This window comes from Aeromonas sp. FDAARGOS 1403 (assembly GCF_019047325.1).
GTDB classification, from domain to species: Bacteria; Pseudomonadota; Gammaproteobacteria; order Enterobacterales; family Aeromonadaceae; genus Aeromonas; species Aeromonas dhakensis.
Map to the genome: position 1 here is coordinate 1,972,226 of NZ_CP077249.1, position 54,633 is coordinate 2,026,858.

Consider the following 54,633-nt stretch of genomic DNA (forward strand, 5'->3'; position numbering starts at 1 on the left):
CTGACGGCAACCTGGTCGCGCCCGGCAGCGCTCTCGGCAATCTGGAAGGCGCGGCCGATACCGGCATTGATGGTGTCGACCTTGTCGGTCATCTTCTGGGCGGTCTCGCTGGAGAGGCGCGACAGGGTGCGCACCTCGTCAGCCACCACGGCGAAACCACGACCAGCCTCACCGGCCCGGGCCGCTTCGATGGCGGCGTTGAGGGCCAGCAGGTTGGTCTGGGAGGCTATCTTGGCCACGTCGAGCGCCATGGTGTTGAGCTCTATGGTGTAGGCGGTGAGCGTCTTGATCTCAGCCAGCATGGCATCGCGGTTGGCCTGGGTGGAGTGCATGATGGTAATGACCTGATTGAGCTGGGCCTGACTCTGGGCCAGCACAGCGGCCATGCCGGCCGATTTTTCACCACCCAGATCACCGGCGGCATTGTGGGAGGCGGCGACCGCCTCTTCCAGTTTGGTGGTCAGGCCGGCGAAGCGCTGGGTGAGGTCGATCATGGCTCCTTCGGTTTGCTGGCGAGAGTTTTCAATTTGTTGCGACCAGATAGGCACCGCTTTTTCACATACCTGCTCGAGCCCGATGATGGAGTGGTTGAGTCCGTTATCGGCAAATGGATGGGTCTGCTTCGCCTCACTCTCTTTGTCGGCGGGTTTGGCGTGGTAGTGGCGGGCGCTCCAGAGTGTGGCGGCCAGTGCAGCCGCCAGGTTGGCCAGCAGGTAAGGGATGGGGCTGCCCGCGAGCAGCAACAGCAGGGTGCTGAACAGGCCCAGGCCAAGGCCGCAAGCCCAGCTGACCGGCTCCCAGAAGGCTAAGGTGTGTGCCCGTGTGTTGTCTGTCATACGCAAACTCGCCCCTGCTCTTGAATGTGAAGAGGGTGAGCCGTCATTTCAGTCAGACCGAATGAGCCAAGCGCAACCCACTAATTATCAATAACTCAGTAAGGTTAGCGCAAAAAAATAGCCTGGTTACAAATTGCTCTTTCTTGCTTGGTGTTACTGAGAAAAATGGAATATGGAGGGGGCGTTTGGCGGCTTGCAGCCCCTTGCTGGCGGGGAATGGCGTATCTGCACAATAAGGAAGGAGGGGAGAACGAAAAAGAGCCTGCATATGGCAGGCTCTCGGCGTTGTGCGGGCGGCTTATGCCTCGTTGGCGTGGGCTTTTTGGCACCCTTCCACGGCATGGGCGATGAGTTCGAGCGCGCTCTTGTCGCACGGTGGCAGTTCGGCCTCGCACGCCTTGATGGGGGTAACGCGATTGCCCCATTTGATGATGGCGGCGCCCCAGGTCAGGCCGGCACCGAAGGCGGCGGTCAGCAGATAGCTGTTCGGCTGGACGCGGCCTTGCTCCAGTGCCTCGCACAGGGCGATGGGCACGGTGGCGGCGGAGGTGTTGCCATAGTGCTCGATGTTGACCATCACCTTCTCCATCGGCGCGTTCATGCGCTTGGCGAGGGTCTCGATGATGCGGATGTTGGCCTGGTGCGGCACGATCAGGTCGATCTGCTCCGGTGCGATGCCGGCCTGCGCCAGTACCGTGTTGGTGGCTTCGCCCATGCCGCGTACGGCCCGCTTGAAGATCTCCTGACCTTCGAAGTTGAAGGTGAAGAGGCCGTCGATGTCGGCAAAACGCACCCGGTCGGTGCCGAAGTTCGGCACGTGCAGGATCTCGCGCGCCTCGCTGTCACAGCCCAGCTTGTTGGCGATGAGACCGCTCTCCTGCTCGCTCGCCTCGATCACCACGGCGCCGGCGCCGTCGCCAAACAGCACGGCGGTATCGCGACGGGCCCAGTCCAGCAGATAGGTGAGTCGCTCGGCGCCGATCACCAGCACCTTCTTCATCATGCCGGTCTGTACCAGCGAGGTGGCGACCGAGAGGGAGTAGACGAAACCGGTGCAGGCGGCGTTGAGGTCGAACACGGCGGCATTGGTGGCGCCCAGCTTCTTCTGCACCGCGGAGGCGGCGCTCGGCAGCAGGTTGTCCGGCGTGGCGGTGGCCAGGATGATGCCGTCGAGGTCGCTGGCTTCCAGTCCGGCGCAGGCCAGCGCACGACGCCCGGCCAGGGTGGCCAGATCGGAGGTGCTGACGTGGGAGATGCGGCGAGCCTTGATGCCGGTGCGCGGGTAGATCCACTCATCCGACGTATCCATGATGGTGCTGAGGTCGTCGTTGGTCAGTACGGAGGGAGGCAGGCATTTGCCCCAGCCTGTGATATTGGCGTATTTCATCTTGTTACCGCTTCTCAAGTGGATCGCCCGCGGGCGGAAAATCGCGCAATTATGCCGCACGGGGCAACCACTGTCATCTTGTGGTCATGGTTATCTGGCTGCAGGGTCGCGTCAGGTTGCGGGGGCCGGCGGGAAATTTCGCTTAAACCACAGGGCTTGGCTGCCCTAAGATAGGGCTTTCGCCACTGGATGGAACCACCCCTTGCACAAAGCCAATCTCAACCTGCTGCCCACCCTCAAGGTGCTGCTGGAGACCCGCAACATCAGCCGGGCGGCGGAGCTGCTGCACCTGAGCCAGCCTTCCATCAGCAAGCAGCTTGGCCAGCTGCGCAGCGAGTTTGGCGACGAGCTGCTGGTGCGGGAGGGGCAGCGCTGGCTGCTGACGCCACGGGCCGAGGCGCTGGCCGCCCAGCTGGCGGACTCCCTCGGTGCGCTGGAGCGACTCTACGAGGCTCCCGGTTTTGACCCGAGTCGCTGCGAGCGGGTGTTCCGGCTCGCCTCCTCCGATTACGTGGCCCAACATATCCTGCCGGACATCTGCGCGGCGCTGGCCAGGGAGGCGCCGCTGGCGGCGCTGGAGTACAGCCTGTGGGACAAGCGCCTGCTGCCGCAACTGTGGCAATCCGAGCTGGACATGGTCTCCACCATCACCGAACTGGTGCCGGATCAGATCCGCGGCCTGCATCAGGGGGAAGACCGGCTGGTGGTGTTGATGGGCAGCCACCATCCGTTGGCGGGGCGCTCGCTGAGCCTGGATGACTACCTCGCCTGGCCCCATTTGCAGGTGAGCGGCGGGGGTGACAAGGACAGCCCGGTGGAACAGGTGTTGGCACCCCAGGGGCTGAGTCGGCGCTGGTTTGCCCGGGTACCTTTTTTTCAGGCGGCGGTAGAGGTGTTGCTGCGCACCGACTGCCTGTTGACCACCCCGGCTCACATCGCCTGGCAGCTCTCCTGCGAGCACGCCCTGCACTTTTGTGATCTGCCGTTTGTCAGCCGCACCCAGCAGTATCATCTGCTGTGGCACCAGCGCCACCATCAGGATCCGGCCCACAAGTGGTTTCGCGAACTGGCCTATCCCTTCCTGCGCGAGCACCTGCAGCGCACGGTGGCGGCGAGCCGCAAGGTGTTGAACCCGCCCCGCTAGCAACAGACGCTTGTGTTGGCCTATAGCCATTGGCTATGGGTTCTATTCCCAACTTTCACTTCTGGCATAACCAGGGGCCCTTTACCCTGAGCGCAGACATTCATATTCCGCTTGAGACAAGGAACACCATGGAATTGACGAGTTGGCTGGCACTGGCCGCAATCTGCGTGATGGGCGCCATCAGCCCGGGGCCGAGCCTGGCGCTGATTATCCGCAACACGGTGCAGGGAGGGCAGGGGCACGGTGTGGCCACCGCCCTTGGCCACGGCCTCGGAGTCGGCATCTATGCGCTGATCACGGCTTTGGGCCTCGCCATCCTGATCACCCAGACCCCGCTGCTGTTTGATGTTATCCGTTACGGCGGCGCCGCGTTTCTCGCCTGGCTCGGGGTCAAGGCGTTGCTGGCCAAACCCGCCAAGGGGGAGGCGAGTGAAGAGGTGCATCAGCTGCGCGGTCGGCAAGGCGCCTTTGAAGGCTTTATGGTGGCCTTTCTCAACCCCCAGCTCGCGGTCTTCTTCATCGCCCTGTTCAGCCAGTTTGTGCATGCCGATACCGGCTGGCGCGAGGGGGGCATCATGATGCTGACCGCCGGCGGGATCGACGCCGTCTGGTATGTGCTGGTGGCGCTGGTGCTCTCTCGTGGTCCCGTGCTGGCCTGGCTCAAGGCCAAGTCCTTCGTCATCGACAAGGTGAGCGGTCTGGTGCTGCTGGGGCTGGCCTTGAAGGTGGTGCTCTGATCCAATCCTGTATTTTGCGGTGATCTTAAGCGGGATCAAGGCAGGGAGGGGGGCAATGCCCTAGAGTGGCGCCCATTTGCTGTCCGCCCTGATCCCGAGACCATGCACCAGAACAAGCACCCGTTAAGCCACCACAACCGGTTGGAGCTGCTGGCTCCGGCCAAGAACCTCGCCTACGGCATCGAAGCCATCAACCACGGCGCCGATGCCGTCTACATGGGCGGCCCCGCCTTTGGCGCCCGCAGCGCGGCGGGCAACTCCATTGAGGATATCGAAGCGCTGGCGCGCCATGCCCATCGCTTCGGTGCCCAGGTCTTTGTCGCCTTCAACACCCTGCTGCACGATCACGAGCTGGAACAGGCCCGGCGGCTGACTCACCAGATCTACGAAGCCGGTGCCGATGCGCTGATCGTGCAGGATATGGGGCTGTTGGCGCTCGACTTGCCCCCCATCGCGCTGCACGCCAGTACCCAGACCGACAACCGCACCCCGGAGAAGGTGAAATTTCTGCAGGATGTGGGCTTCTCCCAGGTGGTGCTGGCGCGTGAGCTGTCCCTTGCGCAGATCCGCGAGATAAGCGCCACGACCAATGTGCAGCTGGAGTTCTTTATCCACGGCGCGCTCTGCGTCTCCTACAGCGGTCAGTGCAACATCAGCCATGCCCGCACCGGCCGCAGCGCCAACCGCGGCGAATGTGCCCAGCTCTGCCGCCTGCCCTGCTCGTTGCAAAAGCCGGACGGTGAAGTGCTAGTGGCCGACAGCCACCTGCTCTCCCTCAAGGACATGGATCAGACCGACAACCTGGAGGCGCTGATCGAGGCGGGGATCCGCTCCTTCAAGATTGAAGGGCGTCTCAAGGGGCTCGATTACGTCAAGAACGTCACCGCCTGGTATCGCCAGAAGCTCGACGCCATTCTGGAGCACCGCAGCGATCTGGTTGCCTCCTCGGCCGGCCGTTGCAGCTACAGCTTCACACCGGATCCGAAAAAGAGCTTCAACCGCGGCAGCACTGACTACTTCCTCCATGGCCGCCAGCCCGGTATCGACTCCACCAGGAGCCCGAAATACGTGGGCGAGCCGCTGGGCCGGGTCACCAGAGTCAACAAGGATGGCATCGAGATCGACGGCAAGCAGGTCACCCTCAACAACGGCGATGGCCTTGGCTTCTTCAAGCAGAACAACGAGCTGGTGGGGATGCGCCTCAACAAGGTGGAAGGTAAGCAGTTACTCCTGTCAGAGCGCATGCCGGGCTTGAAGGTAGGCACGGAAATCTACCGCAACCACGATCAGGCGTTCAGCAAGATGCTGGAGAAGACCAGCGCCGATCGCCGCATCCGGGTCGATATGGTGCTTGCTGAGTGCGATGAGGGCTTGCGCCTTACGCTTACCGACGAGCAGGGCATCAGTGCCGCCGTCGCACTCCCCTGCGACAAGCTGCCTGCCGACAACCCGGAGCGGGCACTGCAACAGGCGCGCGATCAGCTCGGCAAACTCGGCAATACCCTGTTCGTGGCGCGCAAGGTTGAGTTGGCGTTTACTCACCCGCTATTCATTGCCGCATCCATGCTCAACGGTTTGCGCCGGGATGGCATCGCCGCGCTGGAGGCTGCCCGTCTGGCCGGCTACCAGCGCCCCGAGCGGCGCATCGCCCTGCGGGATATCCATTATCCCCAGCACCGTCTCTCCTACCTTGGCAACGTGCTGAACAGCGCGGCCGAGCAGTTCTTCCGCGAGCACGGGGTGGAGCGCATCGCCCCCGCCTATGAGGCGAACAAGGAGGAGCGGGAAGTGGTGCTGATGATCACCAAACACTGTATCCGTTACAGCCAGAACCTCTGCCCGAACGAGGTGCCGGGCCTCAAGGCAGAGCCGTTGGAGCTTAAGATGGGCAAGGAGACCTTCCGCCTGCGCTTTGACTGTCACCGCTGTGAAATGCACGTGATGGGGAGTTTGAAACGCTGAGGAGCACGATGCCGCTAGGTTCCATGCACATGGCTGGGGTTGTGTGACCCGTTTTGCCTTGAGTTATCATCCTGTGCCAGGGATCCCCAGCAAGCTGCAAGGAAGGACCTATGCTCGCACTCTCCATCGTGGCGCCCCATGGCGCCAATATTGCTTCGGGCAAGAAGACGCTCGAGGTTCGCTCGTGGTTGCCTCCCTCACTGCCCATTCGCGACCTGCTGATCGTTGAAAATGGCCGATACCTCAGCGCCGATCATCCTGTGGATCCGGCCGGTCGAGCGGTCGCCCTGGTTGATATCGAGGAGGCCCATGAGTGGCAACCCGATGAGGTGTTGGCCGCCTGCTCCGGGGGCTGGGAGCCGGGTTACTTTGCGTGGCGGCTGTCCAACGTGCGTCCTGTGGTCGATGGGCCCGTGGTGCCGGCGCAGAGGAAGTTGTATGAGGTAGACGGCTCGGGCGTTCTGGGCGCACATTGCGGCTAAGACAGGGCTGGGCAGAGGAACAGGCATCGGCTTGTGGGTTGATACCCATGGAGAGTGTTATCGGAGGTGGTGAGGTGGCCGCACAGCCCCTTCGATACTGCACAGAGCAAGCTTGGTGCGAGCAGCATGTACAGGGATGGCGCCCCTGCTGGATTGCCGGTGTGGGGAGGTGCCTTCAAGATTTTCAATTATTGGAATTTATTCAGAAACGCCTCTAATGCCTCTCCTGGGTTCTCTTTTTCAGATGAGATCATGCTGATCCCCCATTGCTCAAGGACGGCCTCTTGTACCGGATTCGACCTGGCCGAGAAAATATACGATTTCGGCTGGGCATCACCCGCCCGGTTGGCTTTCCATAATTTGGAAAGTTTGTAAAATAAAAGCCGCAGGTTGATATCGGCCAAACTATACCCGATAAACAGCACTGATTTACCCAGCACATCCGAACGCAGTTTTATATCCAGTGGTGTTTCGAATTCAAGCCGCTCAAAATAGCTGGTCTCATCAATGACAATGGACTTGTCATCATCAAAATCACCATGGAATTTTACAACTTGTACCTTGTCACTTTTGATCCTGGTAAAGTCTGATACCGATGCGATTTTGGTAAATGGCTTGCCATAATATGCAAGGGCATGCTCTATCCAGCGGTCATAGTTGGTGGTGTATATTATCGGAAAGTTAGCTTTGGCAATGTATTCATGGACTTTGGATGTTGAAATATCAATGTCAGGTGAATGCCAAACTCTGTCCATCCAGCTTCTTAAAGGGCCTATGCTGCCTTTTTGTAATCGATAATATTCTGCCAGCGCATAGTGGTCGCCAAAAGATTTATATATTTCAGGCTCATAGCCGAGATCCTTGGCGATCTTGTCGAGCAGGGTTGACCATGATGGAAGACCAAGGTTCATCGATACCCCGGCCCCTACAAAAAGAATGACGTTGCCCTGTCTAAAGGCAGATAGTAGCTGCTCCATATTTAATCTCTCCTTAATAAATATGGTTCTGCCACTATACTCGGGTTAGAAAAATCGATGAAATCGTAAATCTGCAGTGGATATTGTTTTATGATAGATAGTGTCTATGGTTTACAGGTATTGCATTATCTTTCACTGATATTCTCCAGTTGCAGCAACGCCTTTTTAATCTCCAGTCCCCCCGCATAGCCGGTCAGGCTGCCGTTCTGGCCGATCACCCGATGGCACGGAATGATGATCGAGAGCGGGTTGCGGCCGTTGGCGGCGCCCACCGCCCGCACCGCATTGGGCTTGCCGATGGCGCGGGCGATGTCGCCGTAACTGCGGGTCTCGCCGTAGGGGATGTCGCACAGCGCCTGCCAGACTGCTTGCTGAAACGCCGTGCCTCTTGGTGCGAGCGGCAGGGTGAAGCGTTGCAGGCGGCCGGCAAAGTAGGCTTCAAATTGCGCGAGAAAAGGGGCCAGCGCCGTCTTGTCCTGTTGCCAGTCGCGCATGTCGGGCAGTGTGCGCAGTCCCGCCACAAAGTCCACGTGCAGCAGGCCGCGCTCGTCGATGGCCACCAGCAGATCGCCGCAGCGGCTGGGCAAGATGTCATAGCGGATCATGGAGTTGTCTCCTCTGCTTGGTTGTCGCTTGCTGCGCCGCCTTGTGTCGGCTCGGTCAGCAGTGCCGATTCGGTCAACAGTGCTGGCTGCTCGCTCATGGCATGCCACAGCCAGCTCGCCGCGTAGCCGCGCCAGGGTCGCCACCTTTCGCTGTGGGCCAATACCGCTTTCACCGGCAACTTGGTGCCGCCCCCCAGCGCTTTTTGCAGCACCAGATCCGAGGCGGGGAAGGCATCCGGATCCAGCCCGCAGCGCAGCCGCCAGTAAGCCACCGTCCAGGGGCCGATGCCGGGTAGCGCCAGCAGTTGTTCATCGCTGGCGCAGGTCAAGCTCAACTCGCCGCTGGCCAGCGCCTGTGCCAGCCCCTGCAGCGTTCGGATCCGGCTGCCGGGCATGCCGATACCGTCCAGGTTCAGCTCGCACAGCTGGGTGGGGGTGGGCAACTGCGCCACCCCGAATTGCACCTCGGTGCGTGCCACCAGCCGCCCGAGTATGGTGATGGCCCCCTTGACCGACACCTGCTGGCCGACGATGGCGCGCAGCATCACCTCGTACTCGTCCCAGCCGGCGGGCAGCCGAACCCCCGGCCAGCGTGCCTGCAGGCGCGCCAGCAGCGGATCCTGCCCGAGCCGCGCACCGATGCGCTGCATGTCGGCATCGAGATCCCACATCCGGCGCACCCGATACAGCAGATCAGGCAGCGCGGCGGGCGGCAGATCATGGACGCTGAGCTGCAGGCTGTGCCCCTTGCCCTGGCTGATGCGTACCCGTGCGAGCCGATCGCCGACCCGGTGCAGGCGTTCATACACCTCGCCATCTACCCGCTCCAGCCCCGGAATGGCGCGCAGCCGGTAGAACGCCAGCATGGCCGCCACGTCGTAAGGGGGGCGGTAGGGCAGTTGCAGCGTGAGCATCGCCCCCTCCTCGGTCTGTGGCGCAGACTGCGGCAGGGCGGCGTCGTCGCCGGTTGGCTCGCTCTGACGGCGCAGCGCCCGCGGTGCCAGCCCGTATGCCTGCTGCCAGGCGTCGTTGAAGCGGCGAATGCTGGCAAAGCCTGCCGCAAACGCGATGTCGGTGATGGGCAGCCGGGTTTCGGTCAACAGCCGCTTGGCGAGCAGCAGCCGGCGCGTCTGCTCCACTTGTTTCGGTGAGGCGCCGAGGTGCTGCTCGAACTGGCGGCGCAGCGTGCGCTCACTGATGCCGGCCTGTTCCGCCAGGATGGTGAGCGAGCGTTCCGCCAGCTCGCCGCGATCGATCCGGGCCAGCAGGCGTGCCAGCATCGGCGGCAGATCGCCGGGCGCAGCGGGCGCGAGCTCAGGCCGGCAGCGCAGGCAGGGGCGCAGGCCGTGCTGCTCCGCTGCGGCGGCGCTTTGGAAGTAGCGCACGTTGTGCTCGTGCGGTGGCCGCGCCGGACAGACAGGCCGGCAGTAGATGCCGGTGGAGAGCACGCCGGTAAAGAAGCGACCGTCGAAACGTGCATCGCGGGCCAGGCGGGCGGCATGGCACTGCTCGGCGCTGAGCGGCAGGCCTGACTCATCCTCTGGGGCCGGCGGCATCGTCATGACGTGATCTGTTGGCATCGGTGGCTCCTTGTGCCGAAAACGGGGTGGGCACGGCGGCCCGGATGAGTGAGAGACTAAGCAGGAACGAAGGCTATGACTAGCCAGAAACGGACAGCAATTGAAATAAAGCCGATGCCGTGTGCACGGTATGAAAAACAGATCGGTTTGAGGGGGCAAGTGTGCGAATCTGGGCTGACAACATCCAAGGAGGAGAGAGCCATGCCAGGACCCGCACGTGCCGGCGCCCTGATCTACGCCAGGGATCCCGGCCTGCTGAGCCACTTTTATCGCACCCTGCTGCAGATGGAGATCCGCAGCCAGAGTGACGAGCTGATCGTGCAAGAAAACGCCGACATCCAGCTGTTGCTGCACGCGATCCCCGCTCCCTATGCTGAGCAGGTGGTGATCACCACGCCGCCGCAGCTGCGCGAGCAGGGCGCTATCAAGCTGTTTTTCACCGTGCCTAGCCTCGCCTGGGCGGAGGCGAAAGCGGCCGATCTCGGTGGCGGCCTGCTGCCGCAGCAGTGGTCAGGCCCAGGCTTCGTGGTGCGCAATGCGTTTGACCCCGAGGGCAACATCTTGCAGCTGCGCGAGTTTATTGGCGTGCCGGACGGGCGCTGAGGCGCCACGCCGCCATGAAAAACGGGGCCGCGAGGCCCCGTTTGTTATCAGCTGGCGGGCGAGCCGGCCCCTTATTTCAGATAGCGCTGCTCGAGGTGTTTGCGCAGCCAGTGCGGATTCAGCGCCTCGCCAGTGGCGCGGCTGACCAGCTCGTCGGTGCTGTAGCGGCTGCCCTGGGACCAGATGTGGCGACCCAGCCAGGCGAAGATCTCCGGCAGGCGGCCCGCCGCGATCAGCTCGCCCATGCTGCCGAGCTCCCGCTCGAGCGCGAAGCGCAGCTGCGCCGCGTACATGGCGCCGAGCGTGTAGCTCGGGAAGTAGCCGAACGAGCCGTCGGTCCAGTGAATGTCCTGCATGCAGCCATTCTGGTAGTTACCCTGGGTGGAGAGCCCCAGCCACTGCTGCATCTTGGTGTCCCACAGCGCGGGGATGTCTGCCACCTCGATGCGCCCCTCGATAAGGTCGCGCTCCAGCTCGTAGCGCAGGATGACGTGGGCCGGGTAGGTCACCTCGTCCGCATCGACCCGGATAAAGCCGGGCTCGACCCGGTTGTAGAGCTTGGCCAGGTTTGCCGGTGCCAACGCCGCCTGCTCGCCGAAGTGGGCGCGAATGTGCGGCGCCAGCAGCGCCAGGAAGGCGGGATCATGGCCGAGCTGCATCTCGCAGAACAGGCTCTGGCTCTCGTGAATGCCCATGGAGCGCGCCTCGGCCACCGGCTGGCCCAGCAACTGGCGCGGCAAGCCTTGCTCGTAACGGGCGTGGCCGGTTTCGTGGACGATACCCATCAGGCTGGAGACGAACTCCTGCTCGTTGTAGCGGGTGGTGATGCGCACGTCGGTCGGCACCCCGCCGCAGAACGGGTGGCTGCTCACATCGAGCCGGCCATGGGCAAAATCGAAGCCGAGCAGCCCCATCACCTGCTGGCCGAGCGCCTGCTGGGCGGCGATGGGGAAGGGGCCTTGCGGGATCAGGATGGTTTCGCTCTTTTGCTGCTCACTCACTTGTTGGATGAGGGAGGGCAGCCAGCCGGTCAGATCGCCGAAGATCTCGTCGAGCCGGGCGCTGGTCATGCCCGGCTCATAGAGCGCCAGCATGGCATCGTAGGGGCGTACCCCCAGCGCGTCGGCACGCAGGCGAGCCACCTTGCGCGAGAGCGTCACCACCTCGGTGAGGTTGGGGGCAAAGCCCGCCCAGTCGTTCTCCTTGCGCTGGCGGCGCCAGGCGTGCTCGCACTTGCTGCCGGCGAGCGACAGCGCCTCCACGAGATCCCCGGGCAGCAGGCTTGCATCCTGCCAGTGGCGCTTGATTTCGCGCAGGTTGGCACGCTGGATCTCGTCCAGCGGCTCGCTCTCGGCCTTGGCAATCCAGTCGCCCAGTTCGGGGGCGGTGCGCTTGTGGTGGATCAGCAGTCCCAGTTCGGCCATGGCCTCGGCGCGGGCTTCGTTGCCCCCCTCCGGCATCATGGCGGCCTGATCCCAGCCACAGATGGCCGAGAGGTGGGAGAGCCGGTGCAGCTGCTGCTGATGTTGTTCAAGTTTCTGATATGACATGGGATTGTCCTTGTTATCGTCCCTGATGGCGTGCACCCCGTACCTGGCATGCTCGGGGCCGATCGATGCTAACACTGCCCTCGTGCGTTTTACCACCCTGGCTTAGGATGACTGACCAGATGACGGGCGCTGGCTAGCCGAGCCGCTTCTGGTGGCGTTCGCGGTTCTCCGCCTTCTTACGCTCGCTCTTGCGTAGCAGCACGTAGAGGGCACCACCGCCGCCGTGACGACGCTCGGCGCTGTGCATGGCCATCACCGCCGGCAGTTGCGGCAACCAGGCGCTGACATAGCTCTTCAGCAGGGCGCGCGGCGTGCTGCGCTCTCCCTTGCCGTGCAGGATCAGCAGGCAACGGATGTCGTGCAGCTCGCAATCCGCAATGAACTGCACCAGGCTCTGGCGCGCTTCGTTCAGGGTCTTCTGGTGCAGATCCAGGCTCGCCTGCAGCTCGTACTTGCCGAGCCGCAGCTTCTTGTAGACCCCCTCCTGCACCCCGTCGCGCTTGAAGCCGACGATGGCGTGGGGGTCGAGCATCTCGACCGCTTCCATGCTGAGGTGATCCAGGGCGAGTTGTTCGGCGGTGGCGGCCTGGCGCCGCGCCAGCTGGGCGTCGGTCGGGCTGCTGGCCGTCTGGAGGCGGACATGGTCGTTGCGAATGGGGCGCACATCGGCCACTTCATTACGAAACAGTGAGAGTTCGTCGTTTTGAGACACGGCAGGCTCCCCGCAGGTGGAATGAGCGGCCATTATAGCGGGCGGGGGCGGATCTGAAAGTGGCGGGCGCGGCAGTGGCGCGGGTCTGCTCAGACCCTGAGCAAAGGGGGAGGTGAGGGCGGGATCAGGCGATCGGGGATCGCCTGACGCAGGCTTATTGGCCCTCTTTCGGCGGCTTGGCGTTCATCACCTTGTAGATGAAATAAGCCGCGTAGGAACTGATCAGCAGGAAGGTACCGATAATCACCAACATGGACATCAGTCCCACGCTGTTGCCGAACATCAGGTTCATCCAAAAATCCATCTCGTGCACTCCTGTCATCCCATTGATGACAGGCATGATAGATACCTCTTTGGGAGCAAAGAGATGATCTCGATCAAGTCCCCTTGTGGTTATTTAATCGGCAGCCGGATCTGTGAGCCTCCTCCCAGTTCAAGACCCTGACGGGGCCGGTGTGGCCCCGTCGGCGCCTATTGGCGGGCAGGCTTGCGCGGGCCTGGCTCGGTGAGCGGGGTGATGCGCCAGCCCTGCTGCTCCAGCAGGGCGAGCAGCCCTTGGTCGCCGTAAAGATGCAGCGCCCCTACCACGATGAAACTCTCGTTGGGCAGGGTGGACCACTTCTTCAGCCAGTTGTGGTTGCGCTCCGCCAGCAGGGTCTGTTCCAGCCAGGCCTGCAGTTTGGGCGGTGCCATCTCCGATTTGAGCAGGTTGATGAGGGTCGCCTCGTCCCCCTCTTCCCACGCCTTCATCACCTCGCCAAAGCCGCGCTCGAGCTCGGGCAGTTCGTCCAGGGTGCTCTCCAGCATCAGGGTCTGGTTGTCACCGACGCTGGCGAGGTAGCCGAGCTGCTCGAGCAGGGTCTCGAAGCCGATGATGGGCTTGCCGCCGTCGGTGGCCTGTTTGGCGAAGTGCTGATCCACCCCGAGCGCGCTGCGAAAATCGGTGCGCTCCAGCGCCGCCTGGGTGAGGGTGATGGCGGCGAACCAGGGGCGCAGCGGGGCCAGCATGTTCTCGGTCAGGCCGTTCTGGCCGGCGGCGATGATGGTACGCCGGTAGAGGTCGAGCGGTATGTGCTCCTTGAGGGTCTTGCCGTCCACCAGCCGGGTGATGGCCCCCATCTCCTGCCACTGCTGCTGGCTGATGTGGGTCAGATCGACCTCCAGCACCAGGGCGCGGCTCTGCAGCCAGGCCCGCTCGATGGGGTCGGGCAGCGGATAGAGCGAGGGCTTGCCCGCGTGGATGGAGCCCAGCAGCCAGTGCTGCTGATCGCCCTTGCTGACCTTATAGAAGGCGGGGTCGGCAAAGGCGCTCAGCGGCAGCAGCAAGCAGAGCAGGAAGGGGAGCAGCAGGCGATGGAGTCTCATTGGGCACCTTATGTCAGCGGATGGCTTCTCTTCGTCACAATAACCCCTATGATAAGTCCTCATTTGTCACAGCCAAGAGGTTTTCCCATGCCCCACCTTCGTTTTCGGGCCGTCTCCGTCGACACCCTCAAGCAGATAAGCGCCCCTCTGCTGGCGGATCTCTGCGCCCTCACCGGGGGCAAACCTGAGTTCGTCACCCTGGAGTGCATCGACAGTCACTGGGTGCGCGAGGGGGAGCGCGAGGCCGGCTTTCCGTTTGTCGAGCTGGTCTGGTTCGAACGCCCGCAGGAGTTGCAGGACGCGGCCGCGGCGCTGATCACCCGCCACCTGAAAGCTGTGCTGGGGGAGCAGACCTATGTGGTGGTGCAGGTGCTGCCCATCGTCAAGAGCTGCTATTACAGCAACGGCCAGCACTACTGAGCGGGGACGGCCAGGGGTGGCGGCTTGGCTGATTCAAGCCACTCTGATGCCGGTTGGTGGAGATGAGACGAGAGGCGACGATGCTCGTCGTCGCCTCTGGTTGCCAGTAGTGTGCGGGCGTGCCGGGGGGGCGAAGCGGTTGCCGTCAGGCCGACTTGGCGAGGATCCGGTCGAGCAGGCGGCTTGGCAACAGGCGGCGCAGCACCCCGAACAGCCGGGTCGGTAAGGTGACCGGGTAGCGGTGTTTTGGGCGCGGGCTGCCGAGTGCGTGCAACAGCGGTGCGATGCAGGCTTCGCTTGGCAGGGTAAAACCGCGGGCACCCCCTTCGCGCTCCAGCCGGCTCAGGGTCTGCTGGTAGGCGGCCTGATGGCGGCTGGTTGCGGGATCTATGTGGCGCAGGAAGGCGGCGCGGGCATTGGCCCGAAAGCGGGTGTCGATGGGGCCCGGCTCGATCAGGCTGATCTGCACGCCGCTGCCTGCCAGCTCCAGGCGCAGGGTATCGGTATACCCTTCCAGCGCGAACTTGCTGGCGTTGTAGGCGCCGCGATACTTCATGGCCACCAGCCCCAGCACTGAGCTGTTCTGCACGATGCGCCCCTCGCCGGCCGCCAGCATGGCCGGCAGCAACTGGCGAATGAGGTGGTGCCAACCGAACAGGTTGGTGTCGAACTGCTCGCGCAGCGCCTGGGTGGGCAGATCCTCCAGCGCGCCGGGCTGGCCGTAGGCGCCGTTGTTGAACAGGCCATACAGGCGGCCACCGGCCAGTGCCTGTGCCTCGGCCGCGCCCCTCTCTATGCTGGCCTCGTTGGCCAGATCCAGCTCGACCGCCAGCAAACCCAGCTGGCGCAGCTGCGTCACGTCCTCGGCCTTGCGGGCGGAGGCGATGACGGTGTAGCCGTGCTGGCCGAGCGCCTTGGCGGCGGCCAGGCCGATGCCGCTGGAACAGCCGGTGATCAGAACGAAGCGGGACATGGTCGCATCCTTGTGGTGACGGGGCAGGCAGAAGCGCCTGCGGCTTTGCATGTTAACCCGCTGATCAGAAAAAAGAAAACCGGGCCAATCGGCCCGGTTTGCTAACTTCAACCACCTGCTTACAGGATGGTGAACGGCATGATGATGTGGAACTTGACGTCTTTCTCGGAGGCGAAGATGTTGGGGTATTCGGTCCAACCGCCGCCCTGGCTGATGTCGTTGTTGTAATCGGTGTAGTGCAGCTTGAACAGGGTGCCCTTCAGCTTGCCATCCTGCACTGTGTACATGACGTCGAAGTTGGCTGCCCATTCGGTATCTTCACCGTTGGTGGCCTTGGTGCCGTCGCCTTTCTGGATATCCCAGCCGTAGGCACCGGAGACACCGACGGACCAGCCAGGTGCGCCCACCAGGTCATCCAGGGAGCGGGTCACGCCGAAGAACAGCGCTTTTTCGTTGTTGGCGTTCCAGTCGGAGCGGGAGTCCCACCAGATCTCGTTCGCGCCCTGGGAGTTGCCGTAGCCACGGGTCAGACGGGGCAGGTAGTTGCCTTCGTTACCCTCGGCCTTGGTCCACAGACCTTCCAGACGGAAGCCGTACGGGCCCATGCCCCAGGCGGCGGTCAGCGCTTGCTGCCATGCCAGGCCGTCGTAAGTCTCGATGTCGGCACCGCCCTTCTGATAGGTCTCGGTGTCGGAGCCGTAGAACTGGTAGCTGGTGGAGAGGCCGCCCAGCACGTCAAACTTGTGGGCCAGCTTGAAGTGGTAGCTGTCCATGTAGTTTTCGGAGTTACCGTAAGAACCGGTAATGGAGGTGCCGTTTTCGAAGGTGTAACGCGCCGCTACACCCTGGATGTAGTCGATGACGTTTTCATCGGCGAACGGATCCATCCATGCCTTGGCGCGGGAGAACTTCTGGGTCTCCTTGTACCAGGGAGATTTGTACTCGTCGGCGATGGCGTAGGTCAGGTAGAGGCCACCGAAGTTACCCTCGATCTGGCCACCACGGTAGGTACCCGGCTGATAGGACCAGTTCACGCCGATCACGCCCGGTACGTAGAGTTGGGTCAGGCCGCCCTTGGCGGTGAGGGCACCGTCCAGCGCCTTGAATTTCAGCGAGGCGTTGGCCAGGCTGAAGCCGCCTTCCGGGGAACCGTCCTTGTAGTTTTCGCCCCATTTGTTGCCGGCGAAGGAGAATTCGTTCTCCTGGTTGACCGGGTGGTTCTCGGTCACGGCCAGGTCATAGGCACCGAAACCGCCCACATCGATACCCACCACGTCCCAGGCGTAGCCGGAGTTGAAGTTCAGGGAGGCCTGGGTGGTGGCGTGGCTCAGGTTGGACTGGTACTTGCCTTCTTTGTTCTTGGCAGTGGGGTCGCCGTCGATACGCTGACGATCACGCTGGAAGTAGAAGAGGCCACCGTTGAGTTTGCCTTCTTCATAGAATTTGCTGGCGGCGGCTGCATAGGCGGGACCTGCTTCGTCGGCAGCCAACACCATACCGGGGGCGAGCATGGCAGCAACGACGGCTGCGCTCAATGCGGCACGTTTGAAGATCACTTTTTCCATTTTGTATTGCTCCTGATTTTATGGACTTAGCTTTTTTGTCCGGCAGTCAGGCAGGTGCCCGCCGCTCGGTATTGGCATTGCAATCAAGACCCCGAAGGGCAAAAAGTTCGAGTATGTCGGCTGCGGCCGCGACGTCTTGGCACATCTGCGGTGGGTGCAGTTCTGTTCATCACATATTTTGTTTTTTTGTGTTCCGATACTTGGCTATCGGACAGCTCAAGAGTACGTTCGCGGTGCGAAATATCAATGGAAAGTTCCCACCAAGTTTCAAAAATATGACCGAGTGCAAATAATCATGACGCTCGTTGTGGACACTTCCAGCCCGCTCATAACGGCGATGACAACGTTTTCAGATGAAATTGCCGGCCGATCCGGACGGATCGCACTGTGCAGAGGGATCTTTCCTCGTTAACCTGCGGATAACAGATAATTTTGTGCCACAAAAAAAGATAAACCCCTGCGCGATGGCAGGGGCCGGGTTGGGGGCGCCGGCTGAACCGGCGCGGCTCAGGCCTGGTGGCCGAGGATGCGCGGGATCTGGCTGGCCTGGTGGTGGATGTGCTCCGACACCTGCACCGAGAGGCGGCTGCCCTGGCGGGCGTGCTGGCTGATGCGGCCGATGAGATCGGCAAAACTGGCCAGCTTGTGCTCCTGGCTCTTGGCGTTGTCGGCCCCCTGCAGGGCGATGACCGCCGTGCTGCGCGCCATCTCCCGCACCGCCTGGGTGGTCTGGCGCAGCTGCTCCGCCTGTTGACGCTGGGCGGCGGCCTCTGCGGTGATCCGCGCCAGTACTGTGCCGAGCTGATCCCCCGCCTGGGTCAGTCTGGTCAGGATCTCGGTGATCTGGCCGAGGGAGCGCTGGGTATCGGCGGAGAGGTGGCGCACTTCGTCGGCCACCACCGCGAAACCGCGCCCCTGTTCCCCGGCCCGGGCCGCCTCGATGGCCGCATTGAGCGCCAGCAGATTGGTCTGCTGGGAGATGTGACCAATCACATCGACGATGGCGGTCACATCTTCCACCGAGCGCTTGAGCTGGGCCAGGGCGCCACCGCTCTCGTCGATGGCGAGCCCGGTCTGGGCGGTGGCCTGCAACATGCCCCCCACCAGCTGCTCGCTCTGGCTCATGGAGTGCTCGTTGTGCTGGGCGTGCTGCGCTATCTCGGCGGCCACCTGGTGTACCTCGCCGGCCAGCTGGTTCAGCTCGCTCATCATCAGATCGCTCTCGTCCACCGCCTGCTCCGTGGTGCGGGTGCTGTGATGGATCTCCTGCACCTGGTTGACCATTCCCTGCAGGCTTTGCGACACCGCCGACAGCTGGCCCTCTTTCTGCTGCTGATCCTGTTGCAGGCGCAGGATGAGGCGGTTGTAGCTGGCGACGATGTCGGCCAGCTCGTTGCGCTCGCGCCCCTCTGGCAGGGTCTCGGCCTGCCCGGTCTCGTCGAGCTGCAGGAAGGCCGCGCGCAGGCGTAGCAGCGGCCTGACCAGCCAGCGGCGCTGCACCAGCGCAAACAGCAGGGCGACCAGCACCAGACAGAGCGCCAGGCTGCCGAGGATGGCGGCCAGCCGCTGGTTGACCGCCTGGCGGGCGGCGGCCAGTTCGCTGCCCATCTGGCCGGTGGCCTGCAGCATCTGGTCAATGTCCTGCTGCACCGCCTGGCGTGCCTGCTGCTGCTGTTGCAGCGCCTTGCGGCTGTTCTCCAGCTCCTGCGGGTAGCGCTTGAGCAGCGAGATCAGCTCGGCCTTGGGGAGATCCCCCAGTTCCTTGCGCTCCGGCTCCCCCAGGGTGAACTCGTCGGCGGGAGGCGCCTCGAAAAGCGCCAGACTCGGCAGGGCCGCCAGCTGCTCGGCCTGTTTTTGCAGGGCCGCCAGCTCGAATTGCAACCCTTCCAGCAGCTTGGGGCTGGCCTGCTCCATGTAGTTCTGGCGCAGGTGAGCGAGCGCCGGCAGGGCCGCCAGCAGGTCGCCTGCCAGCTGGCGATAGCGCTCGGCACTGGCCGGGTCGCTCCCCGTCGCCCCTTGCTGACCGTATCGCAGCAGCGCCCTGGCCTGATCGGTCAGCTCGTTCTCGGCATTTTGCAGCAGCCACTGGCTGTTGCCGGAGAGCTTGCCCGCCGCCAGATAGTCGCTGTCGATGCGCGCTCCCATCTGCTCGAGCAGGGTGCGCAGCGGGGCAGTGAGCGCCCCATTCTGTTGGGAGAGCTGGGCGAGCGCCTGCTTGCGCACCCCTTCGGCCTCGGTCAGCCGCAGCGGATCGCCGCTGGCGAGGTAGTCGCGCAGGGTGCCCTGCAGGGTACCGGTGAGCCGCTGCTGCAGCCGTTCGTGCTGGTGCTGGGCCTGCTCGGCCTGGTTCAGCTGTTGCCAGCCGTGCCAGAGGGCAGCGACCTGCACGGCGGCGACCAGCAGCAGAGCGAGAGAAGAGAGGGAGGCGTAATGGGCAATTTTCACGGCAGCATTCCTGCTTGTTGAACCACGGCGATGGGCGTCGGCGTGAGCTTAAGCAGCAGAGATGGCGCTTTTATGACAGTCAACCCGGCGGCCCGGACTGACTGTCGAGAGGGCTGGCTTACGGCCGCAGGGCAGGGGCCTCCTGCTGCTGGCGGGCAGGGGGCTTGCCCAGCATGCCGAGCAGGGCGCCACCCATGATAAGGGCGCCGGCCAGCAGGTGGCGGGGGGTCAGCTGCTCGCCGTTGAGCAGCACCAGCAGCATGGTGCTCAGCAGCGGCGTCAGATAGGCCAGCGCTCCGATCCGGCGCGGATCCCCGTCTCGCAGCGCCAGATACCAGGTGACGAACGCCGCCCCCATGGGACCGAGTGCCAACCCTATGATGAGGCCCCAGTCACCGGCCGGAATTTGAGCCACCGGCAGCGGTCCCTCCAGCAGCCGGGCCAGCAACAGCGCCAGCAACCCGGCTGGCAGGCAGGCCGCCGCCGTCATCACCGCCGGGGCCGGCGGGAGCCGGCGCGACAGCACCGAGTAGGCACCCCAGACGATGGCGGCCCCCAGTGCCAGCAGATAGCCCGGCAGATAGGCCTGTTGCAGCTGCAGCTCGCCGTTCACCATCACCAGTACCGAGCCGGCCAGACCCAGGGCGCCGGCCAGCAGGTGACGGCCGTGCAGCGGGTGACCCGGCAGCAGCAAGGGGGTGAACAGAATGATGAACAGCGGCCAGAGGTAGTTGATGAGGTTCGCCTCCAGCACGGGGGCGTGGCGAAAGCTCATGAACAGCAGCAGGTGGTAGAGCAGCAGGGCGCTGATGGTCACCAGCCAGTTGACCGGACGAGCCCGCCACTGACGCCAGAACGGCAGGGCTCCCACCCCGCAGAAAAACAGCACCAGCCCCACCAGCACCAGCGGCGACACGCTGGTGACCCGGGAGGTGAGCGCCGCCAGCGAGGCCCACAGCACTATGGTCAGCAGCGCCAGCCCGGTGGACTTGTCCCACCACGAAGCAGCAGACATCCGACACTCCTTTGCAGATGAATGAACAAAAAGAGGGCCAGTCTAGCAGACCGGCCCTCCCTGGTGGCCATACCCCGGTGGTGTGGCAGTGCGATTATTTGCTGTCGGTCACCGCGCTGCTGATGGCGGGCAACTGCTGGCGACGCACGCCCCAGATGATGAGCGCCAGCACCAGCAGGGGCAGCAAGGGATCCAGCCAGGTGCCGCCGGAGCCGAACAGCAGGTTGAGCAGGGCGACGCCGGTACCGCCGATGGCCCAGGCGATGGTGGTCGGGATGGACCAGACGATCATCTGCTGTTTCACGTCCGAGATCCCCATCATGCGGTTGACCACCCAGAACAGGCTGTCGTTGAAGTAGCCGAAGAAGAGCGACCCCATGGTGGCGGCCTGGGCGGCCAGCAGCATGTTGACCCCGGGGATTTGCGCCAGGATGGGGGCCGAGATGGAGGCCGCCGTCACCATGGCCACGGTGCCGGATCCCTGAATGAGGCGCACCAGGGTCGCCACGATGAAGGGGATCAGGATGGGGGAGATGGGCAGCAGGGCAATCTGCTCGGCCAACTGCTGGCCCGCGCCGCTGTCGCGCAGCACGGCCCCCAGCGCCCCGCCGGCCCCGGTCACCAGCAGTATGATGCCGGCGGATTGCAGCCCCTCCTCGAGGCGGGCGGCGGTGGCGTGCTTGTCCATGTGCGGCACCAGGGTGTAGACCGCCAGCAGCACGCTGATGGCCAGCGCTATGATGGGGGTGCCGATGAAGTTGATGCCCTGCACCAGCGGGTTCGCCATCAGGCCGTCCATCCCCTCCAGGGTGGCGAGGGTGGTGAAGATGGCCTTGAGGAAGATGAGCACGATGGGCACCAGGATCGGCAGCAGCGACAGGGTCAGGCTCGGCAGGGTCTTGCCCTCCTTCTCCTTGAGGTACTGCTCATAGGTGACCTGCAGCTCGTCCGGGGTCTTTTGTACCTGCTGGGCAAACTCGGGGTACTTCTTGTCGAGCCACTGGGCGTAGAAGACGATGCCCACCACGCAGGGGATGGCCAGGGCCATGCCCATCAGCAGCATGGCGCCTATGTCCACCCCAAACAGGCCGGCCACACCGAGCGGGCCCGGGGTCGGCGGCACAGTGTGGTGAGTCACCACCAGACCGCCCGCCAGCGCCACCCCCAGGGTGAGCAGGGAGCGCTTGCCGCTTTTCGCCAGTGCCTTGGCCACCGGATAGAGAATGACGAAGGCGGAGTCTACGAAGATGGGGATGCTGACGATGTAGCCGGTGATGGCCAGCGCCCACTCTTCACGCCGCTTGCCAAGCCACTTGATGAAGCTGTAGGCGATCTGCTCGGCGGCGCCGGACACCTCCAGCAGGCGACCCATCATGACCCCCAGGCCGATGACGATGCCGATGCTGCCGAGGGTGGAGCCAAAGCCCTGGGTGATGACGGTGAGGGTCTTGTCGATGCTCATGCCACCTGTGATCCCGGCGATGCAGGCCGCCGCCAGCATGGCGATCAGCGCGTGCACCCGGGTGCGGATGACCAGAAACACCAGCACGAAGACGGCGATGATGAGACCTATGATGGGGGTTGGGATGTCGCTCATGATGCCTCCTGCATGTCATGGGTGATGAAGCTGTCGATGATCTCGGCAAACGTCCTGTCTGCCATGAAACCGAGGGCGGTGGCACGCTGGTTGTCGATGCGTCCCGGCCAGCTGGCCACGATGCGCTCGATGGCCGGGTCGGCGGCAAACTGCACCCGATCCCGCGCCGCCTGGCCGCCCGCCTGGGTCAGCGCCGTCAGCATCTCGCCGACGGTGATGCTGATGCCGGGCAGGTTGATGCTGCGGGCATCCCCCCTTGGCAGGGTGGCGGCCAGCAGGAAGTTGGCCACCACGGTGGCGGGGCTTGAGAGCCAGAGGCGCAGCTCCGGGTTCACCGGGCAGAGGGCGTTCTCTCCTTGCAGCGGCTCGCGGATGATGCTGCTGACAAACGACGAGGCGGCGCGGTTCGGCTTGCCCGGTCGCACGCAGATGGTTGGCAGGCGCAGCGCCAGGCCGTCGACGTAACCCTTGCGGCTGTAGTCGTTGACCAATAGCTCCCCCATCGCCTTCTGGGCACCGTAGGAGGAGGTGGGGGTCAGCGCCGTGCCGTCGTTCACCAGCTCGGGCAGCGGGCCGCCGTAGACGGCCAGCGAGCTGGTGAACACGAAGCGGATGCCTGGGCGGGCGTGACGGCATGCTTCCAGCAGACTGCGGGTGGTGTCCAGATTGACCTGCCAGCCGAGATCGAAGTCCTGCTCCGCGTGGCTGCTGACGATGGCGGCGAGGTGATAGACCACGGCGGTGCGTTCGCTGATGAGGGACTCGGCCACCCCGGGGGCGGTCAGATCCGCCTGCAGGCAGCGCACTCGCGGGTCGGCCAGGGCTGGTGGCTCCTGAATGTCCACCAGCAGCAGCTCGCTGAAGGGTAAGGAACTGTGCAACAGGGCGCGGGCCAGCTTCTGTCCCAGAAAGCCGCCTCCGCCGGTGATGATGATCTGCATCTTGCTATCCTCAGACTCGTTCGTGTGTAGGGTCGTTATTGTTGTGCCAGCCAGGTCAAGCCTTGCCGGGTGTTGCCTCTGGGGTTGTATTCACAGCCGATCCAGTCGTGGTAGCCCGCCTGCTCCAGCACCTTGAACAGGTGCGGGTAGGCGATCTCCCCCTCGTCCGGTTCGTGGCGATCCGGCACCGAGGCGATCTGGACGTGGCCGATGGCCGGGCCCAGCTTGCCGATGAGACGGGTGAGATCTCCGTCCATGATCTGGGCGTGATAGAGATCGAGCTGCACTGCCACGTTGGGCCTGTCTATCTCCTGCACCAGCGCCAGGGCGTCGAGCTGGTGGGCCAGGAAGTAGCCGGGTACATCCCGATCGTTGAGAGGCTCGAGCAGTACCTTGATGCCGTCTTCGGCCAGGAAGTCGGCGGCGAAGCGGATGTTGTCGATCAGGGTCTGGCGGTGGGCCGAGAGGCTATGAGCGGGGTCGACTATGCCGCTCATGGCGTGTACCTTGCGGCACCCCAGTGCCAGGGCGTAGTCGCGCACGCTTGGCAGATGGGCGCGAAACTCGGCCTCCCGCCCCGGGATGGCGGCCATGCCGCGCTCCCCCGCCGCCCAGTTGCCCGGCGGCATGTTGAACAGCGCCTGGGTCAGGCCGTGCAGTTGCAACTGGCACCCCAGCTCGGCGGCTGGCCACTCATAGGGGAACAGGAACTCCACCGCGGCGAAGCCGGCCTCGCGGGCCGCCGCGAAGCGCTCCAGAAACGGCAGCTCGGTAAACAGCATGGTGAGGTTGGCGGCAAACTTGCTCATGATGTAATGCTCCTCAATGCGTTGTTTTTGTATCGGGTCAGAGGGACGGACCAGAGTTGGCTCATGGCTTCAGACTCCTCAATTCGTTGATCTCGGGTTCGCTCAGGTAGCGGATCCGCTGGCCGTGCAGCAGCAGGGCGAGGCGGGCCGTCTCCTCCAGCTCCTCCATGTTGTTGACCGCGTCCACCAGGTCCTTGCCGGTCACCACGGGGCCGTGGTTGGCCAGCAGGAAGGCGTTGCCTTCGGGGGCGCGGCGCCCCAGCTCCTCGGCGATGCGGGCATCCCCCGGCTTGTAGTAGGGAATGAGCGGCAGCTGGCCGACCCGCATCACGTAGTAGGGGGTGAAGGGGCGGATCACATTGGCCGGATCCAGCCCCTCCAGGCAGGAGAGGGCGGTCAGGTGAGTGCAGTGCAGGTGCACCACGGCCTGGCAGTCCGGCTTGTTGTGGTAGATGGCGAGGTGGAAGGCCACCTCCTTGGAGGGGCGATCGCCCCCCAGGTGCTCGCCACTCATGCTCACCCGGGCGAGACGCGCAGGATCGAGCCGGCCGAGGCAGGAGCCGGTCGGGGTGGCGAGCAGGGTGCCGTCCGGCAGTTTGGCGGAGAGGTTGCCGGCGCCGCCGGTGGCATAGCCTCGCTGGAAAAGGGATGCGCCCAGCATCACCATGGTGTCGCGCAGTGCCTGTTCAGTCATGGAAAAACTCCTGTGCCCGGCTGAAGAAGGTCTCGTCACCGAAGTTGCCCGATTTGAGGGCCAGCGAGAGGGGGGCGTCGGTGGCTCGCACCCAGGGCACGCCGGGGGCGATCTGCGGGCCTATGTGGAAGGCGGCGACGCCGAGGGCCTGGGTGACCCGGCTCGAGGTCTCGCCGCCGGCGATGATGAAGCTGTCTATGCCGGCGGCGCGCAGCAGTACGGCGAGGCGGGCAAAGCACTGCTCCACCGCCTCGCTCGCCGCGTCGCGGCCATGGCGGGCCTGGATCTCGGCCAGCCGATCCGGGCTGGTGGTGGCGTGGATCATGGGGGCGGGTGACGAAGGCTGATCCAGCACCCAGCGGGCCAGCTCGGCCGGGTAGTCGGCTTGCGTCAGGCAAGCGACCACGTCGAGGGGGAGAGCAGGCGCCGCCTCCCGATAGCGGGCCACCTGGTGATTGGTCATCTCGGAACAGGAGCCCGACAGCACCACGGCGCGGGTGCCGAGCGGTCTTCCCGCGGCGCGGGCGGCGGCCGGATTGCTGTTGCCGAGCAACCTGGCCAGGCCGATGGCGAGCCCGGAACCGCCGGTCACCAGCGGCATCTCGATGGCGACCGCGGCGATATCCAGCAGGTGCTGCTCGGTGAGGGTGTCGACCACGGCGTAACGCACACCAGCTTGTGTTAGCTGCTCGAAGGCGTCGGCAATGGCATCAGGGCCCTGCGCTATGGTGGTGAAGGGCACCAGTCCGGCGCGCCCTGAACCCTGCCCTTCCATCAGCCGCAACAGGTTGCTGTCGGTCATGGGGGTGATGGGGTGGTGACGCATGCCCGATTCGGCCAGCGGCTGGGCGCCGACAAACAGGTTGCCCTGATAGACGGTGCGACCGTTCACCGGCAGGGCCGGGCAGATCAGGGTGAATCGGCTCTCCAGTGCCGCCAGCAGGGCATCGGTGACCGGGCCTATGTTGCCGGCCGCCGTGCTGTCGAAGGTGGAGCAGTACTTCTGATAGATGCGCGGGCAGCCGCGCGCCTTGAGCCAGTCGAGGGCCGCCAGTGAGTCGCGTACCGCTTCGCCCGCCGGGCAGGATCGGCTCTTGAGGCTGATCACCACGGCATCGATCCCGCTGAGATCCACCGCCGGCGGGATGCCGGCAAGCTGGAGGGTGGCGAGGCCGTTTTCCACCAGAAAACCGGCGATGTCGGTGGCCCCGGTAAAGTCATCTGCAATCACACCCAGTTTCATCGTGCCTCCTCCGCGCCTGGCAGGGTGATGCCGTCGAAGATCTTGATGACGGCGCTGTCATCCTCCTTGCCGTGGCCGGCGTTGCTGGCGGCGAGGAACATGTTGAGGGCGGTGCTCGCCAGCGGCAGCGGGAAGCGAAGCTCTCGCGCCGTGTCGGCCACCAGGGTGAGATCCTTGACGAAGATGTCCACCGCCGAGCGGGCCTGGTAGTCGCCGGCCAGCACCCGGGCCATGCGGTTTTCGAACATCCAGGAGTTGCCGGCGGCATGGGTCACCACGTCGTACATGAGATCGAGCGAGATGCCGGCCCGGCTGGCCAGCGCCATGGCTTCAGCGGCCACGGCGATGTGCACGCCGGCCAGCAACTGGTGAACGATCTTGACCGTGCTGCCCTGGCCCGGTTCGCTGCCGACCCGGTAGACCTTGCCGGCCACCGCATCGAGCACAGGGGCCAGCTTGTCGAAGGCCGCGTCGGCGCCGGCGGCCATCACCGTCATCTCGCCGGCCTCGGCCTTGATGGCGCCGCCGGAGACCGGGGCGTCCAGCATCGGCAGATCCAGCGCGGCGAGCTCGCGAGCCAAGCTTGCGGCCTCTTCTGCGGCTATGGTGGAGGAGATCATGATGCCGGTGCCCGGTTTGAGATGTGCGGCGAGGCCGTGCTCGCCAAACAGGATCTTGCGCACCTGGTTGGCGTTGACCACTAGCAGCACGACGGCGTCCAGGGTTTCGGCAAGCGGACGGGCATCGGCCATGACGGCGGCGGCACCGGCCTGTTGCAGCCGGTTGCGCGCCTCTGCATTGAGATCGATGCCGTAGGTGGTGAGCCCGGCCCGCAGGCAGGAGCGGGCGGCGCCCATGCCCATGGCACCCAGGCCGATGACGGCAACGTGATAGGGTCTGCTCATCTGTCAGTTCCTCGATTACAACGAATGAACCGATAGTAGGGGCTTGTGGTGGTGAAATATCAGGCAGGTGTCACAAAATTTAACTTCAATGGTGTTAATTTTTGTTATTAAGAGCGATTTGGAGCCGATTGAGTGACTTTGGTGGCGATTGAGATGTGATTTGTTGTGAATTGTGAGCCTTGATTTGCTTTTTTATCAAAATTTCCCATCCCGCTGGGGTAACATGGGTGCTCGTTTTAGCGTTACGGATTGCCCATGATCCCCGTAGAGAGACAGCAACAGATCCTGCACCTGCTGGCCGAGCGCGGTGCCGTCAGCATCACGGAACTGACCGAACGGCTGCAGGTATCCCACATGACCATCAGGCGCGATATCCAGAAGCTCGAAGAGCAGGGGCGAGTCCTCTCGGTGTCGGGGGGCGTGAGCCTCTCCGAGCGGATCAAGAGCGAGCCCTCCCACGCCACCAAGCGCAGCCTGATGCAGGAGGCGAAGCTCGCCATTGCGCACAGTGCCGCGGCGCAGGTGGCCGCGGGCAGCTCCGTCTATCTGGATGCGGGTACCACCTCCCTCGAGCTGGCCCGCGAGCTGGCGCCGCGGGAAGACTTGATGATAGTGACCAACGATTTCATGGTGTGCGCCTACCTGATCGAGCACGGCCGTGGCCGCCTCTACCACACCGGCGGGCAGGTCATTCGGGAGAACCAGTCCTGCGCCGGCGAGGCGACCGCCCACTTCCTGCGCAATCTGCACCTTGATGTGGCCTTCTTGTCGGCCTCCTCCTGGGATGCCCTGGGGATCTCCACTCCCAGCGAGCAGAAGGTGCCGGTCAAGCGCGCCGTGGTGGAGGCTGCAGCGACCCGAATACTTATCTGCGACTCCTCCAAATACGGCAAGGTGGGTACCTTCAACGTGGTGGGCTGGGAAGCAATCGATCAGGTCATCAGCGACGGGCAACTGCCCGAGAGTGCGCGCGAGGTGCTGGCCCAGCACGGTGTCAGGCTCACGTTGGTTCCGCTGGGAGGGGATGCACACTATTCCACTGAGCTGGCAGGCTAGTCCGGGCTGGGTCGGTGGCGACGGGCTGCCGACGTACTCGCCATCGGCCGAACGGCGGCCTTGGCCAAAAACGAGCAAGGGGTTGGCATCATGACGATGCCAACCCCTTGTTTTGTATGGCGTTCCCGACTGGAGTCGAACCAGTGGCCTGTCCCTTAGGAGGGGACCGCTCTATCCTGCTGAGCTACGGGAACCTTGTGGCCGGCATTATACAAGAAGCGGCTCCCTTTTAAACCCTTGATTCTTATTCCAATACTGCCAGATCGCCGATCTGGATGTTAAACGGCGAATATTTGTTCTGGCTGCTGATGATGGCGCCATCCTCGAATACCTGCACCACTTCGAACAGGCCGTCGGCCGGGTTGCGCAGCATGCGTGCCTTGCCGTAGGGGTCGATGAAATCGGCATCGTGCTGGATGCGGAACTGATCCCCGAGCCGGACGCCGTTGCGGCGGCCGAGATTGATGTAGGGGCCACGCTCATTCTGGCTGACCACCCGGGCGGTAACCGGGGCGCAGCTGAGCTGGGCCACCAGATCCTGCACCGCCTCCTGCAACTGGTAGTTGACCTCCTGACCGTAGCTCGACTGCCAGAACTGGCCGCTGCTGCTGCCTACCTGATCCCGCTTGGCGAAGGTCCAGTTGGCCCGGCCCTGATACTCCTTGCGGCCGAGCAGGCTGCCGTTGATGCCGTCGAACAGATAGAGCTGCATGCGAAAGTTGCGGATGGGATCTTCATACCAGCTGGTCAGCTGGTTGCCCTGCGGCTCGATGGAGAGATCGTCGATGCTGCCGAGCACCAGGTACTGGCTGTCGGTACGCAGGCTGAGCGCCTTGATCTCCTCGAGGGCGCTGCGATCCCCCTGTTGCAGGTGGAGTGGATCGATGCGCAGGTTTTCGTCCAGCCACTGGCGCACGGCCACCCCTTGCGGCGCGCTGGCCAGCGCCTCGAACATGCGGCGTGACAGGTTGGCGGGCATGTCGTCGAGGGCGCCGTAGCTCGCCTGCTCGGGGTAGCGCAGCCGCAGCCGCACCAGCGTCAAATCCTTGGCGTAGTGCTGGGTCTGGCAGATCTGGCGCTCGGCCTGGATGTCGGCCATCACTGTGATGTACATGCGGCCGTTGCGCACCTCTTCCCGCTTGAGCCGGTACTGGCGAATGTCGCCGCCGGAGCGGATCTGGATCTGCTCGGAGCGCAGGCTGCCGTTTTCCAGGCGCTGGATGCTGGAGACGGCGGCGCCGCTCGCCAGCAGGGCCTGCCGCAGGGCATCGCGGGTCGCCTGCTCGCGGGCGTAGACCTCGTCCCCACCCAGAATGGCGGCACTGCCCTGCGCCTCGATGATCTCGGCCCGGGCCGACAGACTGGCCAGCAGCAGGGTTAACAGCAGCGGTAATTTCATGACAAACACCTTGAATATGCGGGTCGGCGCGATTCACCCCTGTCGAAGCGAGGTCGCCGGCCGATACAGATCACAGAGCCGTGCCGGTTGCACAGCACACCGCGAATATTTAGCAAGATCCATGCCTCATTCCCGGCTCAAGCTTTGGCCGGTCGAACCGATAACAAATCAGGTGCAGATACAGGAAAGGTATCCATGAACAAACTCATCACGGCGTTGGCGCTCGCTCTGGCATTGGCCGGTTGCGGCACCGACCCCATCAACCGGGATCTGGGTGATCCGCGCCAGGCGGCGCAGGGGATGGAACTCAACTGGCTGGTGGCTCGCATGACCGATCAGCTGATGGAGCGCAAGTCGCTCACCACCCTGACCGAGCCCATCGCGGTCGCCTCCTTCGTCGATCTCGACACCCTGCAGGACACCAACTGGATGGGCCAGCAGATCGAGGAGAGTTTTATCTACGAGCTCAACCGTCGTGGTGAGGTGGTGGTGGACTTCAAGCTGACCGGCAGCATCAAGGTCACCCCGCAGGGGGATTTCGTGCTGAGCCGCAACTACAAGGATCTCTCTCCCCGGTTGCCCATCTCCCGCATCCTGGTCGGCACCTTCAGCCGCAACAGCAAGGGGATCCTGGTCAACGCCCGCATCATCGACCTGCGTACCAAGATGGTGGAGACCACGGCCCAGAGCATGATCCCGCAGAAATACCTGTTCGGTGCCAACAATTCGTTTGGCCGGGCCTCAATCAACCGCGGTTACCTGATGCGTGACAGCCAGGCGCGTCCCGGCGGCCATCTGGTCAACCTGACGCCCTGACAAGGAGTAGACGCAATGAGAATCCTGTTCGGATGCCTGCTGGCCCTGCTGCTGACGGCGTGCAGCGGCGGCAATCGGGTGGTCAACTACGGCGGCAACAACAAGCCGGATGATTTCCCGGTACTCAAGGCGGTCGGCTACGCGGTGATCGACATCCAGCCCGGCCCCTCCCAGTCCGAGAAGATGCTGCAGGCCATTCGCGCTTCCAAGATGGATGCCTACCGCGAGCTGGCCGAGCAGCTCAATGGCCAGCAGGTGCGCGGCCAGAGCAGCTACAAGGACCTGACCCAGACCTCCAACTCGCTGGACGTGTCGGTGGCGGGCATGGTGCGCGGCGCCAGGGTGGTGGCCTCCTATCCCCGTGGCAACACCTATGCCACCGAGATGGAGCTCGATACCCGCGCCCTCTACAACATCAATCAGCTGATGGCAGGTCAGTTCTGACGGCCTGTCCGCTGCGAATGGACGACAAAAAGGCGACCCCGCAGGGTCGCCTTTTTCATGGGCGGTGTCGGCCGGCAGATACCCGGGCCGGCCCAACCTTGGTGGATCAGCCGCCCATCAGCACCGGCGGCACAGTGGTCGGCTTGACGTCTTCGCTCGGGTAGCAGCCCAGTACCTTGATGTAGCGGGTGATCTTGGTCAGCTCCATCAGCGCGGCCTGCATGGACGGGGTGTTGAGGTTGGCGGAGACATCCAGGTAGAACATCTCCTCCCACGGGTTGCCCTGCACCGGCCGGGATTCCAGCTTGGTCATGTTGATCTCGTTGTTGCGCAGCACCAGCAGCGCCTCCACCAGCGAGCCTGGTTTCTGGGAGGTGGACATGATGAGGGTGGTCTTGGCCGGGATCTGCGGCGCCACGTCGATGGGCTTGCGCGCCACCACGATGAAGCGGCTGTAGTTCTCCTTCTGGTTGGCCAGCTGTTCGGCCAGAACGTCCAGCCCATACAGCTCGCCGCCGGCCGCGCTGCCGATGGCCGCCGCCTCCGGGCTTGCCAGTTCCTTCACCTTCATCATGGCGCTGGAGGATGAGTCGCAGATCTCGTGGCGCGCCCCTTCCAGCTTGCTGAGGTAATGGGAGCACTGCTGGAACACCTGCGGGTGGGCGTAGAAGGCCTTGATGCGGGACAGCTCGGTGGGCACGGCGGTGAGGATGCAGTGCTCGATGGGGTAGGTGAGCTCACCGACGATGGAGAGGCTGGTGTGCTGCATCACGTCGTACACCTCGTTGATGGAGCCCGAGCTGGTGTTCTCGATGGGCAGCACGCCAAAGGCGGCACGGCCCGACTCCACCGCGTCCAGCACCTCGCGGAAATTCTGGCAGTTCACCTCGATCACCTGATCCTTGTAGCGGGCCAGGTACTTGCGGGCGGCGAGGCTGGAATAGGAACCGCGCGGCCCCAGATAGGCGACGCTGGTCATCGGCTCCTGCTGCTCCGGGTTGAGCAGGCTCTGCAGATAGGCCTGCTGGGAGAGCACCGAGTCTTCGATGATGGTGTGATAGATGCGGGTGATGTACTGGGCATCCAGCCCCAGTCCGCGCCCTTTCTGGATCAGGGCGACCAGCAGATCCTGCTCGCGCTGGGGATCGCGGATCGGGCGCGGGTTGGCCTGCTTGGCGCGGGCGACCTCGATGCTGAGGGTCTTTCGTTTGGCCAGCAGGGCGAGCAGCTCCTGATCCAACTGGGTGATGTCTTGTCTGATCTCGTCGAGCGTTGCCATGATGGTTCCCTATCCAAGTAATCGATTGTGGTGGCTGCAAAAAAAAACCTCCGCTAGGGGAGGCTCGATTCGTCTTTGCTTTCTGTTTACGCGAGTGCTTCACGTGACGACTGGCCTTCCCTCATGAGGGCCGGATAAACGAGAAAGCAAAAAAGAATGGTGCGTGCATGAGTGTGTCCTTGAGGTAACGCCATAAGCATTAAGGGATTTGACCGTACGATGCAAGTAAAACTTGCCCGTGGGTGGCGAACGGGGCAGGGTAGGGGCGTGAGCCTGCGGAGGCAGGCGTGTGTCGAATGGACCCGCTTGCCGTCGTGATGAAGCAGAGAGCTGGAGGTGAGAATGGCGATTATTTTCGATCTGGGACGAGTGGTGGTGAGCTGGGATCCGGTCGGCATCGTGCGCTCGGTACGGGGGCCGCACGGGGCGGAGCAGCTGGCGGAGCAACTGTTCAACCATGGCGACTGGCTGGAAGTGGACCGGGGGACCCTGTCGCTGCACACCATGGCCCGTCAGGCGCAGACGCGAACCGGCCTGTCGACGGCGGAGAATCTGGCCATTTTGCAGGCGGTGCCGCCATCCCTTGTGCCGGATCCCGCTATGCTGAGCCTGATAGAGGCACTGCACGGGGAGGGGCACACCCTCTACGCACTCTCCAACATGGGCCATGCCAGCATCGACTGGCTGGAGCAACATCAGGATTTCTGGCGCTTCTTCAGCGGCAAGGTGGTGTCGGCAAGGGTACGGATGATGAAGCCGGAGCCGGATATCTACCGCTATCTGCTGGTGTCGTTCGATTTGCGGGCCGAGCAGTGTCTGTTCATCGATGACAGCCCGGCCAACGTGGCAGCTGCGCAGACGCAGGGGATCGGCGGCCTGGTGTTTACCGATGCATACAGTTGTCGCCAGCAGCTGGTGACACAGGGTTACCTGCCGGCCTGAGCGGGCGGGAACGCGGGGTAAGTTATGGAACACGGCAGGTTTCGCAATTGGCTCAGTCACTATCCGGATGCGGGGCTGCTGATCGCCTGTCTGGATGGCAGCGGTTATCAGCTCTGCGTCGAGGTGGATGGAGAGATGCAGTGCCTTACCGACAGCGAGGGGGGCAGGTTGACGTTCGCCTCCCTCGAGCAGGCCGAGGGTTTTCTGCGCATGCACCAGGTTCATCAGGCGAAACTGCGGATTTATGACACGCAACTGGATGAATATGATGATAATTGGTATGAAATAATCATTAAATTCTAGTTTATCCGCATTCTTTAAGGGTTTATTCAGGATTATTACTGCACAATGGCGCCCAATTCATCATCCGGTGCCGTTGTTATGGATGCCAATATCGTTGTGCTGAATCGAGGATACGATCAGACCTTTCAGACCAGGGAGCAGTCGCTTATCGAGACCCTGGCTGGCTACGGCGAACTGGCGGTCTCCTTCTCCGGTCGACTGGAGTCCTGCTACAGCATGGATCTGTGCCGCGCCAGCGGCATCCGGATCCGCGCCATCACCCTGGACAGCCCGACCCGCAGCCGCAAGGAAGTGGCGCGCGCCAAACGTTACTGCCAGCGCTACGGCATCGAGCAGCGGGTCATCAAGACCGATGAGATGATCTTCTGCGATCACCTGCGCCACCTCAACGAGGTGATCGACCCGGTGCGTTACATCTGTCACCTCACCGCGCTGGAAACCGACTGGAGCCACCTGCCCATGCTGCTGCCCGCGCCGGTCGAGGAGCTGCGGGAGTATCTGCGTCGCTTCGGCAGCCTGCCGGACAACACCCTCTGGCTGTTCGCCAAGCAGGGCATGACCCACAGGGACTTTCGCTACGGCTTCAACAAGCGTCAGCTGGGACGCTGGGGCAAGAGCGCCCACGGCTGCCTGAGCCACCGCTTCTCCGATCCCGAGCTGGTGGATCGCCGTCATCTGCGGATGGTGGACATGGCGGAGCAGATGCTGGCCGACATGGGGCTGGAGGAGGCGCAGGTGTTTTTCCATACCCTGGGCGATCGGGCCACCACCCTGGCCCGGGTACGGCTACCGGCCCGGTTGCGAGCCCGAGCATTCGATCTGCAGCCTGATATCCTCACCGCCCTCAAGAGCACGGCGTTCGATCTGGTGACTCTGGACATGATGCCGGCGGAGGAGCGTCAGGAGCTGGTGGTCTAGGCAACCGAGGGCAGGAACGTGAGTGCGGTCATAGGCAAGGTGCGGCGGACTCTTTATACTGACGCCCTTTTCCATCGACGCGAGTCATCACCCTATGAAACCCTTGTCCCGTCTGCTGGTTGCCCTCTGCTTGTCGCCCCTGCTGGCACAGGCCGCCCCGCTCACCCAGGTGACCCTGCCGGATGGTCGCCAGGTGCAGCTCAACGATGACTTCACCTGGGAATACCTGCTGCTCAAGCCCGCCGCCGACGGCAGCGCGGTGCAGGGCACGGTGGCCGTGCCGGTGCTGACCGAGCAGGCGATGAACAACCCGGATCTGCTGGCCCAGGCCGTCAAGGACGGGATCGGCGTCAAGCTCGCCAAGCTGGAAGGCTCGGATCCCCTGCAACTGCAATTTATGGTAAGCAACACAGGCACCCGCAACGTGGTGCGGGTGCACGGCAGCATCACCCTGTTCAGCGAACAGGGGGCCCAGCTGGCCAAGCAGGAGGCCCGCTTCTGGGTTGGCGAGAACCGTCTGCCGGAGTCCTATCTGCGCAAGGGCCAGCAGCGCCCTTCCATGGTGCTGGAGGTGCCGCGCCCGGCCGGTCTCACCGGCAAACCCCTGGTGCGGGTCGAGATTGAGGAAGTGGAGTTCCGCTGATCCCTCATGCAACAGGCTCCTTCGTGGAGCCTGTCTTGATTGTTAACCCGGTAACCGCCAGCAACAGTTGCTTACATCTGACATGGTTTGGCAACAGCTTGCCGCTCGGCATTTCTCCCCGTCCTCTGCACAATGACCCCATTCCAGCTAGGTCTCAACTAGCTCAACGATGGAGTCATCAAAATGAAAAAAGTTGCACTTTCTGTTCTGGTTCTGGCCGGTTTCGCTTCTACTTCCGCTCTGGCTGAGGATGCCTTCAGCTACGCCAAAGGCGGTCTGACCTGGGCGCACACCAAGTCCGACTACATTGGCGGCAAAGATAGCAACAACCGCGACTTCGGCGGTCTGAACCTAGATCTCTCCAAGAGCTTCGGCTCCAACTTCTACGGTCGTCTGGGCAGCGAGTACACCTCCCGCAACAGCGGCAACGACAGCATGGGCATCTCCAGCCTGGGTCTGGGTGTCTACACCCCGCTCAGCACAGGTCTGAACCTGTATGGGGAAGCGGGCCTGATGGGCTACACCATGGAGCGTCAGGTGGCTGCCAACGTCAAAGACAGCGGCTGGGACGTCATCACCCGCAAGAACAGCGGCAGCATGTACGGTGAGGCCGGCCTGCGCTACGACATCGGCGCCGTCGAACTCTCCACCGCCTACCGCTACGCCAACATGACCGACGACATGCACGATTTCAAAGTGGGCGCTGCCTACAAGGTGAGCCAGAACCTGGCCCTCACCGCCGACTACACCTATCGTAAGTGGGATCTGCAACAGGGTTCCATCACCAGCCTGGGTGTGAAGTACAGCTTCTAATCATCCTTCCTGTAGTGTCTTCATTTTTACCCATGACTTCGGTCATGGGTTTTTTCATTTCCGGTTGATCCACCCTTCACCCTTGCGCCGTATCAGTCTGCAATAGTTATACAACTTCCGTTTTTTTGTATAACTGCTATAACTGATTCAGACTTATACAAGGAGTGATGACATGTACAAGATCAAGGTTGGTATCAGCGCCTGCCTGCTGGGGCAGGAGGTTCGGTTCGACGGGGGGCACAAGCGTTCCAGCTTCTGCGAGCGGGATCTCGGTGCCCACTTTGACTATCACCCCGTCTGTCCCGAGATGGCCATTGGTCTCGGCGCGCCCCGCGCCGCCATCCGGCTGGTGAAGCGCCACGGCGAGATCCGTGCCGAGGCGAGCAACGGCAGCTTCGATGTCACTGACCAGCTCATCGCCTTCAGCGAGCAGAAGGCGCGCCAGCTCGACTTCATCTCCGGCTACATCCTCTGCGCCAAATCCCCCAGCTGCGGCATGGAGCGGGTGCGGATCTATGGCGCCAACAACGAGGGGAGTGCCAAGGAGGGGGTCGGCCTGTTTGCCAAGGCGCTGATGGAGGCCAATCCCCTGCTGCCGGTCGAAGAGGATGGCCGCCTGTGCGATCCCATCCTGCGGGAAAACTTCGTGCTGCGGGTCTTCGCCTACCACGACTGGCAGCAGCTCTGCGCGCGCGGCATCACCGCCTCTGCGCTGATCCGCTTCCACTCTCGCTACAAGTACCTGGTGCTCTCCCACGCCACCACCCACTACCGTGCACTTGGCAAGCTGCTTGGCAACCTGGCCAGGGCCGACCTGCAGCAGGTGGCCGACAGCTACATCAAGGGGCTGATGGCGGCGCTGACCCTGCGGGCCAACCGGCGCAGCCACTCCAATGTGCTGATGCACCTGCAGGGCTACTTCAAGCGGGTGCTGACCCCGGCCCAGAAGCAGGAGCTGTGCGACACCATCGACAAGTACCGCACCGGCGTCTTTCCGCTGCTGGTGCCGCTCACCCTGATCCGCCACTACCTGCGGGAATACCCCAACCCCTATCTCGCCGATCAGGTGTACCTCAATCCGCACCCCGACACGCTGAAACTGCGCTACGGGCTCTGAATATCCGGTGCAGGTCCCGACTGATGGCCGGGGCCTCTCCCTCAACCTTTGTTGGATGCCGTTATGTCTGATTTACCGCACGCCGCTTCTCCTTCGCCGGAGGAGGGGATCTACCCCATTCGCGAGGTCTCCCGCCTCACCGGCGTCAACGCCGTGACCCTTCGCGCCTGGCAGCGCCGCTACGGGCTGGTGCAACCGGCCCGCACCGAGAAGGGCCACCGCCTCTACAGCGAGCAGGACATTCGCCAGATAGGCGAGATCCTGAGCTGGCTGGAGCGGGGGGTGAGCATCGGGCAGGTGAAGGGGCTCCTGAGTGAACCCCAGGCCCAGCCGGTGAGCGATCACTGGCAGCAGACCCTGGAGCAGTTCAGTCAGGCGCTGCTCGCCTTCAATCAGCGCAAGGCCGAGGCCGAACTCAACGACCTGCTGGCGAGCTACCCGTTCGAACTGGTGCGCAGCCGGGTACTGCAACCCTTGGTGGAACGGCTGCTCGGGCTGTGGCGCGAGCGGCCCGATGGCGAACTGTTGCAACAGGTGTGGCTCGGCTGGCTGCATACCCGCTTCGCCCGCCACCTCATCGAGCAGGAGAAGGGCGTACCGGTCACCCTGGCGAGCTGGGGACAGGTCGGCCCGCTCGACCTGGTCTGGGCCGCCTACGAGCTGATCTGTCATGGCCATGAGGTGCAACTGCTGGGGGCGGTGGAGCCGCGCCATGCCAGTCTGCTGGAGGGGCGTGCCGTGACCCCCTGGCTGGTGCTGCTGGGGGCCGGCCTTGGCAAGCCGGATCTGGCCGCCGGCTGGCCCGCCGGTACCCGCTTCTTTGGCGAGCTGGGGCGCCTCTACGATGGCGAGTGGCTGCAAGCCCATGGCTGGCAGGCGGGCCTTGCCGAGGCGATGGCAGACATACCTGCGGCGGTTGGTGCCCGCGGACGCGGGAGGAAAAAATCATGAAGCTGGTCTGGTTTCGCAATGATCTGCGTCTGGCCGACAACCCGGCCTTGCGTCACGGTTGCGCCAATGATGAACCGGTCGCCGCGCTCTATATCCTCTCCCCCACCCAGTGGCGGCAGCACAAGCTGGCCCCCGTCCGTCAGCGCTTTCTGCTGGCCCAGGTCGATGCGCTGGGCCGCGATCTGGCGGCGCTCGGCATCCCGCTCCATCTGCTGCGAGTGGAGACTTTTGCCGAGATGCCGGCGGCGCTGGCAGACCTTTGCCGCGAGCTGGGCGTGACCCAGCTCTACGCCAATCAGGCCATCGAGATCGACGAGCAGCGCCGGGATCAGGCCGTCACTACCGCGCTGGCAGAACAGGGGATTGGTTGTCACTGGCTCAACGGCTGCTGCGTGCTGCCGCCGGGGCGGGTGCTGACCGGCTCTGGCGAGATGTTCAAGGTTTTCACCCCCTTCAGCCGTGCCTGGCTCAAGGCCCTCGACGAGGATGGCTTTGTCATTCATCGCGTTCCTGCGCCCCGTGGCGAGCCGTTGCCGTGGCAGCCGCTGGCCGAGCGGGACTTCGTCGATGCCGCCCTCGGCGAGCTGGCGGCTGACCCCCGCTGGCCGGTGGGGGAGGCCGAGGCCAGCCGCCGTCTGAATGACTTTCTGGAGCAGGCGGTGCTGGATTATGGCGAGACCCGGGATTTCCCTGCCATCGCGGGCACCTCGGTGCTCTCCCCCTATCTGGCGGCCGGCATCATCAGCCCGCGCCAGTGCGTGGCGGCGCTCCAGCAGCGGCTTGGCTACCGGCCCCAGTCCAAGGCCCAGCCCGGCTTTGTCTGGCTCAATGAGCTCATCTGGCGCGAGTTCTATCGCCACCTGCTGGTGCTGATCCCGACCCTTTCCATGAATCGGCCCTTCAAACCGGAGACATCGGCCCTGCCGTGGAGCTGGGATCCGGATGCCTTCGCTGCCTGGTGTGAGGGACGTACCGGCTACCCCATCGTCGATGCGGCGATGCGCTGCCTCAACGCCACCGGCTGGATGCACAACCGGCTGCGGATGATAGTGGCGAGCTTTCTCACCAAGGATCTGCACATTCACTGGCGGCTCGGGGAGGATTACTTCATGAGCCGGCTCATCGACGGCGACCTGGCGGCCAACAACGGTGGCTGGCAGTGGGCGGCGGGGACCGGCGCCGATGCGGCGCCCTATTTCCGGGTCTTCAATCCCACCACCCAGGGGCAACGGTTTGATCCGCAAGGGGAGTTCATTCGTACCTGGGTCTCTGAGCTGGCTGATCTGCCTGCCGCCTATCTGCACCAGCCCCACGACTGGTTGCGACTCAAGGGGCGGCGCGATTATCCGGCCCCCATGGTGGACCACGCCGTTGCCCGGGTGAGAGCCATCGAGATGTTTCGCGCCCTGGAGAAATAGCATGGATGAGTCGCTGGCCCGCTTTGTGGCCCTCTATCAGCAGCTAAACCGAGATGAGTTGCACCGTTTGCCCGAGGTCTACGCAAACGAGGTGGTCTTTACCGACCCTGCTCACCGCATCGAGGGGCTGGCGGCGCTCACTGACTATTTTTCCGCTCTCTATCAGCGCCTGGCCTACTGCCGTTTCGTCATCACCAGCCAACTGCAGCAGGGGCGCCAGGCCTGGCTCGGCTGGACCATGATCTTCTCCCATCCCAGATTGCGTGGTGGTGCGCCGGTGACGGTGGAGGGGGCGACCCGCCTCGAGTTCGACGAGACGGGCAAGGTGTGCCTGCATCGCGACTACTTTGACCTTGGCGCCATGCTTTACGAGCAGTTGCCGCTGCTTGGGTCCGTGGTGCGCACCATCAAGGGGAGGCTGGGCGCATGAGCGGCCGGGTGCTGATCACCGGCGCCACCTCCGGCATCGGCTATCAGCTGGCGCTCGATTATCGGCGCGCCGGCTGGCAGGTGTGGGGTTGCGGGCGCGATGGCGAGCGGCTGCTGGCACTGGGGCGCCACGGTATCACACCGCTGCAGTTTGACGGGCGCTCTGCAAACGCCGTGAGCGAGGCGGCCGCCGGCTTGCCACGGGTTGACCTGCTGATCCTCAATGCCGGTAACTGCGAGTACATGACGGTGGACGAGGGGTTTGACGGCGCCCTGTTTGCCCGGGTCATCGAGACCAACCTCGTTGCCACCGGCCACGCCCTGGCCGCTTTCTTGCCGCTGCTCGGGGCTGGGTCAAGGCTGGCCATCGTCAGCTCCTCGGTGAGCTGGCTGCCGCTGCCACGGGCCGAGGCCTATGGCGCCTCCAAGGCGGCCCTCGACTATCTGGCGGATACCCTGCGCCTCGATTTGGCCGGCAAAGGGATTGGGGTGACCCTGATCCGCCCCGGCTTTGTCCAGACCCCGCTCACCGCCAAAAATGATTTTCCCATGCCCTGCCTGGTGACGGTGGAGGAGGCTTCCCGCGCCATCATGGACGGGCTCGCCGCCGGTCGCCACCAGATCCACTTTCCCCGCCGCTTCATCTGGCTGCTGCGCCTGCTCGGTGCGCTGCCGACGGGGCTCTGGCTGCGCCTTGGCCGCGCACTCGTATCGAAAGGACGCCCTTCATGAAGAAAAAGATCGCCATCGTCGGCTCCGGCATTTCAGGCCTGACCGCCGGTTTCCTGCTCCACAAGTTGCACGACATCACCCTGTTCGAGGCGGCGCCGACCCTGGGTGGCCACACCGCCACGGTCGATGTGGAGCAGGCGGGGCGCCACTATGCCATCGACACCGGCTTCATCGTCTTCAACGACCGCACCTACCCCAACTTCCTCAAGTTGCTGGAACGGATCGGGGTGGCGCGCCAGCCGGCCGAGATGAGCTTCTCGGTGAAAAGCCCGCAGGGGCTGGAGTACAACGGCCACAACCTGGATACCCTGTTCGCCCAGCGCAGCAACCTGCTGAGTCCGCGCTTCTACGGCTTTGTCGCCGAGATCCTGCGCTTCAACCGGGAGGCGCGGGCCTGGCTGGCCGATGGACAACAGCAGGGGGCCGGCCTCGAGCTGACCCTGGGGGATTTTCTGCAGGTGGGGGAGTTCAGCGACTACTTCGCCCGCCACTACATCTTGCCGATGGGGGCCGCCATCTGGTCATCGACCCTGGCCGATATGCGCGTCTTCCCCTTGAGCTTTTTTCTGCGCTTTTTCGCCAACCACGGCTTGCTTGAGGTGGCCAACCGGCCTCAGTGGTATGTGATCCCTGGTGGCTCGCGGGAATATATCGGCCCGCTGACGGCCGGCTGGCAGGCTCACATTCGCCTGGCCTGTCCGGTGCAGGGGATCCGGCGCCAGGCGGACAGGGTTCTGATCCAGAGCAGCCATGGCGAGGAGTGGTTTGACGAGGTGATCCTCGCCTGTCACAGCGATCAGGCGCTGGCATTGCTGGCGGACCCGGGCGAGCGGGAGCAGGCCATTCTCGGTGCCATGCCCTATCAGGCCAACGATGTCTGGCTGCACACCGATGCCTCCTGCCTGCCGGTGCGGCGCAAGGCATGGGCCAGCTGGAACTATCTGCTGGGGGGGGATGACGGGGCGCGGCCGCTGGTGAGCTACAACATGAACATACTGCAGGGGGTGAGCTCGCCAGAGCCCTTCTGCGTCAGCCTCAATCCGCAAGGCAAGGTAGACGAGAGCAAGGTGCTGCGCCGCTTCGTCTATCACCATCCGGTGTTCAATCAGGCCTCCATCGCCGCCCAGCAGCGGCGGGCCGAGATCTGCGGCCAGCAGCACACCCACTTCTGCGGCGCCTACTGGTACAACGGCTTTCACGAAGACGGGGTGCGCAGCGCCCTGGACGTAGCCAGACGGTTCGGGGCCGAGCTATGAACGATGCAGTCTTGGCAGGCCAGGAGGCGACTGCCGAGGCCATGACCGGCACCCTCAGCGCCATCTGGCAGGGGTCGGTGCGCCATCGCCGCTTCGCACCGCGCGCCCATGCCTTCTCCTACAGCCTCTTCATGCTGGGGCTGGATCTCGACGAGCTGCCACAACTCGATCGCGGGCGCTGGTTCGGGGTGGAGCGAGCAGGGTTGCTCTCGTTTCGACGTGACGACTACCTGCGCGGCAGCGAGGGGCCGCTCAAACAGGCGGTGTGGCAGAAGGTGAGCGAACTGGGTGGCGATGCCGAACCCGAGGGGCGGGTGCTGCTGCTTGGCAACGTGCGTTGCCTCGGTTTCTACTTCAGCCCGGTCAACTTCTACTTCTGCTACCGGCAGGGAGAGGCGCGCTATCTGCTGGCAGAGGTGTCGAACACCCCCTGGAACGAGCGTCACTGCTACCTGCTGGATCTGGCGGCGCTGGCCCCCCACGACAAGGATTTTCACGTCTCCCCCTTCATGGGGCTGGCGATGCGCTACCACTGGCGCATTCGCCCGCCCGCGCAGGAGACACTGATCCACATCGAGAGCCACCCCGTATCCGGTGAAGCCAAGCTGTTTGACGCAACCCTGGCACTGCGCCGGGCGCCGCTGTCGCGCAAGGGGCTGGCGGCCCTGCTGGCCCGCTGGCCCTGGATGACCATGAAGGTGCTGCTCGGGATCTACTGGCAGGCCCTGCGTCTTTTTATCAAACGAACACCCATTTTTAGCCATCCGGAGAGCCGCTAATGGAACTTGTGCAATCAACCCTCTCTGCCTCTTTCATCGACAAGGGGGCCAGGCAACTGCTGCTCAATCTGCTGGGGCGCCTCGAACACGGCCAGCTGTTGCTGTGGGATGGCGGCGAGCGTCACAGTTTTGGCGTGGCGGGCACCGACCTGCACGCCGAGCTGGTGGTGCAGGATCCGGCCTTCTATCGCCGCCTGCTGCTGGGGGGCAGCATCGCCGCCGGGGAAACCTGGGTGGAGGGGCTTTGGACCAGCCCGGATCCGGTGGCACTGGTGCGGCTGCTGGCTCGCAACCTGCCGCTGCTCGACAGTCTGGAGCGGCGCCTCGGTTGGCTCAGCTTTCCGTTCAACAAGGTGCGTCACTGGCTTAACCGCAATACCCTGACCGGATCGCGTTCCAACATCGCCGCCCACTACGATCTCGGCAACAGCCTCTATCAGGGCTTTCTCGACAGCCACATGCAGTACTCGAGTGCCATCTATCCCCATGCCGATGCCAGCCTGGAAGAGGGACAGCAGGCCAAGCTGCGTACCATCTGCGAGCGGCTGGCACTGGGGCCAGACGATCATCTGCTGGAGATCGGCACCGGCTGGGGCGGCCTCGCCGTCTATGCGGCCCGCCACTACGGCTGCCGGGTGACCACCACTACCATCTCCCGGGCCCAGCACGACTATGCCAAGGAGTGGATCGCGCGGGAGGGGCTGGAGGATCGCATCACCTTGCTGCTGGAGGATTACCGCAAGCTGGAGGGCCGCTATGACAAGCTGGTCTCCATCGAGATGATCGAAGCGGTGGGCCACGCCTTCCTGCCGGACTATTTCCGCCAGCTGTCGCGGCTGCTCAAACCCGGTGGCCGCCTGCTCATCCAGGCCATCACCATTGCCGATCAACGCCATGCCCAGTACCTGCGCGGGGTTGATTTCATCCAGCGCTACATCTTCCCCGGTGGCTGCCTGCCGAGCGTCTCCCAGATGGCGGGGCTGCTGGCGCGCGAGACCGACATGCAGCTGGTGCGGCTGCACGATCACGGCCACCACTACGCCCGCACGCTGGCTGATTGGTGCGAACGCTTCCTGGCGCTGGCCCCCGAGCTGCCAGCCCTGGGTTACAGCCAGGACTTCATTCGCTTGTGGCACTTCTATTTTGCCTACTGCGAAGGGGGATTCTGGGAGCGCGCCATCAGCCTGGTGCAGCTGGAAGCGGCCAAACCGGGCCCACTCGGCTGGAGTGGGGATCTGCCCGTCGGCGGTCGCTGATCATGTGGCAGTGGGCCCATCTGCTGGGGTTCAACCTCTACTGGTTGCTGGCAGTGAAGTGGCAGCAGCCGGGCCCGCTGCTGGCAATGCTGCTGCTGTACTTTCTCTTCTCACCCAGCTGCCAGCGTGACTGGCGGCTCATACCGGTCGCTCTTGCCGGCAGCCTGCTCGATGCCTTGTTCTGGCAGCTCGGGCTGTTTGATTTCAACGCCGGTTTTCCGCTCTGGCTGGTGCTGCTCTGGTGCGGCTTTGCCCTGACTCTCTGCCACGGCCTGCGCTGGCTGCGGCCCTTGCCGCGCTGGCAGCAGGGGCTGTTCGGCATGGTCGGCGGCAGCTCCTCCTATGTGGCAGGCGCCGCCATGGGGGCAGTACACTTACCCTGGGGCATCGGGATCAGTGCGGCACTGCTGGCGGTGATCTGGATGTGGTGGTTACCCGTACTCCTGTGGGTAACGGTCAAGCTGGAGGGTGAAGCGAGATGAACACCTTTTCGACCGACACCTTGTTGTTTTCCAAGTGGACCAAAGAGAGCCAGCACGAGCTGACCGAGCGTTTCTATCTGGTGGTGGCCTGTCAGCGCGACGCGCAGGGGCAGCTGCAGCAGGTGGTGATGCAGGACATCAACACGCTGCTGGAACAGGAGATGGACTGGCATGAACTCGAAGATCCCGCCCATTGGCACATGGGGTGGAATTAGCCTGCTGCTGGCAGGCTTGAGCCTACCGCTGACCCCTTTCGCCCAGACCGGGCAAGCCCTGATCACTCCCTGGCAGCAGCTGCACCCGGTCGGGCGCGGCGAGATGAGCTGGCTCTGGTTCAAGCTCTATGACGCCACCCTCTACAGCGAGAACGGCCGCTATCGGCCGGGTCACTATCCTCAGGCGCTCAGCCTTACCTACGCCAGAGCCATCGAACGGGAAGATCTCTTGAGTGCCACCGCCGCCGAGTGGCAGCGGCTGGGGCTTGGCAGCGAGCAGCAGCGCCAGGAGTGGCTTGGTCAGCTCGCCGCGCTCTGGCCCGATGTTCGGGCGGGTGACCGGCTCACCTTCTATGTCGACAAGGGGGGAGCGGGCCATTTCTGGTGGCGGGACAAGCCGCTCGGCACCCTCGCCGATCCGCAGTTTTCGGCGGCCTTCCTCGCCATCTGGCTGGCACAAGGGAGCCGCGATCCGGCGCTTACCCGCCGCCTGCGAGGAGAGTTCTGATGCAAAAGGGATTCATGAAATACATCTGCATCTGGCGCTACCTGCTGTTATTGCCTCTTCTGCTGCTGGCCGGCTGTGGCAGCAGTCTGGAGGAGTATCGCGATCGGGGCCCCGAGTGGGATCTCGCTCGCTTCTTCGATGGCAAGCTGACGGCGCACGGTCTGGTGACCGATCGCAGCGGCGAGGTGACCAGCCGTTTTCGGGTAGAGATGCGCGGCCGCTGGCAGGGGGACAAGGGGGAGCTGTTCGAGCAGTTCTACTTTGACGACGGGCGCCAGCAGACCCGCACCTGGTTTTTGAGCAAGGGGGCGGATGGCCATTGGCGCGGCACGGCCGCCGACGTGGTGGGGGAGGCGGTAGGCAAGACGGCAGGCTTTGCCCTCAACTGGCGCTATCAGCTCGATCTGGCGCTGCCCGACGGCAGCGTGGTGCGGGTGAGTTTCGATGACTGGATGTACCTGCTCGACCAGGATCGTTTGATCAACCGGGCCGCCATCAGCAAGTTCGGCATCCAGCTGGGGGAGGTGATCCTCTATATCGAGCGGCATCCTGAATGAGTGCGCCTCACCCAGTCGGCAACGTGGACGATAGTCGCTCGCTATCAATCAGTTAGGTCTTAACGATTACCTTTCGAGTCTGATGGGTTCTAAGATGACCAGGTCGTCAAATCTGGAGGTGAAACATGAAGAGTCCGATTGGTCTTGATACCGTTCAATCACAAGCGCTGGCCGCCGAGCTGAACAAGTTGCTGGCCAGCTACCAGATCCTTTACATGAACGTTCGCGGCTTCCACTGGAACATCCGCGGCAACCAGTTCTTCGAGCTGCACCTGAAGTTTGAAGAGATTTACAACGACCTGTTGCTGAAGGTCGATGCTCTGGCCGAGCGCATCCTGACCCTGGATGGCGTACCGCTGCACAGCTTCAGCGATTACCTGAACGTTTCCGCCATTGCCGAGCAGAAGGGGCTGCACGACGGTCGTGCCTGCGTCGAATCCCTGCTGGAGAGTTTCCGCGAACTGCTGGTGGCCCAGCGCCGCATCCTGGGGCAGGCCGCCGATGCCGGTGATGAAGGGACTGCGTCCATTCTCTCCGACTATGTGCAGCAGCAGGAGAAACTGGTCTGGATGCTGCGTGCTTATTTAGCCTGATAGTTAACCAAGCCGGATGCATACGAAGTATGCCGGCTTGATGAAGTCAAGGGCAGGTGCTATCTGACCAGACGCCAGCCCGACCCGTTCCCTTACCGTGTTCTGTTGCAAACCTGAGTTGTCTCTCCTTTTATCCACCCGCTTGCCGCCCTGTTTGGGCGGCTTTTTTTGTTTTTGATCTGCATCAATGAAAACTGAATTGTCAAATTGAATGCCTATTAAGTTTTCCACGAGGGGAATAGAATCGCCACAAAACAAACAACTGAAATGTCCAATTAGGAGAGGCATGATGTTTTGTGTGCAATGTGAACAGACAATTCGTACCCCGGCAGGCAACGGCTGTGCCTATGCACAAGGTATGTGCGGCAAGACGGCAGAAACCTCGGATCTGCAGGATGTGCTGATCTATACCCTGCAAGGGCTCAGCGCCTGGGCGCTGGCCGCCCGCGAGCACGGCATCGTCGACAGCGAGATCGACGCCTTCGTGCCCAAGGCCTTCTTCGCCACCCTCACCAACGTCAACTTCGATTCCGCCCGCATCGTGGCCTATGTCAATCAGGCGCTGGCCTATCGTCAGCAGCTGGCCGCCAAGCTGGCACCGCTGGCGGTGCAGGCCGATGCGCTACCCGCAGCCGCCCGTTTCGAGCCGGGTAGCGAGCTGCTGGAACAGCTGGCCCAGGCACCGCAGACAGCGGTCAACCGCGGCAAGAACGAGGTCAACGAAGACACCATGGGGCTGCGCCTGCTCTGCCTCTACGGCCTCAAGGGCGCTGCCGCCTACATGGAGCACGCCCGGGTACTGGATCAGCAGGATGCCGGGGTGGCCGCCGAATTCCATCGCATCATGAGCTGGCTCGGTACGGATCCGAGCGATCTGGATCCGCTGTTCAAGTGCGCCATGGACATTGGCCTGCTCAACTTCAAGATCATGGAGATGCTGGATCTCGGTGAAACCACCGCCTTCGGCCACCCCGAGCCGACTCAGGTACGCGTCACTCCGGTACCGGGCAAGTGCATCCTGGTCTCCGGTCACGACATGGTGGATCTCAAGCTCATCCTGGAGCAGACCAAGGGGACCGACATCAAGGTCTACACCCATGGCGAGATGCTGCCGGCGCTGGCCTACCCCTTCTTCAAGCAGTACCCGCACCTGGTGGGCAACTACGGCTCCGCCTGGCAGAACCAGCAGAAGGAGTTTGCCAACTTCCCGGGCGCGGTGGTGATGACTTCCAACTGCATCATCGACCCGAACGTGGGCAACTACTCGGATCGCATCTTCACCCGCTCCATCGTCGGCTGGCCGGGCGTGACCCATCTGGAAGGGGAGGATTTCTCCGCCGTGATCGCCAAGGCGCAAGCGCTGGAAGGCTTCAAGCACGTTGAGCTGGAGCACTTCATCACCATCGGCTTTGCCCGCAACGCCCTGATGCAGGCTGCCCCGGCGGTGATCGACAAGGTCAAGGCCGGCGAAATCAGCCACTTCTTCTTGGTCGGTGGCTGTGACGGTGACCGTGCCGAGCGCGCCTACTACACCGAGTTTGCCAAGGCGATCCCGCAGGACAGCCTGCTGCTCACCCTGGGCTGCGGCAAGTACAAGTTCAACAAGCTCGATTTCGGCGACATCGGCGGCATTCCCCGTCTGCTGGATGTGGGTCAGTGCAATGATGCCTACTCTGCCATCCAGCTGGCGCTGGCGCTCTCCGAAGCGTTCGAGTGCGGCGTCAACGATCTGCCGCTGACCCTGGTGCTCTCCTGGTTCGAGCAAAAGGCCATCGTCATTCTGCTCACCCTGCTGGCGCTGGGTGTGAAGGACATCCGCACCGGCCCGACTGCCCCAGCCTTCCTCACCCCGGCCCTGCTCAAGGTGCTGGAGGAGCAGTTTGGTCTGAAAGGTACCACCACCGCAGAAGCCGATCTGGCCGAGATCCTGGCGGCCTGAGCAAAGAGACAGCCTTACACGCTCAGCATGTTGTAAGCCTTTGGCGAGCCTGATGGCTCGCCTTTTTTTAGCGACCCCTTTCCTACATTTTTCAACAAGAGGAGCCTTGCGATGACCTCCCTCACCCTCACCCTCAGGTGCATCGGCCGCCGGGCGGATACCCACGACGTGGCGAGCTGGCAGTTCGTGCCTCAGACGGGCAGCCTGCCTGCCGTGCTGGCCGGCCAATGTGTGACCCTGCACACCGAGATTGACGGCAAGCCCCACTGCCGTGCCTATACCCTCTCCTCCAGCCCGCGGGATCCTTTCTGGCAGGTCACCATCAAGGATGTAGGACTGGTCTCCCACCATCTGCACCAGACCCTGCAGGTGGGGGATGAGATCCGGGTTGATGGCCCGTTCGGCGACTTCAATCTGATGGCCTTGCCCTGCGAGCGGCCGCTGCTCTTGAGCGCCGGTTCCGGCATCACCCCCATGTGGGCCATGCTGCGGGACGAGCTGACCAAACGGCCGGATGCCGATATTCGCTTCATTCACAGTGCCCGCTCGCCAGAGGATGTGATCTTCGCAGACGACTTGGCTGCGCTGGCCGCGGCCCATGCCGGCGTGCGCCACGCGTTAGTGCTGGAGAAAGTAGGGGACGAGGCGCCGGCGGTTTATCCCTGGGTTGGCCGGCTCAGCCCGGAGATGCTCAAGGAATTGGCACCGGATCTATTGAGTCGCCACGTCTATCTGTGCGGCCCAACCCCTTACATGGAGGCAGTGAGCGAAATGCTGGCCGGGCTCGGCCTGCCGGCAGCGCAGTTGCACCAGGAGTCGTTCGGCCTGCCTGCTGGAACATCGAGTGCGGCGCCAGTTGCGGCCGGCAGCGACCACTTCTGGCTGACCCTCAAAAAGAGCGGCAAGAAGGTGAAGATACTGCCGGGGCAGACCCTGCTGGCGGCGCTGGAGGGGGCGGGGGAGACCATGATGGCAGCCTGCCGCGCCGGGGTGTGCGGCGCCTGTCGCTGCACCACGGAGGGCGAGATCGAGCGCCAGAGCGTGATGACTCTCAGCCCGCAGGATCTGGAGAGTGGGGTGGTATTGGCCTGCTCCTGCACCGTCAGGGGGGATGTTTGCGTCGACTATTGAGGGAAGGTAATGGGCACCCTGCTCTTTTCGCTAAGAAGCAAGGCGGGTAGACTCAACCTCAGTTTCAGTCGAACGCGGGATAAAAAATGACAATTCTGGTCACAGGGGGCGCCGGCTATATCGGCTCCCACACCCTGGTTGAGTTATTGAACGCCGGGCAACAGGTCGTGGTGCTGGACAACCTCTCCAACTCCTCCCCCGAGTCGCTCAAGCGGGTCGAGCGGATCACCGGCAAGCCGGTCATCTTCGTCAAAGGGGATGTGCTGGATCGGACTTGCCTGCAGCAGCTGTTTGCCGATCACCAGATCGAGTCGGTGATCCATTTCGCCGGGCTCAAGGCGGTTGGCGAGTCGAGCCAGATCCCGCTCACCTACTATCAGAACAACATCGCCGGCACCCTGGTGCTGTGCGAAGAGATGGCAAAAGCCGGCGTGTTCCGGCTGGTATTCAGCTCCTCGGCCACCGTTTACGGCGATCCGGCCTCGGTACCGCTGCGGGAAGATTTCCCCACCAGCGCCACCAACCCTTATGGCCGCTCCAAGCTGATGGTGGAGGAGATCCTGCGGGATCTCGCCAAATCCGATCCCCGCTGGGCCATCGTGCTGCTGCGCTACTTCAACCCGGTCGGTGCCCACGAGAGCGGCCTTATCGGGGAAGATCCCAACGGTATTCCCAACAACCTGCTGCCCTATATCAGTCAGGTGGGGGTGGGCAAGCTCAAGGAGTTGGGGGTGTTTGGTAACGACTACCCGACACCGGACGGTACCGGGGTGCGCGATTACATCCACGTGGTGGATCTCGCCATCGGTCACCTGAAAGCGCTGGCGCGCATCGCGTCGGATACCGGGGTCTTTACCTACAACCTGGGGACCGGTCAGGGCTATTCGGTGCTGGAGATGATCAAGGCATTTGAAGCGGCCAGCGGCCGTACCATTCCCTACCAGATCAAGCCTCGTCGTCCCGGCGATATCGCCGAGTGCTGGGCCGAGCCGCGCAAGGCTCGTGCCGAGCTGGGCTGGCAGGCCGAGCGCGGTCTGGAGCGGATGATGGTGGATACCTGGCGCTGGCAAAGCCAGAACCCGAACGGTTATGGCCCTGCTGCGAAGCCGTGATCAAGGGTCATGCGCTGCTTTTCGCCTTGCTGACAGCCTCTCGCGACGGCTCATCAGGCCTGATAGTTTGCAGCATGAATAGCAAAACGCCCCGGCATGCCGGGGCGTTTTTTATATGCCTGAGCGGGATTACTGAATGCTCTTGCCGGCGCGCACATCCTTGATGAAGCCTTTCAGGCTGGCCAGATCACGCGGTGCGCCGCGCAGGATCTGATCGCCGATGATGAAGGCCGGGGTGCCCGAGATGCTCATGGCTTCGGCCAGCGCCCGGTTGGTGCCGAGATTCTGATCGATGCTGCCATCCTTGATCTTGGCTTCAACCTTGCTCCAGTTGACGCCGGCTGCTTCTGCCAGCTGCTTCACCTGTGCCTCGTCGGCCAGCGGGCCCTGATGGGCGTAGAGCTTCTCGTGGAAGGCCTGATACTTGTCGGGCTGACCCAGCTGTACCGCCAGTGCGGCGCGGGCGGCGAAGTAGGAGGTCTCGCTCAGGATCGGGAATTGCTTGTAGATGTAGCGAATGTCCTTGTCTTCCGCCAGCAGCTGCTTGATCAGCGGGTGGGCGCGTTTGCAGTAGCCGCAGTTGTAGTCGAAGAATTCGACCACGGTCAGACTGCCCTTGGGATTGCCGGTTTCCGGGTCCTGATTGCTATAGAGCTGCTTGGCATGTGCCTTGATCAAGGTCTTGTCGCTCTCGGCCTGCTGGCTCTCCTGCTTGGCGCGCAGGGCGTTGGACATCTCGACCAGGATCTCCGGGTTCTTGACCAGATAGTCGCGCACTATCTGTTCCACGTCGCTCTTGGTCAGTTCGCTCGCCTGAACCGGCGCCGCAAGCAGGGTGGCACCCGTCAGGGCACAAAGCAGGGCATGTTTGATTTTCATAAGTCCATCTTGCTGGGGATTTCGGGATGCTGACTATAGTGGGTGAGTCTGTTTTCAAGTCAAGTTATCTGGTTGAAAAAGCGCTGGTTATGCTCAAATTGACGGCTTTGTACGTCATTTAGCCCAATAAATCGGCAAACGAGCGGTGAGGGGATTTACAAGGGCGATCGCCATGGGTAATATTCGCCGCACTGTCGCGGAGGGGTGGCAGAGCGGCTGAATGCACCGGTCTTGAAAACCGGCGATGGGCGACCATCCGTGGGTTCAAATCCCACCTCCTCCGCCATTTATTCAGCAAAAAGGCCATCCGAAAGGATGGCCTTTTTGCTATTCAAATTCCCGCTGTCATTCTGCCTCTGATTGGGCAAGCCATCTTCATCCACGTTTTTCAGGCCGTTGGCCAAGGCTGACGCTTGCGATTTTCCTGCCTGTTTGCTCGCGTTCATTGTGAGACTATCACCGGGCAACCAGCGTCTTGATCGTCTCCGTTGGCCCTGATATTCGCACAGTTCGGTAGGTATCCCGTCTCGCTGGCTCATCCGCCACAACTTGGACTCCTTTTGTTGCGTAATGCAGGTGTTGCGTAATGCAGGCAGCGTGGAGGACTGTTGGTCCGCCAGTGAGCGATCAGCCATGACGAATGTTTCAATGATTAACATCCGTAGGAGTCATGACTGGTCACTGGTGGAACAATCTTGTTCTTCTGTAGCATTTCATTACAAAAATTACGGTTCGATAGCATAAAGTGTGGGACAGTTCTGATTTTCCTGTGTGCCGGGGTGTGTCATCTATTGACGCTTGTTAACATTCAGTATGTTTCCATGTTTGGCTACCTTATCTTGTGCATGATCCTCATACCCCGGAAATGAATACCCCGCACGCGTTGGAGCTTATCGGTCAGTTCGAGACGGCGGCTGACGAGCGCGCCATCGTGACCCTGCTGCGCGAACTGAGCGGCCGCATGGGATTCGACTATTTTCGCCTTGCCCTGATCTTCCCCAGCACCATCCAGCGTCCGGACGTCATCATCTTCAACGGCTGCCCGCAGGCCTGGGTGGATACCTACACCGGCAGCGGCTTCTTTGCCATCGACCCGATCGTCAAGTGCGCCATGACCAGAAGCACGCCCATTCTATGGGCCGATGTGGTGAACGATGAGGCGCGTTGTGATGAACAGGGCCGCGAGGTGATGCAACTGGCTAGCGAGTACGGCATTCGTGATGGTATCACCCTGCCCTGGCACGGTGCCAACGGTCATGTCGGCCTGCTCTCCTTTATTACCAGCACGCCTCGTACCAGCCAGCAGTGGCTCTCTGCTGTGCCCTTTATCAGCTGGCTCTCCATGCATATCTTTGAGGCGGTGGCCCGGGTCTGTCTGGCGGGGCAGTCACCGCACGATGCGTTGAGTTTGCGGGAGCTGGAGGTGTGTCGCTGGGCGGCGGAGGGCAAGCAGGTGAGCGATATTGCCCAGATCCTCGGGATCACGCCCCGTACCGTGACGTTTCATCTGAACAATGTGGTCAACAAGCTGGGGGCGAGCAGCAAGAGCCAGGCCATCTCATGGGCATTGAAACAGGGGATGGTCAGGCTGAACGTGGAGATGGCGCTGGTGGCTAATGTGGATGAGGAGCAGTAATTCTGTTTGTGGCAAGCAACTCGTTGCGTAGATGGCAAGATTTTCCACTGCATGTGCAAGAATTTATGGTGCAATAACCTGCTGGTTGCAACTTTTTGCGCCACGCATCAGGCCGGCTTGCTTGATTGTTAGTTAATGCTTTGAAAAATATGGATAAAAAAGAGTGGCATGGTCGCTGCTAACTGGTTCGGTCGAGTGTCATTACCGTTCAACCAATCAGGAGCAAACTCATGCCAACTCCATGTTATATCAGCATCGAAGGTAAAACCCAGGGCAATATTACCGCCGGTGCTTTCACTTCCGATTCCGTCGGCAACATCTTCGTGCAGGGCCACGAAGACGAGATGCTGGTACAAGAGTTCCAACACGTCGTCACCGTACCGACCGATCCGCAATCCGGTCAGCCTGCTGGTCAGCGTGTCCACAAGCCGTTCAAGTTCACCGTTGCGCTGAACAAGGCCGTACCGCTGATGTACAACTCCCTGGCTTCCGGCGAGATGCTGCCGAAAGTGACCCTGAAGTGGTACCGCACCTCCGTCGAGGGCAAGCAGGAGCACTTCTTCTCTACCGTGCTGACCGATGCCACCATCGTCGACATCGACTGCCAGATGCCGCACTGCCAGGATCCGGCGAAGTCTGACTTCACCCAGCTGATCCAGGTCTCTCTGGCCTATCGCAAGATTGACTGGGAGCACACCGTTGCCGGTACTTCCGGTGCGGATGACTGGCGCGCACCGATCGAGGCCTAATTCTCGATCTCTTATTGCCGTTATTCCTTGTAGTGCACCCCATGGCCTGGTGATGGCAGTGTCAGCTGTCGTCAGGCCAGTGCAAGCTTTCTCCGACCCGTTCAGCTGGATGCGGTCGGAGCTTTTGTGTTTTGCCATATGGCTGCGAGCCGACCTTATTGCAAAGCACAACAGAGGCCAGTCGTCATGTGTTCCACCATTGCATCGTCCGGTGACATGCTCACCGATCAGGATGGGATTCCCCCATCGACAGTTGCCAGAATCGATGGCAAGCCGCTGGCCCCTTACGACAAATCCGACAATCCCCTCTATCCGCGCAGCAGCTCTGGTCGCCTGCGTACTTTACGGTGTGGCGGCAAGCCCATCGCCGTGACCGGCACTGCCGTCGGCTGCGGCGGCGTGGTGATTGGTTCGGGCAGCGGACAGGCAGGTTAAGGAGCGCTTCATGGCAGACAGCACGGGATTACAATTTACCGTCAAGGTGGGGGCCCTGCCCGAGAGCACCTTCGTGGTGGCCGAGTTTGCGCTGGATGAAGCGCTCAACCGGCCGTTCAACCTGCGCCTGGAGCTGGCGAGTGCCCAGCCTGACATCGACTTTGGCGCCGTGCTGGACCAGCCGTGCGAGCTGCTGGTCTGGTACAACGGCGAGCTGCAGCGCCGAGTGTGCGGGGTGGTCAGTGACTTCGCGCAAGGGGACAGCGGTTTTCGCCGAACCCGCTATCAGCTCATGGTACAGCCGGCCCTGTGGCGGCTGTCACTTCGCCAGAACTCCCGCATCTTCCAGGCGCAGAAGCCCGATGAAATCCTCAGTATCCTCTTGCAAGAACACGGCATCACCGACTATGCGTTTGCGCTGAAAAACGAGCATGCCAAGCGGGAATACTGCGTCCAGTATCGGGAGAGCGACCTCGATTTCGTGAACCGCCTCGCCGCCGAAGAGGGGATGTTCTACTTCCACGAGTTTGAAGCGGGCAAGCACCGCATCGTGTTTGCTGACGACGCGGCTGCCCTGACTGCCGGCCCCGAGCTCTTCTTCAACCTCGGCAACCGCTCGCTGGAACAGGGGCCTTATGTCCGTCAGTTCCACTACCGGGAGGCGGTGCGCCCCTCGGATGTGGAGCTGAAAGATTACAGCTTCAAGACCCCGGCCTATGGTCTCTCCCACAAAAAACAGGGCGCAGAGCTTGCGCATCAACGGGATACCTACCAGCACTTCGACTACCCGGGCCGCTACAAAGCGGACCCGAGCGGCAAGGCCTTTGCCCAGCACAGGCTCGATGCGCTGCGCAATGATGCGGTGGCCGGCCAGGCTAAGTCCAACTGCGCCACCTTGCAGCCGGGGCAGAGCTTCTCGCTCACCGAACACCCCAATGGCAGCCTCAACACCGACTGGCAAATCGTCCATATCCGCCATATCGGTGAACAGCCACAAGCGCTGGAGGAAGAAGGTGGCAGCGGCCCGACTGTCTATCACAACGAATTTGGGGTGGTGAAAGCCAGCACCACCTGGCGGGCGCGCATCGGTAGCCCGGAGGCCCCTCACAAGCCGATGGTGGATGGCCCGCAAATCGCCATGGTGGTGGGCCCGGAGGGGGAGGAGATTTACTGCGACGAGCATGGCCGGGTGAAACTGCAATTCCCGTGGGACAGATATGGCAGCTCCAACGACCAGAGCTCCTGCTGGGTGCGGGTGAGCCAGGGCTGGGCCGGCGGCCAGTACGGCATGATGGCGAT

The 54,633-nt window shown here is 62.9% G+C and carries 56 protein-coding genes, 2 tRNA genes, 1 pseudogene and 1 other annotated feature (2 of these 60 only partly in view); of the genes and pseudogenes, 35 read left to right on the forward strand and 24 right to left on the reverse strand.

Going from position 1 to position 54,633, the window contains the following annotated elements:
• Positions 1-836, reverse strand: the 5' portion of a protein-coding gene (locus I6L33_RS09425) for a methyl-accepting chemotaxis protein (protein ID WP_126882470.1). The gene continues 379 nt to the left of window position 1, outside the view; only the first 836 of its 1,215 coding nucleotides appear in the window; it begins with the start codon at positions 834-836; its stop codon lies beyond the left edge, outside the window.
• Positions 837-1,134: 298 nt separating this feature from the next.
• Positions 1,135-2,223 carry a ketoacyl-ACP synthase III gene (locus I6L33_RS09430; RefSeq protein WP_213342854.1) on the reverse strand — a complete coding sequence of 363 codons (1,089 nt, stop codon included), beginning with the start codon at positions 2,221-2,223 and terminating at the stop codon, positions 1,135-1,137.
• A 202-nt stretch (positions 2,224-2,425) separates the two neighbouring features.
• Here I6L33_RS09430 and I6L33_RS09435 point away from each other — a divergent pair, with 202 nt between their 5' ends.
• The 4 genes from I6L33_RS09435 to I6L33_RS09450 all read left to right on the forward strand — a co-directional run bounded on the left by I6L33_RS09435 (position 2,426) and on the right by I6L33_RS09450 (position 6,548).
• Complete coding sequence (locus I6L33_RS09435; protein ID WP_017782062.1) at positions 2,426-3,367, forward strand: LysR family transcriptional regulator; 942 nt, start codon at positions 2,426-2,428, stop codon at positions 3,365-3,367.
• Between the two features lie 128 nt (positions 3,368-3,495).
• Positions 3,496-4,104: a LysE family translocator gene (locus I6L33_RS09440; RefSeq protein WP_010634872.1), complete on the forward strand. Its 609-nt coding sequence runs from the start codon at positions 3,496-3,498 to the stop codon at positions 4,102-4,104.
• A 102-nt stretch (positions 4,105-4,206) separates the two neighbouring features.
• Positions 4,207-6,066, forward strand: a complete 1,860-nt coding sequence (locus tag I6L33_RS09445; protein ID WP_216973956.1) for a U32 family peptidase — start codon at positions 4,207-4,209, stop codon at positions 6,064-6,066.
• Between the two features lie 110 nt (positions 6,067-6,176).
• A complete protein-coding gene (locus I6L33_RS09450) occupies positions 6,177-6,548 on the forward strand; it encodes an ASCH domain-containing protein (protein WP_017763918.1) in 372 nt (123 codons plus the stop codon).
• Between the two features lie 188 nt (positions 6,549-6,736).
• Here I6L33_RS09450 and I6L33_RS09455 read toward each other — a convergent pair whose 3' ends face one another.
• The 3 genes from I6L33_RS09455 to I6L33_RS09465 all read right to left on the reverse strand — a co-directional run bounded on the left by I6L33_RS09455 (position 6,737) and on the right by I6L33_RS09465 (position 9,710).
• Positions 6,737-7,525: an SIR2 family protein gene (locus I6L33_RS09455; RefSeq protein ID WP_017779188.1), complete on the reverse strand. Its 789-nt coding sequence runs from the start codon at positions 7,523-7,525 to the stop codon at positions 6,737-6,739.
• A 125-nt stretch (positions 7,526-7,650) separates the two neighbouring features.
• Complete coding sequence (locus I6L33_RS09460; protein ID WP_216973957.1) at positions 7,651-8,130, reverse strand: methylated-DNA--[protein]-cysteine S-methyltransferase; 480 nt, start codon at positions 8,128-8,130, stop codon at positions 7,651-7,653.
• Positions 8,127-9,710 (reverse strand): AlkA N-terminal domain-containing protein, encoded by a 1,584-nt coding sequence (locus I6L33_RS09465; protein ID WP_216973958.1) that lies wholly within the window; start codon positions 9,708-9,710, stop codon positions 8,127-8,129. Before I6L33_RS09465 ends, I6L33_RS09460 begins: the two co-directional genes overlap by 4 nt.
• Positions 9,711-9,911: 201 nt before the next feature.
• Here I6L33_RS09465 and I6L33_RS09470 point away from each other — a divergent pair, with 201 nt between their 5' ends.
• Positions 9,912-10,313 carry a VOC family protein gene (locus I6L33_RS09470; RefSeq protein ID WP_005303759.1) on the forward strand — a complete coding sequence of 134 codons (402 nt, stop codon included), beginning with the start codon at positions 9,912-9,914 and terminating at the stop codon, positions 10,311-10,313.
• 71 nt (positions 10,314-10,384) lie between these two features.
• Here the strand turns inward: I6L33_RS09470 and I6L33_RS09475 are convergent, their stop codons facing one another.
• From I6L33_RS09475 to I6L33_RS09490, 4 genes are all read right to left on the reverse strand, one after another.
• The gene (locus I6L33_RS09475) at positions 10,385-11,863 is read right to left on the reverse strand and encodes a carboxypeptidase M32 (RefSeq protein ID WP_216973959.1); all 1,479 of its coding nucleotides are present in this window, start codon (positions 11,861-11,863) and stop codon (positions 10,385-10,387) included.
• 133 nt (positions 11,864-11,996) lie between these two features.
• A complete protein-coding gene (smrA, locus tag I6L33_RS09480) occupies positions 11,997-12,575 on the reverse strand; it encodes a DNA endonuclease SmrA (RefSeq protein WP_216973960.1) in 579 nt (192 codons plus the stop codon).
• 154 nt (positions 12,576-12,729) lie between these two features.
• On the reverse strand, positions 12,730-12,879 hold the full coding sequence (locus tag I6L33_RS09485) for a DUF3149 domain-containing protein (protein ID WP_010634864.1): 150 nt from the start codon (positions 12,877-12,879) through the stop codon (positions 12,730-12,732).
• Positions 12,880-13,046: 167 nt separating this feature from the next.
• Positions 13,047-13,940 carry a TraB/GumN family protein gene (locus I6L33_RS09490; protein ID WP_054544240.1) on the reverse strand — a complete coding sequence of 298 codons (894 nt, stop codon included), beginning with the start codon at positions 13,938-13,940 and terminating at the stop codon, positions 13,047-13,049.
• Between the two features lie 87 nt (positions 13,941-14,027).
• On the opposite strand from I6L33_RS09490, the gene I6L33_RS09495 reads away from it, so the two are divergent.
• On the forward strand, positions 14,028-14,360 hold the full coding sequence (locus I6L33_RS09495; RefSeq protein WP_017779194.1) for a DUF1904 family protein: 333 nt from the start codon (positions 14,028-14,030) through the stop codon (positions 14,358-14,360).
• Positions 14,361-14,505: 145 nt separating this feature from the next.
• Here the strand turns inward: I6L33_RS09495 and I6L33_RS09500 are convergent, their stop codons facing one another.
• The 10 genes from I6L33_RS09500 to ltnD form a co-directional block, all read right to left on the reverse strand.
• A complete protein-coding gene (locus I6L33_RS09500; RefSeq protein ID WP_216973961.1) occupies positions 14,506-15,333 on the reverse strand; it encodes an SDR family oxidoreductase in 828 nt (275 codons plus the stop codon).
• Between the two features lie 119 nt (positions 15,334-15,452).
• Positions 15,453-16,898, reverse strand: coding sequence for an OprD family outer membrane porin (locus tag I6L33_RS09505; protein WP_017763925.1), 1,446 nt, complete (start codon positions 16,896-16,898; stop codon positions 15,453-15,455).
• 507 nt (positions 16,899-17,405) lie between these two features.
• Positions 17,406-19,343: a methyl-accepting chemotaxis protein gene (locus I6L33_RS09510; RefSeq protein WP_095593263.1), complete on the reverse strand. Its 1,938-nt coding sequence runs from the start codon at positions 19,341-19,343 to the stop codon at positions 17,406-17,408.
• 118 nt (positions 19,344-19,461) lie between these two features.
• Positions 19,462-20,358, reverse strand: coding sequence for a DMT family transporter (locus tag I6L33_RS09515; RefSeq protein WP_216973962.1), 897 nt, complete (start codon positions 20,356-20,358; stop codon positions 19,462-19,464).
• A 94-nt stretch (positions 20,359-20,452) separates the two neighbouring features.
• Positions 20,453-21,955, reverse strand: coding sequence for a GntP family permease (locus tag I6L33_RS09520; protein WP_216973963.1), 1,503 nt, complete (start codon positions 21,953-21,955; stop codon positions 20,453-20,455).
• The gene (denD, locus tag I6L33_RS09525; RefSeq protein ID WP_017779200.1) at positions 21,952-22,896 is read right to left on the reverse strand and encodes a D-erythronate dehydrogenase; all 945 of its coding nucleotides are present in this window, start codon (positions 22,894-22,896) and stop codon (positions 21,952-21,954) included. Before denD ends, I6L33_RS09520 begins: the two co-directional genes overlap by 4 nt.
• Before the next feature lie 35 nt (positions 22,897-22,931).
• A complete protein-coding gene (gene otnI / locus I6L33_RS09530) occupies positions 22,932-23,705 on the reverse strand; it encodes a 2-oxo-tetronate isomerase (RefSeq protein ID WP_216973964.1) in 774 nt (257 codons plus the stop codon).
• Positions 23,706-23,766: 61 nt separating this feature from the next.
• A complete protein-coding gene (locus I6L33_RS09535; RefSeq protein WP_010634854.1) occupies positions 23,767-24,399 on the reverse strand; it encodes an aldolase in 633 nt (210 codons plus the stop codon).
• Positions 24,392-25,642, reverse strand: coding sequence for a 3-oxo-tetronate kinase (gene otnK / locus I6L33_RS09540; RefSeq protein ID WP_216973965.1), 1,251 nt, complete (start codon positions 25,640-25,642; stop codon positions 24,392-24,394). Before otnK ends, I6L33_RS09535 begins: the two co-directional genes overlap by 8 nt.
• Positions 25,639-26,547 carry an L-threonate dehydrogenase gene (gene ltnD / locus I6L33_RS09545; RefSeq protein WP_216973966.1) on the reverse strand — a complete coding sequence of 303 codons (909 nt, stop codon included), beginning with the start codon at positions 26,545-26,547 and terminating at the stop codon, positions 25,639-25,641. Before ltnD ends, otnK begins: the two co-directional genes overlap by 4 nt.
• Before the next feature lie 255 nt (positions 26,548-26,802).
• On the opposite strand from ltnD, the gene I6L33_RS09550 reads away from it, so the two are divergent.
• Positions 26,803-27,603 (forward strand): DeoR/GlpR family DNA-binding transcription regulator, encoded by an 801-nt coding sequence (locus I6L33_RS09550; protein ID WP_017763931.1) that lies wholly within the window; start codon positions 26,803-26,805, stop codon positions 27,601-27,603.
• A 117-nt stretch (positions 27,604-27,720) separates the two neighbouring features.
• Here I6L33_RS09550 and I6L33_RS09555 read toward each other — a convergent pair.
• Together I6L33_RS09555 and I6L33_RS09560 are read right to left on the reverse strand one after the other, a co-directional pair.
• Positions 27,721-27,797, reverse strand: a tRNA-Arg gene (locus tag I6L33_RS09555).
• A gap of 50 nt (positions 27,798-27,847) precedes the next feature.
• Positions 27,848-29,002 carry a flagellar assembly protein FlgT gene (locus tag I6L33_RS09560; protein ID WP_010634842.1) on the reverse strand — a complete coding sequence of 385 codons (1,155 nt, stop codon included), beginning with the start codon at positions 29,000-29,002 and terminating at the stop codon, positions 27,848-27,850.
• A 195-nt stretch (positions 29,003-29,197) separates the two neighbouring features.
• Between I6L33_RS09560 and I6L33_RS09565 the strand changes: the two genes are divergently transcribed.
• A complete protein-coding gene (locus I6L33_RS09565) occupies positions 29,198-29,818 on the forward strand; it encodes a FlgO family outer membrane protein (RefSeq protein WP_005303721.1) in 621 nt (206 codons plus the stop codon).
• Between the two features lie 15 nt (positions 29,819-29,833).
• The gene (locus I6L33_RS09570) at positions 29,834-30,262 is read left to right on the forward strand and encodes an LPP20 family lipoprotein (protein ID WP_005303718.1); all 429 of its coding nucleotides are present in this window, start codon (positions 29,834-29,836) and stop codon (positions 30,260-30,262) included.
• 106 nt (positions 30,263-30,368) lie between these two features.
• Here I6L33_RS09570 and pheA read toward each other — a convergent pair whose 3' ends face one another.
• Positions 30,369-31,541, reverse strand: coding sequence for a prephenate dehydratase (gene pheA / locus I6L33_RS09575; RefSeq protein WP_216973967.1), 1,173 nt, complete (start codon positions 31,539-31,541; stop codon positions 30,369-30,371).
• A gap of 38 nt (positions 31,542-31,579) precedes the next feature.
• Positions 31,580-31,714, reverse strand: a sequence feature (Phe leader region).
• A gap of 169 nt (positions 31,715-31,883) precedes the next feature.
• Between pheA and I6L33_RS09580 the strand changes: the two genes are divergently transcribed.
• The 21 genes from I6L33_RS09580 to galE all read left to right on the forward strand — a co-directional run bounded on the left by I6L33_RS09580 (position 31,884) and on the right by galE (position 49,635).
• Positions 31,884-32,483: an HAD family phosphatase gene (locus I6L33_RS09580; protein ID WP_216973968.1), complete on the forward strand. Its 600-nt coding sequence runs from the start codon at positions 31,884-31,886 to the stop codon at positions 32,481-32,483.
• Positions 32,484-32,507: 24 nt separating this feature from the next.
• Complete coding sequence (locus I6L33_RS09585) at positions 32,508-32,786, forward strand: DUF6482 family protein (RefSeq protein WP_005303707.1); 279 nt, start codon at positions 32,508-32,510, stop codon at positions 32,784-32,786.
• A 45-nt stretch (positions 32,787-32,831) separates the two neighbouring features.
• Positions 32,832-33,704: a hypothetical protein gene (locus I6L33_RS09590; protein WP_017784403.1), complete on the forward strand. Its 873-nt coding sequence runs from the start codon at positions 32,832-32,834 to the stop codon at positions 33,702-33,704.
• A 94-nt stretch (positions 33,705-33,798) separates the two neighbouring features.
• Positions 33,799-34,347: a DUF3157 family protein gene (locus tag I6L33_RS09595; protein WP_216973969.1), complete on the forward strand. Its 549-nt coding sequence runs from the start codon at positions 33,799-33,801 to the stop codon at positions 34,345-34,347.
• A 183-nt stretch (positions 34,348-34,530) separates the two neighbouring features.
• On the forward strand, positions 34,531-35,160 hold the full coding sequence (locus I6L33_RS09600) for an outer membrane beta-barrel protein (protein WP_010634840.1): 630 nt from the start codon (positions 34,531-34,533) through the stop codon (positions 35,158-35,160).
• Positions 35,161-35,332: 172 nt separating this feature from the next.
• Entirely contained in the window at positions 35,333-36,277 is a 945-nt protein-coding gene (locus I6L33_RS09605; protein WP_216973970.1) for a DUF523 and DUF1722 domain-containing protein, read from the forward strand.
• Positions 36,278-36,340: 63 nt separating this feature from the next.
• Positions 36,341-37,228, forward strand: a complete 888-nt coding sequence (locus I6L33_RS09610; RefSeq protein ID WP_216973971.1) for a MerR family transcriptional regulator — start codon at positions 36,341-36,343, stop codon at positions 37,226-37,228.
• Positions 37,225-38,646 carry a deoxyribodipyrimidine photo-lyase gene (gene phrB / locus I6L33_RS09615; RefSeq protein WP_216973972.1) on the forward strand — a complete coding sequence of 474 codons (1,422 nt, stop codon included), beginning with the start codon at positions 37,225-37,227 and terminating at the stop codon, positions 38,644-38,646. The genes I6L33_RS09610 and phrB overlap by 4 nt, the downstream gene beginning before the upstream one ends.
• Position 38,647: 1 nt before the next feature.
• On the forward strand, positions 38,648-39,076 hold the full coding sequence (locus tag I6L33_RS09620) for a nuclear transport factor 2 family protein (RefSeq protein WP_216973973.1): 429 nt from the start codon (positions 38,648-38,650) through the stop codon (positions 39,074-39,076).
• A complete protein-coding gene (locus tag I6L33_RS09625) occupies positions 39,073-39,807 on the forward strand; it encodes an SDR family NAD(P)-dependent oxidoreductase (RefSeq protein ID WP_216973974.1) in 735 nt (244 codons plus the stop codon). The genes I6L33_RS09620 and I6L33_RS09625 overlap by 4 nt, the downstream gene beginning before the upstream one ends.
• Positions 39,804-41,063: an NAD(P)/FAD-dependent oxidoreductase gene (locus I6L33_RS09630; protein WP_216973975.1), complete on the forward strand. Its 1,260-nt coding sequence runs from the start codon at positions 39,804-39,806 to the stop codon at positions 41,061-41,063. Before I6L33_RS09625 ends, I6L33_RS09630 begins: the two co-directional genes overlap by 4 nt.
• Positions 41,060-41,842, forward strand: coding sequence for a DUF1365 domain-containing protein (locus tag I6L33_RS09635; RefSeq protein ID WP_216973976.1), 783 nt, complete (start codon positions 41,060-41,062; stop codon positions 41,840-41,842). The genes I6L33_RS09630 and I6L33_RS09635 overlap by 4 nt, the downstream gene beginning before the upstream one ends.
• On the forward strand, positions 41,842-43,098 hold the full coding sequence (locus I6L33_RS09640; RefSeq protein ID WP_054544260.1) for a cyclopropane-fatty-acyl-phospholipid synthase family protein: 1,257 nt from the start codon (positions 41,842-41,844) through the stop codon (positions 43,096-43,098). Before I6L33_RS09635 ends, I6L33_RS09640 begins: the two co-directional genes overlap by 1 nt.
• Before the next feature lie 2 nt (positions 43,099-43,100).
• Complete coding sequence (locus I6L33_RS09645) at positions 43,101-43,580, forward strand: DUF2878 domain-containing protein (protein ID WP_216973977.1); 480 nt, start codon at positions 43,101-43,103, stop codon at positions 43,578-43,580.
• Positions 43,577-43,795 (forward strand): TIGR02450 family Trp-rich protein, encoded by a 219-nt coding sequence (locus I6L33_RS09650; protein ID WP_005303669.1) that lies wholly within the window; start codon positions 43,577-43,579, stop codon positions 43,793-43,795. Before I6L33_RS09645 ends, I6L33_RS09650 begins: the two co-directional genes overlap by 4 nt.
• Positions 43,752-44,303: a chalcone isomerase family protein gene (locus I6L33_RS09655; protein WP_254204967.1), complete on the forward strand. Its 552-nt coding sequence runs from the start codon at positions 43,752-43,754 to the stop codon at positions 44,301-44,303. The genes I6L33_RS09650 and I6L33_RS09655 overlap by 44 nt, the downstream gene beginning before the upstream one ends.
• Complete coding sequence (locus I6L33_RS09660; RefSeq protein ID WP_117404600.1) at positions 44,303-44,860, forward strand: DUF3833 domain-containing protein; 558 nt, start codon at positions 44,303-44,305, stop codon at positions 44,858-44,860. Before I6L33_RS09655 ends, I6L33_RS09660 begins: the two co-directional genes overlap by 1 nt.
• A gap of 125 nt (positions 44,861-44,985) precedes the next feature.
• Complete coding sequence (locus tag I6L33_RS09665) at positions 44,986-45,453, forward strand: Dps family protein (RefSeq protein ID WP_017779811.1); 468 nt, start codon at positions 44,986-44,988, stop codon at positions 45,451-45,453.
• Positions 45,454-45,742: 289 nt separating this feature from the next.
• Positions 45,743-47,392 (forward strand): hydroxylamine reductase, encoded by a 1,650-nt coding sequence (gene hcp / locus I6L33_RS09670; RefSeq protein ID WP_117404598.1) that lies wholly within the window; start codon positions 45,743-45,745, stop codon positions 47,390-47,392.
• A 111-nt stretch (positions 47,393-47,503) separates the two neighbouring features.
• Positions 47,504-48,523: a hybrid-cluster NAD(P)-dependent oxidoreductase gene (locus I6L33_RS09675; protein WP_216973978.1), complete on the forward strand. Its 1,020-nt coding sequence runs from the start codon at positions 47,504-47,506 to the stop codon at positions 48,521-48,523.
• Between the two features lie 86 nt (positions 48,524-48,609).
• Positions 48,610-49,635 (forward strand): UDP-glucose 4-epimerase GalE, encoded by a 1,026-nt coding sequence (galE, locus tag I6L33_RS09680; protein ID WP_216973979.1) that lies wholly within the window; start codon positions 48,610-48,612, stop codon positions 49,633-49,635.
• 129 nt (positions 49,636-49,764) lie between these two features.
• On the opposite strand, the gene I6L33_RS09685 is transcribed toward galE, so the two are convergent.
• On the reverse strand, positions 49,765-50,514 hold the full coding sequence (locus tag I6L33_RS09685; RefSeq protein WP_005303647.1) for a DsbA family protein: 750 nt from the start codon (positions 50,512-50,514) through the stop codon (positions 49,765-49,767).
• Between the two features lie 198 nt (positions 50,515-50,712).
• Between I6L33_RS09685 and I6L33_RS09690 the strand changes: the two genes are divergently transcribed.
• Positions 50,713-50,800 (forward strand) — tRNA-Ser (locus I6L33_RS09690).
• A gap of 1 nt (position 50,801) precedes the next feature.
• Here I6L33_RS09690 and I6L33_RS09695 read toward each other — a convergent pair.
• Complete coding sequence (locus tag I6L33_RS09695; protein ID WP_017787766.1) at positions 50,802-51,173, reverse strand: hypothetical protein; 372 nt, start codon at positions 51,171-51,173, stop codon at positions 50,802-50,804.
• 206 nt (positions 51,174-51,379) lie between these two features.
• Here I6L33_RS09695 and I6L33_RS09700 point away from each other — a divergent pair, with 206 nt between their 5' ends.
• The 4 genes and pseudogenes from I6L33_RS09700 to I6L33_RS09715 all read left to right on the forward strand — a co-directional run.
• On the forward strand, positions 51,380-52,150 hold the full coding sequence (locus I6L33_RS09700) for a LuxR family transcriptional regulator (RefSeq protein ID WP_181969433.1): 771 nt from the start codon (positions 51,380-51,382) through the stop codon (positions 52,148-52,150).
• A 230-nt stretch (positions 52,151-52,380) separates the two neighbouring features.
• Complete coding sequence (gene hcp1 / locus I6L33_RS09705; protein ID WP_010634822.1) at positions 52,381-52,899, forward strand: type VI secretion system effector Hcp1; 519 nt, start codon at positions 52,381-52,383, stop codon at positions 52,897-52,899.
• 186 nt (positions 52,900-53,085) lie between these two features.
• Complete coding sequence (locus I6L33_RS09710; protein ID WP_139753031.1) at positions 53,086-53,334, forward strand: hypothetical protein; 249 nt, start codon at positions 53,086-53,088, stop codon at positions 53,332-53,334.
• A 10-nt stretch (positions 53,335-53,344) separates the two neighbouring features.
• Positions 53,345-54,633, forward strand: a pseudogene (locus tag I6L33_RS09715) (type VI secretion system tip protein VgrG); its annotated part runs 643 nt beyond the window's last position; the annotation flags it as partial.

What these genes read in the sequence shown, in the direction of transcription:
- I6L33_RS09430 (WP_213342854.1), bottom strand. Translation starts at nt 2,223, where the DNA reads ATGAAATACGCCAATATCACAGGCTGGGGCAAATGCCTGCCTCCCTCC.
- I6L33_RS09440 (WP_010634872.1), top strand. Translation starts at nt 3,496, where the DNA reads ATGGAATTGACGAGTTGGCTGGCACTGGCCGCAATCTGCGTGATGGGC.
- I6L33_RS09445 (WP_216973956.1), top strand. Translation starts at nt 4,207, where the DNA reads ATGCACCAGAACAAGCACCCGTTAAGCCACCACAACCGGTTGGAGCTG.
- I6L33_RS09450 (WP_017763918.1), top strand. Translation starts at nt 6,177, where the DNA reads ATGCTCGCACTCTCCATCGTGGCGCCCCATGGCGCCAATATTGCTTCG.
- I6L33_RS09455 (WP_017779188.1), bottom strand. Translation starts at nt 7,525, where the DNA reads ATGGAGCAGCTACTATCTGCCTTTAGACAGGGCAACGTCATTCTTTTT.
- I6L33_RS09460 (WP_216973957.1), bottom strand. Translation starts at nt 8,130, where the DNA reads ATGATCCGCTATGACATCTTGCCCAGCCGCTGCGGCGATCTGCTGGTG.
- I6L33_RS09465 (WP_216973958.1), bottom strand. Translation starts at nt 9,710, where the DNA reads ATGCCAACAGATCACGTCATGACGATGCCGCCGGCCCCAGAGGATGAG.
- I6L33_RS09470 (WP_005303759.1), top strand. Translation starts at nt 9,912, where the DNA reads ATGCCAGGACCCGCACGTGCCGGCGCCCTGATCTACGCCAGGGATCCC.
- I6L33_RS09475 (WP_216973959.1), bottom strand. Translation starts at nt 11,863, where the DNA reads ATGTCATATCAGAAACTTGAACAACATCAGCAGCAGCTGCACCGGCTC.
- I6L33_RS09485 (WP_010634864.1), bottom strand. Translation starts at nt 12,879, where the DNA reads ATGGATTTTTGGATGAACCTGATGTTCGGCAACAGCGTGGGACTGATG.
- I6L33_RS09490 (WP_054544240.1), bottom strand. Translation starts at nt 13,940, where the DNA reads ATGAGACTCCATCGCCTGCTGCTCCCCTTCCTGCTCTGCTTGCTGCTG.
- I6L33_RS09495 (WP_017779194.1), top strand. Translation starts at nt 14,028, where the DNA reads ATGCCCCACCTTCGTTTTCGGGCCGTCTCCGTCGACACCCTCAAGCAG.
- I6L33_RS09500 (WP_216973961.1), bottom strand. Translation starts at nt 15,333, where the DNA reads ATGTCCCGCTTCGTTCTGATCACCGGCTGTTCCAGCGGCATCGGCCTG.
- I6L33_RS09505 (WP_017763925.1), bottom strand. Translation starts at nt 16,898, where the DNA reads ATGGAAAAAGTGATCTTCAAACGTGCCGCATTGAGCGCAGCCGTCGTT.
- I6L33_RS09515 (WP_216973962.1), bottom strand. Translation starts at nt 20,358, where the DNA reads ATGTCTGCTGCTTCGTGGTGGGACAAGTCCACCGGGCTGGCGCTGCTG.
- I6L33_RS09520 (WP_216973963.1), bottom strand. Translation starts at nt 21,955, where the DNA reads ATGAGCGACATCCCAACCCCCATCATAGGTCTCATCATCGCCGTCTTC.
- denD (WP_017779200.1), bottom strand. Translation starts at nt 22,896, where the DNA reads ATGCAGATCATCATCACCGGCGGAGGCGGCTTTCTGGGACAGAAGCTG.
- otnI (WP_216973964.1), bottom strand. Translation starts at nt 23,705, where the DNA reads ATGAGCAAGTTTGCCGCCAACCTCACCATGCTGTTTACCGAGCTGCCG.
- I6L33_RS09535 (WP_010634854.1), bottom strand. Translation starts at nt 24,399, where the DNA reads ATGACTGAACAGGCACTGCGCGACACCATGGTGATGCTGGGCGCATCC.
- otnK (WP_216973965.1), bottom strand. Translation starts at nt 25,642, where the DNA reads ATGAAACTGGGTGTGATTGCAGATGACTTTACCGGGGCCACCGACATC.
- ltnD (WP_216973966.1), bottom strand. Translation starts at nt 26,547, where the DNA reads ATGAGCAGACCCTATCACGTTGCCGTCATCGGCCTGGGTGCCATGGGC.
- I6L33_RS09550 (WP_017763931.1), top strand. Translation starts at nt 26,803, where the DNA reads ATGATCCCCGTAGAGAGACAGCAACAGATCCTGCACCTGCTGGCCGAG.
- I6L33_RS09560 (WP_010634842.1), bottom strand. Translation starts at nt 29,002, where the DNA reads ATGAAATTACCGCTGCTGTTAACCCTGCTGCTGGCCAGTCTGTCGGCC.
- I6L33_RS09565 (WP_005303721.1), top strand. Translation starts at nt 29,198, where the DNA reads ATGAACAAACTCATCACGGCGTTGGCGCTCGCTCTGGCATTGGCCGGT.
- I6L33_RS09570 (WP_005303718.1), top strand. Translation starts at nt 29,834, where the DNA reads ATGAGAATCCTGTTCGGATGCCTGCTGGCCCTGCTGCTGACGGCGTGC.
- pheA (WP_216973967.1), bottom strand. Translation starts at nt 31,541, where the DNA reads ATGGCAACGCTCGACGAGATCAGACAAGACATCACCCAGTTGGATCAG.
- I6L33_RS09580 (WP_216973968.1), top strand. Translation starts at nt 31,884, where the DNA reads ATGGCGATTATTTTCGATCTGGGACGAGTGGTGGTGAGCTGGGATCCG.
- I6L33_RS09585 (WP_005303707.1), top strand. Translation starts at nt 32,508, where the DNA reads ATGGAACACGGCAGGTTTCGCAATTGGCTCAGTCACTATCCGGATGCG.
- I6L33_RS09590 (WP_017784403.1), top strand. Translation starts at nt 32,832, where the DNA reads ATGGCGCCCAATTCATCATCCGGTGCCGTTGTTATGGATGCCAATATC.
- I6L33_RS09595 (WP_216973969.1), top strand. Translation starts at nt 33,799, where the DNA reads ATGAAACCCTTGTCCCGTCTGCTGGTTGCCCTCTGCTTGTCGCCCCTG.
- I6L33_RS09600 (WP_010634840.1), top strand. Translation starts at nt 34,531, where the DNA reads ATGAAAAAAGTTGCACTTTCTGTTCTGGTTCTGGCCGGTTTCGCTTCT.
- I6L33_RS09605 (WP_216973970.1), top strand. Translation starts at nt 35,333, where the DNA reads ATGTACAAGATCAAGGTTGGTATCAGCGCCTGCCTGCTGGGGCAGGAG.
- I6L33_RS09610 (WP_216973971.1), top strand. Translation starts at nt 36,341, where the DNA reads ATGTCTGATTTACCGCACGCCGCTTCTCCTTCGCCGGAGGAGGGGATC.
- phrB (WP_216973972.1), top strand. Translation starts at nt 37,225, where the DNA reads ATGAAGCTGGTCTGGTTTCGCAATGATCTGCGTCTGGCCGACAACCCG.
- I6L33_RS09620 (WP_216973973.1), top strand. Translation starts at nt 38,648, where the DNA reads ATGGATGAGTCGCTGGCCCGCTTTGTGGCCCTCTATCAGCAGCTAAAC.
- I6L33_RS09625 (WP_216973974.1), top strand. Translation starts at nt 39,073, where the DNA reads ATGAGCGGCCGGGTGCTGATCACCGGCGCCACCTCCGGCATCGGCTAT.
- I6L33_RS09630 (WP_216973975.1), top strand. Translation starts at nt 39,804, where the DNA reads ATGAAGAAAAAGATCGCCATCGTCGGCTCCGGCATTTCAGGCCTGACC.
- I6L33_RS09635 (WP_216973976.1), top strand. Translation starts at nt 41,060, where the DNA reads ATGAACGATGCAGTCTTGGCAGGCCAGGAGGCGACTGCCGAGGCCATG.
- I6L33_RS09640 (WP_054544260.1), top strand. Translation starts at nt 41,842, where the DNA reads ATGGAACTTGTGCAATCAACCCTCTCTGCCTCTTTCATCGACAAGGGG.
- I6L33_RS09645 (WP_216973977.1), top strand. Translation starts at nt 43,101, where the DNA reads ATGTGGCAGTGGGCCCATCTGCTGGGGTTCAACCTCTACTGGTTGCTG.
- I6L33_RS09650 (WP_005303669.1), top strand. Translation starts at nt 43,577, where the DNA reads ATGAACACCTTTTCGACCGACACCTTGTTGTTTTCCAAGTGGACCAAA.
- I6L33_RS09655 (WP_254204967.1), top strand. Translation starts at nt 43,752, where the DNA reads ATGAACTCGAAGATCCCGCCCATTGGCACATGGGGTGGAATTAGCCTG.
- I6L33_RS09660 (WP_117404600.1), top strand. Translation starts at nt 44,303, where the DNA reads ATGCAAAAGGGATTCATGAAATACATCTGCATCTGGCGCTACCTGCTG.
- I6L33_RS09665 (WP_017779811.1), top strand. Translation starts at nt 44,986, where the DNA reads ATGAAGAGTCCGATTGGTCTTGATACCGTTCAATCACAAGCGCTGGCC.
- hcp (WP_117404598.1), top strand. Translation starts at nt 45,743, where the DNA reads ATGTTTTGTGTGCAATGTGAACAGACAATTCGTACCCCGGCAGGCAAC.
- I6L33_RS09675 (WP_216973978.1), top strand. Translation starts at nt 47,504, where the DNA reads ATGACCTCCCTCACCCTCACCCTCAGGTGCATCGGCCGCCGGGCGGAT.
- galE (WP_216973979.1), top strand. Translation starts at nt 48,610, where the DNA reads ATGACAATTCTGGTCACAGGGGGCGCCGGCTATATCGGCTCCCACACC.
- I6L33_RS09685 (WP_005303647.1), bottom strand. Translation starts at nt 50,514, where the DNA reads ATGAAAATCAAACATGCCCTGCTTTGTGCCCTGACGGGTGCCACCCTG.
- I6L33_RS09695 (WP_017787766.1), bottom strand. Translation starts at nt 51,173, where the DNA reads ATGTTAATCATTGAAACATTCGTCATGGCTGATCGCTCACTGGCGGAC.
- I6L33_RS09700 (WP_181969433.1), top strand. Translation starts at nt 51,380, where the DNA reads ATGAATACCCCGCACGCGTTGGAGCTTATCGGTCAGTTCGAGACGGCG.
- hcp1 (WP_010634822.1), top strand. Translation starts at nt 52,381, where the DNA reads ATGCCAACTCCATGTTATATCAGCATCGAAGGTAAAACCCAGGGCAAT.
- I6L33_RS09710 (WP_139753031.1), top strand. Translation starts at nt 53,086, where the DNA reads ATGTGTTCCACCATTGCATCGTCCGGTGACATGCTCACCGATCAGGAT.